Genomic DNA, 54929 nt, shown 5'->3' on the forward strand with positions numbered 1-54929 from the left:
AGGCAGCCGTAAGCCGAGGATGCGCTGAAACTTGTTGACCGCGGCCGTCATGCCGAATCCCGCGTTGATGATCACGTCGTTCGGCCCGGCACCGCAGTGGCGCTTAATGATGCGGTGCGCTTCCTGATACGCCAAAGTCATCGAGGTGCCGGTTACGTTGGTTTCCGTGTGCGTGTTGCCGACAAACGGCCCGAGATCATGCATCAGCTTTTTCTCGATCGGGCGATAGAGCCGACCGCCGGCGGTCCAATCGGCGTAGACCATCTTTACCATGCCGTAAGGTGTTTCGTATTGTTGGTCAATGCCGATGATGTGCTTTCGAAAACGAGTCCAATCCATAAAATGAACCTTGTTGATTAATAACCGTTAAACAGTCTGCGCTACAAGATGCTGTTTCAAGACGCGCCGGAAAATAACATTTTCCTCTGAACCGACAAACCGATTTTTACTGCATATAAATAGCCGGCCTTATGTTTGCACAAAAATCGAAAGCACGTCTTGCAAAATGAGGGTGGTATATATACCTTTATTGAATCCGTAAAAAAACGAGGAACCGCGGCGATGCGTTATGCGATTATCTCCGATATTCACGGCAACTTGGCGGCTCTGCAGCGGGTTCTGGAAAGAATCGATGAAGAAAACTGCGACCGCATCATTTGTCTGGGCGATGTGGTCGGATATGGTCCATTTCCGAACGAGTGTTGCGAACTCGTACAAAACCGAGCGGCGATTACCCTATGCGGCAATCACGATGCGGTTGCCGGCGGCCGCATTCGTCCCGATTTTTTTACCGTCTATGCGGCGCAGGCGATCCACTGGACGCTCGGCAGACTCAATGAGGCTAATCAACGCTTTTTGGCAGGTTTACCGCTCATCCAAAGAGAAGGAAACCTGATATTCGTCCATTCCACTCCTCAAGAACCCGAAGAATGGCACTACCTGACTTCGATCGCCCGCGCCGGCCGCGAGTTTGAATCGTTTTCCGAACAGATCTGCTTTATCGGTCACACGCACATGCCGACCGCTTGGGTGCAGGTTGACGGCGTCATCGAGCGCCGCACTGCGGAATTTCTCCGCATCTTGCCTGAAGAGCGGTATATCATCAATGTCGGCAGCGTCGGCCAGCCGCGCGACAACAACCCCGATGCTTGTTTCGGCATTTGGGACGATGAACGCAGCGAGTTCCGCCTTATACGCACGGCTTATGACATCCGCGCCACCCAACAGGCGATGCGCGAACACCGGCTGCCGGATTTCCTTATCGAAAGACTGGCCTATGGCCGATAACGCAAAGGAATATTGACTATGTTTGTCGACGAGCAAGTGCAAAATAAGCAGATGGTTTTTTCCGAAGCCACGTTCGAGAAAATTTCACGAATCGTCGCCGAGTTGAATAAACGGTTGAAAGCCCGTGCCTGCATTTTTGCCGACATGAACGGCTATATCGTCAATTACAGCGGCAATCAGCCGGAATTCGACGTACACGCTTTTACCGCCGTGGCAGCCGGCAGCTTTTCCACCGCCAAGGAAATGGCACTGATGGTAAGCGGTAAAAAGCATTTCGAGCACGTCTTTTTCGAAGGCACCGACCGCCATGTTTACATGTGCAGCGTCGGAGATGATTACTTGATGATCATCGTTTTCGGACAACAGACACCGGTCGGCTTTGTACGCCTGCTGACCCATCATGCCGTCGAGAAACTCGCCGAGTATCTTGAGAGCCTGCGGCGCAGTACCCGACAGGTGCAGAGTTTTATCGACGCCGATTTCCGGCGCAAGTTGGATCATGAGCTGGATCGCGCCTTCGGCCTCTCCTAAGGACCTCCCATGTACATCGATTGGAAGAATCAGGAAATTATTTTCAAGATCGTCTATTATGGGCCAGGTCTGGGCGGTAAGACGACTAATTTGGAATACATACACTCCCGGCTCGATCCCACCTGCCGCAGTGAATTGATTTCCTTTAAAACCAGCGTCGAACGCACGCTCTATTTCGATTTCATTCAGATCGAAACGCGTGCAATCAACGGCAAGCGGCCGCGCTTCAATCTCTATACGGTGCCCGGTCAGGCCCAGTACGGCTTTGGCCGCAAACTGGTCTTGAATGGTACCGACGCTCTGGTTTTTGTGGCCGACTCTCAGGAGGGGCGTATGGACGACAATCTTGCCAGTCTTCAGGACTTGGAAGAAAAGCTGGCGCTTTACGGCCGCTCTCTGCGCTCCGTTCCGTGGCTCATCCAATACAACAAACGCGATCTGCCCAGCGCGTTGAGTTTGCCGTTGCTGCAAAAGAGGCTCAATTTTTTTAATGTCCCCTACATTGAAGCAGTGGCTGTAAAGGGAATCGGGGTCATGGAAACTTTGCGCCTAGTCATCCAGCTGGCAGTGCAATCCTATACAGTAAGCGAACAACCGGAAAGATTGACGCAGGCCCGCGAATAGCTCTGCCTGTGAGACGAAAGAATAATGACACGCAAAAAAAACACGCTGCCTATTGAGGAGCAGAAACCACCCCTTTTGGCAACCATCTCGTGGATTCTGTACGATTTTGCCAACACTGCCTATTCGATGAACGTGGTGTCGCTCTATTTCAGCACTTGGATCATCATCGAGCTGGGGCGGCGCGATATTTGGGTTTCGTTGGTCAATTCTCTGTCGATGGCATTGGTGGCCGTCACCCTTCCGGTGTTGGGCGACTGGTCGGATCGACGGCAATCCAAGCTGAAGGCTCTGCTGATCTTTACCCTTGGCTGTATCGGCGGCACTTTTTTTATGGGTGTCGTCGGCAAAGGGATCTCCGATGCAGGAATCGTGGTGCCGATCGTCTTGATTTTGTATGTCATTGCCAACTATAGCTATCAGGGCGGCCTCGTTTTTTACAACGCCCTGCTGCCGGCCGTCAGCACACCGAAAACTTTAGGTCGTGTATCAGGATACGGTGTCGCCATCGGCTATTTGGGTTCGGCGGCAGGACTGTTGGTCGGCGGCATTTTCGTCGACGGCAGCCTTTTCGGCTGGAAGATCGCCGGCATGGAAGCGGGAGGGCGCGCCGCAGCGTTCATTCCCACGGCGCTGCTGTTCTTGATTTTTGCGCTGCCGGTTTTTATTTTTGTTCAGGAACCCAAAACGGCTGAAAAACTCAAAAAATGGACGGCGGCAGATTCCTATCGCCAGGTCTGGAAATCTCTCAAAGATACGCAAAAATATCCCGGATTGCTGCGCTTTCTGGTTGCCAAGTTTTTATACGAAGACAGCATCGAGACCATCATCATCTATATGGGCGTTTATACGCAGGCAGTCATCGGCTTTTCGTCGGCCGAATCGACCAACTTTTTCATTTTGCTGATTCCTGCGGCCGTGATCGGTTCGGCCCTGTGCGGTATCTTGACCGATCATTTCGGACCCAAGAAAACGCTCGTCGGCGTCATTCTCGGCTGGGTCGTCTGCTGCAGCGGTGTGGTATTGACTGCCCACAGGCCGTTGTTCTGGATCCTCGGCGCCCTTATCGGCGCCTTGATGGGTTCCACCTGGACAGCCGCACGGCCTCTGCTCATCACTCTGGCGCCGAAAGAACGTTTGGGAGAATTCTTTGGTCTGTACGCCCTTTCCGGTAAAGCGGCGGCCATTATCGGACCGTTGATCTGGAGCGGTGCCGCCCGCCTTGCGGAACCCTATGGTCAAGCCGTAAAGTATCGCGTCGCCTTGGCAACGCTTACACTCATCATGTTTGCCGGAATGATCGTCCTGCTGGGTGTTCCGGACCTGCACCGGCAAATAAAACTGAATGAACAAGTCCAATCAATAGAGATGAGCGCATGAAAACCTCGGCAGCTATTCCTGCGGTTTTGATTTTCTACACTGCCTGCCTTTTGCAGGCGCAGCAAACGAGCAAAACGAGCGAATATTTGTTGGGCAAGGAAGAATCCCTGGAAATGGTGGTTGCGATTTGGGGTGAAGTCAAATCGCCCGGCGAGTATCGAGTCCCCTACAATACCAATCTTGTCGAATTAATTTCCATTGCCGGCGGCCCCACGCAGAATGCCAGGCTTTCAAAGGTTCGCATCACCGGTAAAGCAGGTGCTTGGAAGACCAATCCCGAAACGCTTGAAGCCGTGATCAAAGACTCTGCCGAGCCGTTGGACGAAGAACAGCTCAAACGGCGGCTGGAAACAGTCTCACGCAAAATCGTGGAATATAATGTAAATAGATATATGAGCGATCCGCAAATGGTGACGCCGCCGCCGATTCTCCAGCCCGGCGATGTGGTTTTTGTCGATACCGACGCGTGGTTTCGCAGCCGAGAAATAATTCGGGCGGTTCATGAAGTGGCCCTTATCGCCACAGTCTATGTTTGGTACTTGAGAGCGGTCAAGTAGAGGACTGTCGTTGAGCTTGAGCGAAAAAGAACAAGTTCCCCTCACCGCATTTTTCGAAATCCTCTTGCGGCGCAAGTGGATTTTTGTCGCCTGCATCGCGGCGACACTGCTGCCGGCGCTTTATTACAACGCAACGGCAGTGCGGGTCTACGAGTCGACTGTTTCCATTATCTACGACAACCCGCGACAGCCGATAACGGCCGCTCCGCAGGTTCTCAAATATCCGCTCAAGGAATCTCTGCTCAACCAGATTCAAGAGATCAAAAGCCGATCGGTGGCGCTCGAAACGGCGGCTGCCTTGCCGCAATGGGCTAAAGATCTTTTTCCGCTTCCGAAAGACAGACCGCCGGATTTTGATCAGACCGCCTATATTGCTGCCGTCATCCGCAACAACCTCGAAGCCGTGCCGATTGCCGAATCGGACGTCATTCAAATTCGAGTGCGCGCCGAGCGGGACCCTGCCTTGGCCATGACAATTGCCAACACTTTGTGCGAAGTGTTGCGCGATCGTAACCTGCGCATCCGCCGCGAGGGAGTGAGCGACATGCGGGCCTTTATCGAAGAACAGCGCCAAGCGTATCGTAAAAAGCTGGATGAGGCGGAAGCGGCGCTTCGGCGATTCAAAATCGAGAACCGTGTGACCGCATTAGATAAAGAGGTTGAGGAAGAACTGCAGCTGGCGAAAAATATCGAGCTGCAGTATCAACAGGCGAAAAACGAACGAATAAAAACCGAGCAGTATCTGCGCAGCCTTGAGGGCGAGATCTCCCGCCGGCAGCAAAATTTGGCTCCGTCCATCACCAATCTTTCCAATCAGATGATCCAGCAGTTAAAGGCTAAACTGGCGGAGCTTCAGGACAGTTATATTCGGCTGCAGCTGCAGGGAGTTCCCGAAAACAACCCCAAAATGGCCGACATGCGGCGAGAAATCGATCAGTTGCGGCAGACGCTTGCGGAAGAAGCGCGCCGTTTCGCGGAAAGCGAGCACCTGATCGATCCGGTTTCGCAGATTGCCTCTCTGTATCAAAACCGCATCGACCAGGAGCTCAAGCTGGAGATGCTGCAGGCACAGGAAAAGTCTCTCGCCGCCTCTCTTGCTCAATATGAAAACGCCCTGAGGCGCCTGCCCGAAAAAGAGTTCGAGTTGGCGCGTTTGACGCGCGAACGCGATTTGGCCAATAATCTCTACTTGATGCTCTCGGAGCGGCATGAAGAGGCGCGCATCAACGAGGCGGAACGCATCGGCAACATGCGGATTATCGATGCCGCACAGCTTCCGAAAGAGCCGGTGCTGCCGCGGATCGGCTTGAATCTGGCGATCGCTTTCATGTTGGGTTCAACCATCGGCTTGGGACTGGCATTTTTCGTCGAATCGATCGATACGACGCTCAAAACGCCCGAAGACATCGAGCGGCGGTTGGGACTTCAGGTATTGAGCTCGATCCCGCATTTGCGCCGCAGTGGAAGCTCAGCAGGACAGGAAAAAAGCGTCGGTGAACCAATCGAACTTATTACCTACAGTCAACCGGGTTCCCCGGCCGCCGAGGCATATCGTACTCTGCGCACCAACCTCCAGTTCTCTCATTTATCAAAGAAACTCACCACAGTAATGATATCCAGTTCCGGGCCGCAGGAAGGCAAGTCTACCACATCGGCCAACCTCGCGGTTGTTTTGGCGCAGATGGGCATGCGGACGCTGTTGATCGACGCCGACCTGCGCCGGCCGACCATTCACAAGATTTTTTCCGTCAACCGCGAGCCCGGCCTGGCGGACATCCTGCAGCACTGCCGGACCAGCAGCATTATGGGACCGCAGAACGGCGACGATCTTGAATCGGAGATTGACCTCAACGGCGGCGGTCCTCTGGCAAAAGCGTCGATCGGTGCGAGAAAGGCCGTACAGCAGGTTGCTTCGCTCGACGTGGCTTTGACCGCGGCTATTCATAAAACCCGCGTCGAAAATTTGGACGTCTTGACCTGCGGCGAGCTGCCTCCGAATCCTTCTGAACTGTTGGCCGGCGAGAGCATGAAGGATCTTCTGGCTCTGGCGTCGGAAAAATATGAATACGTTATTCTCGATGCGCCGCCGGTCATCGCCGTAACCGATGCGGCGGTGCTCTCCCCCTTCGTGGATGCCGTTCTTCTGGTCATCGAATCGGCGCGCAATGACCGCGACATTATCCTCAAAGCGAAAAAGCTTCTCGATCATGTCGGGGCAAACATCGTCGGAGCGGTGCTCAATAATGTCAAGGCCCGCAACCTCTACGGCGGCTACGATTACTATTACACCTACTATTCCGAGCACGGCCGATCTTCTCAGAGCAAGACCAAGATGCAATCGGGAAAGGCATGACGCCTCGAAAAGTCATCCCCTTTTTAGGGATCGGCATATTTTGCAGGGCAACGTAAAAGGAAAAGGTCGTGACCAGTTTGAGGCGAAAAGCGATCGACAACGCGCTCAAAGTGATCGATATAACGATCATGTCGGTCACTTTTTTGTTCTCCTTGTATTGTTTTTCGCCGAGCGACATCCCCAGTCGTTTCCTTGACTTTCTCTCCTACAAACTGTCGTTGATCAATCTGATTGCTCTGGTCGCTTTGGTATACGGCTGGATTTCCCTTTTTTCCCAGTTCGGCCTGTATGAATCACGACGATTCGCCAATCTGGCCAAAGAGATGTTCGATATCTTTCGGGCGGTCAGCCTCGGCGTTCTGATGGTCGGTGCCGTCAGCCTGCTGCTGGGGCGGGGTAACGTCAACCGTCAAGTTTTGCTGCTCTTTTGGGTCTCCTGCACGCTGCTGACGATTCTCGCCCGCGCTCTGTTTCGACGCATCATCATCACTCTGCGCAACAACGGCCGTAACTTGCGCCATGTGCTCTTTATCGGCAGCAATCGACAGGCGATCGAATTAGCGCAGAAAATCCTTTCGCGGCGGGAGCTGGGCTACAAATTGGTCGGCTTTGCCGATGATCAGCAGCCGGCCGAGACGATTAGAGAACCGCACGCCAAAGTCGTATGTTCACTGGACGATCTGCCCGAGTTCCTCGAGAATCACATCGTCGATGAAGTCTATCTCATGCTGCCGGTGGGTTCGTACTACGAACGGATTCGGCAGGTCATTCGCCTCTGCCAGGAGCTGGGCATCGTTTGCCGCGTACCCTCCAATTGGTTCGAGATCCATACACTGAAAACCGCAGCCTTTGAGCTGGATGACGAGCCAATCCTGACCGTTTACACCGGCTCCCGTCATCAGCTCTCGCAACTTTGGCTCAAACGGGTCATGGATTTCTGCGTGTCGGCTGCAGCGCTGATCCTGTTATCTCCCGTGTTCGTTTTGATTGCCGTTCTCATCAAAATCGATTCGCCCGGCCCGGTCTTTTTCGTTCAAGACCGCATCGGTTACAATCGGCGAAGATTCAAAATGATCAAATTCCGCACCATGATTCAAGGCGCCGAGGCGCTGCAGGATGAATTGCAGGACCGAAATGAAGCCGACGGACCAGCCTTTAAAATCCACGACGATCCGCGCGTCACCCGTGTCGGCCGTTTTCTGCGCAAGACCAGCCTCGATGAGCTGCCGCAGTTGATCAACGTGCTTAAAGGCGATATGAGTCTGGTGGGCCCGCGACCGCTGCCCGTGCGCGACGTCAACGGCATCGAAAAACGATGGCAGAAACGCCGCTTTTCCATGCGGCCCGGCATGACCTGTCTGTGGCAGGTCGGCGGCCGCAATCAACTATCCTTCGAAGAATGGATGAAGCTGGATTTGGAGTATATCGACCGCTGGTCCATTCAGCTCGATTTAAAAATTCTCGCCAAAACGCTTCCGGCAGTCTTTAAAGGAACAGGCGTCTGAGGGGCAAGGGGAATATGCTCGTCTCCGTCGTTATGCCTTGTCTCAACGAGCGGAAAACAGTCGGCCTTTGCGTTCGCAAGGCGATCGACACGCTGCAAAAATTGGGATTGGAGGGTGAAGTCATCGTTGCAGATAACGGCTCAACCGACGGTTCTGCAGAGATTGCCCGCGAGATGGGCGCACGGGTGATTCACGAAAGCCGGCGGGGATACGGCAACGCCTATCGTGCCGGCATCGCGGCGGCGCGCGGCGATTTCATCGTCATCGGCGACTCGGATAATTCCTACGATTTCGGCGACATCGGCCGGTTCGTCGAAAAACTGCGCGAAGGGTACGATCTGGTCATGGGAACGCGCTTTCACGGGACGATCCTCAAAGGCGCCATGCCCTGGTCGCACCGCTATATCGGCAACCCGCTGCTGACCGGCATCCTCAATCTTTTTTTCCACACCCAAATTAGCGATGCTCACTGCGGAATGCGCGCCTTTACCAAAGAGGCGTTTCAAAAAATGGATTTGCAAACCGCCGGCATGGAGTTCGCATCTGAAATGGTCATCAAAGCGGCGCTCGCCGGGCTCAAGATCACCGAAATCCCGATTACGCTGCATCCGGACGGCCGCGGCGGCCCGCCGCACCTGCGTTCCTTTCGCGACGGCTGGCGCCATCTCCGTTTCATGCTGCTGCACAGTCCGACGCATCTGTTCCTCTATCCCGGTGCCGCCGTTTCTCTGTTGGGCGGACTGCTGATGCTCGGCATGCTCATCGCCCGTCGGCCGTTGTTCGGCAATTCCATCGACCTGCATCTCATGGTTGTCGGCAGCATGCTCGCGATCCTTGGCTACCAGATCATCCTGCTGGGCGTCTATGCCCGAATTTACGCCGTTACCCACGGCTTCCTTCCGCAGAGTCCCCTGTTGAGCAGACTGTTCCGCATCTTTAACCTGGAACGCGGTTTGGCGCTCGGCGCGACGATTTTTTTTGTCGGCGCCCTTATGGGAGTACTGATGCTCATTCTCTATGCCGAATACCCAAACGGCTATCCGCTGCAGCTGCGGTTGGCGCTTTTGGCGTCGACCTTGATCATTTTGGGCGCACAAACCGTGTTTTCCTCGTTCTTTTTGAGCATGCTCGGCATCGAGCGCAAATAGAATCATTGCGAAACCATAAAGGAGATCGGCCGCCAATGCTGATTTTAGGTCTGAACGACGTTGCCGGAGCCCATCACAACAGCAGCGTTGCCCTGGTCGAAGACGGCAAGGTCATCTTTGCGGCCTCGGAAGAGCGATTTACGCGCGTCAAATACGAAATGGCCTTTCCGCAACGCAGCCTCGAGGCGGCATTGTCCTTTCGCGGTATTTCACTCGACGAAATCGATTGGTTCGCCGTCGGCTACCCGCCCTCCTCGTTCTACGGAGATCTTTTTTGCCGCAGTTTCTGGGATTTACCCCGTACCGTTTTCGGCCTTGTCGGCCACAATTTTCTCGGCCTACTCAAATATCTGGCTCCGAACCTTAAAAAAATGTACAAACCGGCCGTCTTTCAAAACGGCCTTCGCCGCCTGGGGGTGCCGCCGGAAAAGATCGTCTTTCTCGATCACCATCTTTCACACGCCGCCAGCGCCTATCGCTGCTCCGGATTCGACGAGTGCCTGACCATCAGTATGGACGGTTTCGGCCCGAATCAGCAGGGCCGAAACATAGCCGGCCAAGTCTACTATTGCCGCAACGGCGCCATGCAGCTCCTCGAAGAAGTGCCCCTTTACGCAACAGCCTTGTGGTATTCGGCCGTCACCGTTTGTCTGGGACTCAAATACATGGACGGCGAGGGAAAAACTATGGGACTGGCGGCATACGGCGACCCGAATGTATGCTACGACCAAATCAAAGACATGGTTTTCCGTTATGAAGACGGCCGGTGGGAAGGGTACCCTTATTGGATCGACTATGTGACCGTGCCGCGCGAGAGCGTGCTGATCAAGACCGTATCCGGCAGAAAAATCATGGGATTGATCGAGCGCTACGGCAAAGCGAACGTCGCGGCCGCAGCGCAAAAACTGCTCGAAGAACGAATTCTCGGCTTTGTCCGACAGTTTCACACCAGGCATCCTTTCCGCAAGGTTGCTTTGGCGGGCGGAACGTTCCTTAACGTCAAAGTCAATAAGCTCATCCGTGAGCTGCCGTTTGTCGACGAGGTCTTTGTTCATCCCCACGCAAGCGACGGCGGAACGGCGATCGGAGCGGCGCTGGAGCTTTACCACCGAAAAAGCGGCGAACCGACCGTCTACCGCCTGACCGACGCCGATCTCGGCGTCGAGTTTTCTGATGAGCAGATTGCCGAGACGCTGCGCGAATTCGGAGAGCAGATCGAATGGCAAAAACTGGACGGCCGATTACCCGAAGCGGTTGCCGATTCTCTGGTGAGCGGCAAAGTGGTCGGATGGTTTCAGGGACGCGAAGAATGGGGGCCGCGCGCCCTCGGCCGGCGCAGCGTGTTGGCCGATCCGCGCGATCCCCAAACCCGTGAAATCATCAATTCGCGCATGAAAAACCGCGACTGGTTCATGCCCTTTGCCCCAAGTTGTCTCGAAGATTACGGCCATTTGCACTTTAAAGATTTCTGCTCCTCGCCGTTCATGACCTTAGCCTTTGACGTAATCGAGGGAAAAGAGCACGAGATCGCCGCCGCCATCCACGTGGACAATACCGCGCGCGTGCACAGCGTGCGGCGCGACAATCCAAAATATTATGCCGTAATCGAGCATTTTTACCGTAAAACCGGCGTTCCCGTCATTCTCAACACCAGCTTTAACCGACACGGCTTGCCGATCGTGCATCACCCGCGGGAAGCGGTCGAACACTTGCTGTGGGGATGCGTTCACGAACTGGCGATCGGCAGCTATTTGGTGCGCAAACGGTCGTGAATGAAAAGAACGACATCCTTTTACTTCTCAAGCTCCCGCCGCCGTGGGGCGGCGGCGAGATCATGCATCAATTGACCGCCGATGCGTTTCGGGAACGATTCACCGTGCAGACGCTGCAGCGCCGCCGCCACAGCAAAGCAGCGCAGGGGCGTCTGCGACTCGATAATCTGTTCAACGGTCTGTTGTGGTTTTGGAGAACCGTCGCCTTTTGCCTTCACCGACGACCCAAAGCGGTTTTTCTCTGGCTGCCCAAAAATCTGCCGGCGTTCATCCGTACCGGCCTCCTGGCGGCCGTCCTGCGAAAGAACTGCATCCGCGTCGTCGGCGATCTGCACGGTATGGGATTCGACTTTGTCGACCATCGGTTGGGACGATTCATCTACCGCAAGTTCATCAACTGCTTTGCGGCGCTGCGGGTCCTGGGGCAAGGCATTGCCGACCAGCTGCTGAAAAGCGGCTACAAGGGAAGCATATCCGTCATCGACAACGCCGTGGCCGCTCCGGAGTGGGTCCTTGACGAACCGGTCCGCATCCCCTCGCCGCCGCTGCGGCTGCTTTACTTGGGGGCCGTATCGTCGGCAAAAGGATTTGCCGACGTATTCAGCCTGCTTGCGCTTCTTGAAAAAAAAGAAATCGACTGGCGGCTGACCGTGGCCGGTGAATGGGTCAAGCCGGCCTTTCGCCGCCGCATGCAAAAGTTGATTGCCGCGACCGGATGGAGCGAGCGCATCCGCTTCGTCGGCCTGCAGCTCGGCGAGGCTAAATGGAAGTTGCTGACCGAAAGCCATTTTTTGCTGCATTTCAGCCGTCGGGACGGCCAGCCGCTGACGATCATTGAGGCCATGGCCGCCGGAACGCCGACGATCGCGCGTCCGGTCGGCGCCGTTCCGGAAATGATTCAAGACGGCTGCAACGGTCTTCTCGTGGACACCGTCGACGAGGCAGCCGATCGAATCGAACAGTTGCTGGAAAACGCTGACGACTATCGCTCCCCGGCGGAAAACGCGCGGGAAACCTATCGCCGACGTTTTACCGTCGAAATCTACATTGACCGGCTCGAAAAGTTTATCAAGGAAATTGCTTATGCTGCAGATTTTTCAATATCAAAAGACCGGCGAATTGATAGTGGATGAGCTGCCCGAGCCGATGCTGCGGCCGGGCGGCGTTTTGGTGCGCAATCACTTTTCACTGATCAGCGCCGGCACGGAGCGAACCTCCGTCGAGACGGCGCAGGCCTCTCTGCTCGGAAAGGCTAAAAAGCGGCCCGATTTGGTCAAGCAGGTGCGCGACAATCTGCGCCGCGAGGGACTCATTGCCACTTGGAATAAAGTGCGCACCCGCCTGGACAATTATGCGGCGCTCGGCTACAGCTCAGCGGGCATCGTTATCGAATCGGCGGTCGATGAGTTCAAACCCGGCGAACGCGTGGCTTGCGCCGGGGCCGGCTATGCATCTCACGCCGAGGTCGTTTTTGTGCCCCGCAATCTGGTCGCCCGCGTGCCGGAAAATGTTGCGCTTGAAGAAGCGGTTTACACGACCCTTGGGGCGATTGCCCTGCAGGGAGTACGGCAGGCCGAGCCGCGAATCGGTGAACAAGTTATAGTCATCGGACTCGGCCTGATTGGTCTGTTGACCGTACAGCTTCTAAAGGCCAACGGTTGCCGTGTTATGGGCCTGGATGTACGGCCCGAGGTCTTTTCCTTGGCCTCCGAGCTCGGCTGCGACGACTGTGCGCCGAGCAGCCTCGACGCTTTGCCGGCCGTCGAGGCGTTTACGCGCGGCATCGGCGCCGATGCCGTCATTCTCACTGCTTCGACGCGCAGCAACGAGCCGATCGAGCTGGCACTGCAGGCCGTACGCAAAAAAGGCCGCATCGTCATTGTCGGCGCCGTCGGCATGAATCTGCCGCGCTCGCCCTTTTACGAAAAGGAGCTCGAACTGCGCATCTCCTGCTCGTATGGGCCGGGCAGGTACGATCCGAATTACGAAGAAAGAGGCGTCGATTACCCCCTGCCTTACGTGCGGTGGACCGAAAACCGCAACATGCAGGCTTTCCTCGATCTGCTGGCTGCCGGACGCGTTAATGTACGCCGCCTTACGACCCACATTTTTCCCATCCGCGAAGCGGTAAAGGCCTATGAATTGATAACCGGCAAATCCGACGCGCAGCCTTCTCTCGGCGTCCTCATCTCATATCCGCAAGAAAGCGGCCCCCGCCGCGCGCGCGTCGATCTGCCGACCGTCAAACCGCTGACTTCGCCGCGCATCGGCTTTATCGGCGCCGGCAATTTTGCCCAAGCCTATCTGCTGCCGCCGCTCGTTCGACTCGGCGTTTCCCTCTCCGGCGTATTTACCGCCAGCCCCATCGAAGCCAAATCAGCAGCGAAAAAGTACGGCTTTGCCTTTTGTGCCGGCGATGCGGAAACGGTATTCAAAGAATCGGATGCCGTCGTGATTGCCACGCGCCATGATTCGCATGCCGAATACGTCATCACGGCCCTGCGCGCAGGTCTGCATGTCTATGTGGAAAAACCGCCCGCAGTGACGCCCGAACAGCTTCAGGAAATTATTCGCGCCTATCGGCAATACGCCGAACCGGCCGGGCGAACCTTTACGGTCGGCTATAACCGTCGTTTTTCGCCGATCATGCGCCGAATCAAAGCCTTTTTTCAGCCGAAACGCGGCCCTATGCAGATCCTCATCCGCATCAACGCCGGCTTTCTGCCTAAAGATCATTGGACCCAGCTTCCGGAACAAGGCGGCCGGCTGATCGGCGAAGCCTGTCATTTCATCGACATCATGAGTTTTCTCACCGACAGCCGCCCGTTATCGGTTTATGCAGAAAGTGTTTCGGACGATAATCTGCAGACGACGCAGGCGGACAATGTGGTTTTGCTCGTTAAATTCCTTGACGGCTCAGTAGGCACCCTGTTTTATACGGCTTCCGGCGACAAAGCGCCGGCTAAAGAATACTATGAAATTCACGCCGGCGGCCGCAGCGTGCTGCTCTACGATTTTCGCAAAGCCGAGTTCTTTGACGGGCGTAAAAAGCGCACGGTATCCTGTCGCGGCAAGGGTCATGCGGAGGAAATGGCGGCCTTTGTAAAGCTATTGCGCGAAGGCGCTGCCGAGTTCACCTTCGAATCGTTGATCGACACCTCGCTGGTCACCTTTGCCGCTCATCGTTCGCTCGCTTCAAAAAAACCGCAGGAGGTGGTTTGGCCGAACGCATGACGGCTTCGGGCGCACCACCGGGCGTCAGTGTTGCCGTGGTAGTTTTTAACGCCCGGAGCGACATTGCCGAATGCCTTGATTCCCTGCTTCGGCAACAGTATCCGCCCGAGCTTATGGAGATTCTGGTCATCGACAACGACTCGACCGACGGTACGCAGGAGATCGTCCGTCGGTTTGCCGAAGCCGACAAACGAATAAAATTGATCCGCAATCCTGTACGCGGCATTGCCGGCAGCCGCCAAATAGCGCTCGAAAAAGCCGTTCACCCCTTGATCGCCTTTATCGACGCCGACTGCATTGCTCCTCCCCATTGGCTCATTGGACTGGTCGAAGGCTTTCGCCGCTGGTCGCTCAAAGTCCCCCATCTCGCTGCAGTCGGCGGCGGCAATGTTCCGCCGCAAAATGGACGTTTTTACCAAGCCCTGGCAATATTCCTCGACTCGTACCTCGGCAGCCACGGCTCGGTACAGGGCCGCCGTTTTCTTCACGATCGGCCTGTTCCGCACCTGCCGACCGTCAATGTGCTCTACGACCGCCTCACGCTGCTTGACCTCGGCGGTTTTGACCGATCACTGGGAAACATCGGCGAGGATCAGGACATGAGCTTTCGCCTGTCTGACCACGGCAAAACCCTGATCTATTTGGCCGGTCTCGAAGTCGTGCACAAAATGCGTTCGACGCTCCGGGAGTGGCTGAAGAATATGTTCACCTACGGCAAAGGCCGTATGCGGCTGATGATCAAACACCCCCGCCGGATCGAACCGATCCTTCTGGCGCCGATGCTTCTCGTCGCTGCGCTCGCTCTGACGCCTCTCGCCGTCTTTTCCCCGATTTTTTTGTCCCCTCTCGTCTATTTTTTCGCTATATTGATGCTGAGCGCTGCAGCAGCCCTGCGCCGCCGTCGGCCCGATCTGTTGCCGACGCTCTTTTGCCTCTACGTCGGATCGCATCTCTTTTACGGGGCCGGCGAATGGTGCGGCCTGCTTCACGGCTCCAAGTTCAATCGCTGCGAAGCATTTTAAATGAAAAAGCTGTCAAAAACTCTGATGTTGCGCGCAGGGGGCAGATAGTACGTTCCGCCCACCCTGTCGCCTTTTTCCGTATATTTAATCCAAATGGCCAACTTGATTTTCCGAAAAAAATTTAAACGCATAAAATCTATGCGTCGTGAAAAAAGCCTTGCTTACATCCTTTTGACCGCCCTATTGCTGCGGGTTTTGTTTGCGCTGGTCTTGCCCGCAAAAGGCTTTATCTTTAGCGACGCTCGGCACTACGATCAGGCGGCGAAAAGCCTGTTGGCAGGTGAGGGACTGGGACCCAAATATCATCGACCGCCGCTCTATCCTCTTTTGATGGCCGGCGTTTACGGGCTCCTCGGCGAGAGTTTTCTTGCCGTGCGCATGGCGGAAGCGATTTTGGGCACGCTCTTTTGCCTGCTTATCTTTACCGTCGGCAAACGGGTGTTCAATCCGACGATCGGCTTGATCGCGGCAGCTTTAGCCGCTGTGCATCCGCATTTTATTCTTGTCGCCGGTATCCTCTACCCCACGCATCTTTATGCGATTTTGCTGGCAGCAATGATTTGGCTGCTGCTGCGCTATGATGAAAGAAACAGTTTCGTCGATTTGATTGCCGCTGCTGTTTTCGCCGCTCTCGCCGCCTATACCGTCCCTGCTCTGTTCTTTTTTCTCCCCTTTATATTGCTCTGGCTCTTGTGGAAACCGACCGGTTTTCAGGCTAAAGCGTCGGCCGTCGGACTGTTCTCCCTGATCTTTTTGCTCGCCCTTTTGCCGTGGACTCTGCACAACTATCGCCTTTACGGTCGCCTGACCCTGGTACAGCCGGTACCACACAATGTCTTTCCCAACCTTGATAATCTCCAGGCGCAGGAAGAAAAAATCAAATCCGGATTTCCGGAGGTGACCGAGTATCGAAAGCAGCATCCTCTCGGCACTGACCAAGATCGCCTGGACCGCATCCTATTGCGCTACATCACGCATCCGTGGCAGTCCATGCGCTATTTGGTCGGCGAACTGGGACATTTTTGGGCACTCTATCCCGACCGCCTGGACACGGCTTCGGCAGGATATCAGCAGCATATTACCGCAAGAGACAGCCGCTTTGTGGCGCTCAAATCGCAATTGTGGGCTGCTGCCCGCATGCTCAGCATCGCAGTCATGGCGCCGGTCTTTTTCTTGGCACTTGTCGGGCTTGTCGTCACTTTGCCGTGGCAAAGGGGGCAGGGACTGATACTGGCGGTCATTCTCAGTCAAGCAATCGGCTATTCCTTGATCTACGCCGAGGTGCGCTATCGAATCCCCATAGAGCCGTACGTGCTGATGTTTACATCCGCAGGCGCGGTTTGGCTCAAACAGCGATTCGATTCGCGAAAAATTCACCAAAAGCTATCGGAAACAACCCCGTGATGTCGGTTACTCGAACAATCACTCGCTATTCCTGGTTGGTTGTTGCAGTTACGGCAGCGGCTATCTTGGCATGGTTGCGTCTGGATTTGCCGGCCAAGTTTCTGGCTTTGGCAATTCCGGCCGTTATTTTTCCGGTGTTGCTCTTGCTCGTCAAGGATGCCCGTCGCTTCCTACTTGCCGCTGTCGGCTTTTCGATTCCGCTGCATCTCGACATCAATTTCATGCACCTTTTCGAGCATCAGGCCGGTGCTTCGACCATGGGGATTTCGCTGACAGACATCCTCATCGCGCTGCTCTTCATGCTCCTGCTGATCGAAACCGCCGCTGCAAAACGGTCTGTCATGGTTTTTTTCCCGACAATCGGCCTGCCGCTGATTCTATATCTCGAAGCCGCCGCTCTCTCCATGTTGTGGGCGCCGCGTCTCGATTTGGCGGCAATGGAAGTGGTGCGCATGACCAAGTTCACGCTGTTGTTCTTTGTCATGCTCAACCATCTGCGCGACGAGCAGGATCTGCGCCTGGTCGTGTGGTCTCTGCTTGCCGCCGTTGCGCTGCAGAGTCTCCTGGCGACGGCGCAGATGCTGCGCGGCGGGCTGCTGGGTCTCGATTTTCTCGGCGAGGCGCCGCCGGATGCCGACGACGAAACTTCGATTTGGCGGGCTATGGGAACCCTCGGACACCCCAACAAGCTGGCAACCTTTTTGGAGGTTTTGCTGTTGCTGCCTCTTGCCGCTTATCTTTTTGAAAAGAAAAAGCCGCTGAGATTTATAGCCCTGCTTATCTTTTTTCTCGGTGTCCCGGCAATGATGATGACCGGCTCCCGCGGCGCGTGGATCAGCTTCGCGGCAGCCATGGCTTTTTTCGGGCTTTTCCTCCTTACCAGTCGGCATGTGCGTCCCACAACGATCATCAAGCTGGCAATGGCAGGCGTTTTCATCTTGACCCTGATCGCGGGAACCATGTCCGAGATGCTTTATCAGCGCCTTTTCGGACCGGACTATGGCTCCGCCGCCGGCCGCATCCCAATGTTCAAAATTGCGCTGAACATCATCTCCGCTCACCCGGTCGGCGGCGTCGGCATCAACAACTATCAAGTCAACATGCGCAACTATAATGACGCCGTCGAGTCCCTGCGCTATGTCGCCATTACCAGGCCGGTGCACAACATGTATCTGCTGGTGGCGGGTGAAACGGGCATCATCGGTCTGGCGGCAATGTTGAGCGTTCTATTCGGTCTCTTTTCGACCCTACGTCGCGCCCGCGCCTCGCAGGCGCCCATGATTTCGCTCACGGCGGCCGCTTTGTACGGCGGTATGATCGCCTTTTGCGTCCATGGAATGGTCGACAAACACCCGCCCGGCGGTTCGGCAATCTTTTATGTCGTTGCCGCGCTGGCCGCCGGCTTGGTCGTCAACGATCGCAAAAGAGTCGAAACGGTTGCTCCCGCAGAGGCTCTTTATGTTTAAACGAATGCTGATCAGCATCGGCGGCGTTTCCTTTGCCCTTTCGTTGGTGATGGCTCTCGCCTCTCTTTCCAGCATTCTTTTGGCGCGCGCCCTCACACCGAGCCAGTTCGGCGAGTTTTCGCTGATGCGTACCTTGGTGCTGTTTCTGCCGCCGATCGCCGCCTGGGGACAAGACGTGGCGACCGCAAGATTTTTCAGCCGTAACGATCCGGAACGGTATCGCTGGCGGCAGGTGCACAGTCTGATCCTAAAAATCGGGAGCGTACTGACCATTATCGGCGTGCTGCTCTGTGCCCATTTATATCGCTTGAGCCTGCCCAAACTGATCGGGCTTGCGGTCGCCTCATTGGCTTATGTCTCGACCCTGTTTTTCTCCAATCTGTGGCGCAGCCGAAAGAGCTATGCGCCGGCCATGCTCATGGTCAATGGGTTTCGCGGCGCTTTCTTTTTCTATGTGCTGGTGCTGTTTATAACGCATCGTGCGACTGCCGCAACGGCGATATGGGGCTACTTTGGCGTCATCGTGCTCATTGCCTTGTTCAATGTTGCCTATACCTATCGACGCATTCCGCAGGGCGAGCAACCGATACCGCGGTCGTTCTATACCAGCGGCCTGCTGCTGCTCGGCTCTCAGACTTCGGTCACTCTCCTCGGTTCGCTCGACAGCCTTTTCATACCCAAAATGCTCGATCTCGCCTCGCTGGGGCTCTATCAGGCCGCCACGGCACCGGCGCAGCTGTTCAACATTATCGGCAGAGCCGCCAAGTACGTGTGGGTGCCGGAGTTCGGCAGTCGGAATCGTGTGGAAATGAAGCGGCTGACGATTGGGCTGGCTTTGGTGAGCGGGGTATTGCTCATCCTGGCTATGGCGACGGCTCAGCCGCTGCTTCATCTTTTGTACAAAGGGAAATATGACCACGGCGCCAATTTGCTGCGGATCCTGTTTGCAGCAGGCGCCGTGCGGTTGTATTATCATTTGAGTTCGAGCGTCATCATCGGCCGACTGGAGCAGGCGGCCTTGTCGCTTCACCTTGGTCTTACAGTCGTCATGGTCTTTGTGGAAGCCGGACTGCTTTTTGTGCTGCTGCGCGCCTTCGGCGTGATCGGCGCCGCTTGGGCTTCTTTGATCGTCGGCCTCCTGCGCGCTCTATTCAGTTACGGCATCGTATGGAAATATCGGTCGCAACTGGCTTTTAAACCGTGATCGGCGCAAATTTAAAAATCGTTTACCTCTCAAATGAGCGGTTTCCGGCAAAGTTTGCCTGCACGATTCAGCAGATCCGTATGTGCGAGGCGTTTGCCAAACACGGCGCCGAGGTACTGCTTTTAGCGCCGCATTACCATGATATGCCGCCGACTGATCGAAATGAAATTTGCCACTTTTACGATGTCGAGCCGCTCTTTTTAATGCGGCAGATTCCCTCGCTGATGAGCCTCAGCAAACCGATTGCCGACGGACGTCGAAAGTTACGCGTGCCGTGGGTTGGCGGTTTGTCGCTCTACTGTTCCATGCAGCGCGAAGCCAAGTCGCTGCTCAAAAACAGAGACGATCTGACTGTCGTCTACAGTCGCAGCCTGAACGGCTCGCTGGCGTTCCTGCAGGCGCGCCGCGGGCAGGCGAATCCCTACAAAGTCATTGTCGAGGTGCACGCAGTGAGAGAGCAGAAACCCTTCAAGCGCTTTTTATCAGTGCTGCGTGCCGCCGACGGTCTGGTGGTCATCTCAAATGCTGTCAGACAGGAGCTGCTGGAACGTTTTGGAATACCGGAGCGCAAAATGCTGCTCGCACCCAGCGCCGTAAGTGCTGCATTGTTCGCCGAACAAATTGGCCCTCAAGAGGCGCGCCGACGTTTGCGCCTGCCGGAAATGCCGACGGTCCTTTATGCAGGACAGCTTTTTCCCGAAAAAGGAGCCGATTTACTGATCGAGGCCGCGGCCTTTTTACCTCCGGCAATTCACACGGTCATTGTCGGCGGCCACGGCGCCTATCTCGACACCCTGCGTCAAAAGGCTAAGGCGATGCATTTGACCAACGTCACGCTGACGGGTTTTGTGCCGCCTGCGCAGGTGCCGCTTTACCTTGCCGCTGCCGACGTGTTGGTGCTGCCGACTCGCCAAGACCACATCAACAGCGACTATACCTCGCCCTTGAAACTTTTCGAATATATGGCCTCTAAACGGCCGATCGTTTGCTCCGATCTGCCGGTTCTGCGCGATATTCTGCGCGACGGTGAAAACGCCCTTTTCTTCCGCAGCGGCGATACCTCCGATCTGGCCGCCGCAATCCAACGCCTGCTGAACGATACAGATTTTGGCCGCCGCCTGGCGCAGCAGGCGTACGCGGACGTGCAGGAATTTACTTGGGAAAAGCGGGCGGAAAAGATACTTTATTTTATTCGATCTCTATGAAAAAAAATCGACCCAACATCCTGCTCATCAGCATCGACAGTCTGCGAGCCGATCACCTGTCGGTTTACGGCTATCATCGCGAAACGTCGCCGCATCTCTGCAGGCTGGCGGAAACAGCTCGCGTCTATGAAAACGCCTTTGCCGCCTCCAACTGGACCGGCAGCGCGCTCGCCTCTCTGCTGACCGGCCTCTACCCGCGCTCGCACGGCTACACGCATCAACATTACTATTTGGATAAAGGCGGCGATTCCCTTGCCTCGATTCTGACCGAGCAGAATTACCAGACCGTCGCTTTTTCCAACAATTTGTACGTCAGTGAGCGCACCGGCATGGATGCCGGATTCCAAACGTTTTACTACCGCGGCAAGCCGATTAAAAAAGGAACGCCGCCTGTGAAATCCGATCCGCTGCGGCCGTTTAAAGCCGTTATCCCCGAGACGCCCAAGCATCTGGCCAAGAACCTCGTCGATTCTCTTTTGCCCCAACACGCCGTCCTTCGCGACGACGGCGCCGCCGCTACCGAATTCGCGTTTCAAAAATGGCTCGTACAGCGACAAGAAGACAAGCCCTTTTTTGCATATATCCATTATCAGGAAACCCACTCCCCTTATATGCCTCCGTACCCCTATCGACGCCGCTTTTTCGGCGATTCCTGGCGCAAGGAAGCCGCCTGCCTGGCCTTCGATCATGTGGGGTATTATGCCGGCAAAACCGTCTTTAGCGAATCGCAAGTACGAAATTTTACGGACTTGTACGACGGCGCCATCTGCTACCTGGATTGGCGCCTGGGTCGTCTGTTGGATCTTCTCCGCCGTGCCGGTCTTTACGAGCATACCGTCATTCTCGTCACCGCCGACCACGGCGAGATGTTCGGCGAGCACGATTATTTTTGGCATGCCTTCTGTCTTTATGAACCGCTCATCCGCGTGCCGCTGATTATTCGCTTTCCTGATTGGTTCAACAGCGGTCGTTCTATGGAACTGGTGCAGACCAACGATCTCGTGCCGACGCTTCTGGAAGCGCTGGAAATTCCCTGGCCGCATCCGGGTGAACGACAAGGACAATCGTTCCTGAACGGTTCCTCGCGGCGCGCGGCGTTGATTCAGGTCGACAACCCGGAGCGCATCATTCGCCGCTGGCTGACGCGCAACCCCAAGCTGAGTATGGATGATTTCAGCTTTTACTGCCGCAGCCTGGACGCGTTGCGCACGTCTGAGGAAAAACTGATCGCAGCCTCCGACGGCCGTCATGAGTTCTATGATCTATGCGGCGATCCGGCCGAAGAGCGAAACCTCTACGGCACGGCCGATTCCCGCATCGCGCAGCGGCAGGCCGAGCTACGAGAATGGATCGCGGCGTTGAAGCCGCATATTGCATCCGAGGGCTCTCAACCGGAATTCGACAAAGCGACATGGGAAAAGATGCGGGCGTTGGGCTATGCCTGATCAAGGACGCAAAATTCGCGTTCTCTATCTCATTCCGTCCCTGCGCACCGGTGGAGCGGAGCTGCAGCTGCTGACGCTCGTCCGCGGCCTCGACAAATCACGCTTTGCCGTCTCCGTTGCCGTCTTTTACGAGGGCGGATTCGAGCAAAAGCTCAAAGAAATTGCAGGCGTCCATTTGATTCGACTCGGCAAAAAGCACGGCTTCGATCCCGTGCCGTTCATTCGACTTTTGCGCGAACTGTGTCAATATCCGCAGGATATTCTGCACGCCTTTAATCTTTCGGCGCGGTTCATCGGACTGCTTTGCGGCCGAATTGCCCAGGTTCCGATCGTCGTGCTGGCCGAGCGGACCGACCGCCCCATTGTGACCTCATTCGGGAGTCGAATGTATTCGCTGCTGGACGGCTTGGCGCTTCGCCTGGCGGATTACGTGATCGCCAACAGCAGCGGCGGCTTACGTTTTGCACTGCAGCGCGGCGTACGAGCAGAACGGGTTTCAGTCATCCCCAACGGCATCGACCGGCAACGACTTTTACCCAAACGTTCTGCATATGAAATGCGCTCGCTCCTAAAGCTGCCCAAGGAAAGCTTTGTAATCGGAATGCTCGGACGGTTGGAGCCGAGCAAGGAACCGGAAAGATTTTTAGCTGTTTTTGAGGCCGTCGCCCGATCCGACACCTCGGTTCGCGGCCTGGTCGTCGGCGACGGCTCGTCGGCAGAGCGGTTGCAGCGTAAAGTCCAACAGCTGCAGCTCGGTGACCGGCTGCTTTTCGTCGGCCGACAGGATGAACCGGCGGATTATCTGCAGGTCATGGACGTGATGCTTCACCCTTCGCTCGGCGCCGAAGGATGCCCGAATGCGGCTTTGGAGGCGATGGCCATGGGAATACCGGTGATCGCCGGTCGCACCAACGGCGCCGCCGAGATTATCGAATCCGAAAAGAACGGCCTTTTGATCGACAGTGCCGAGATCGAAACGTGGGCAAAAGCAATCCTGCGCCTCCGCAACGATCCCGAGTTGCGGCGAAGGCTTGGAGAAAACGCACAACGTCGAGTCGCACGGGATTTCAGCGCCGAAACAATGGTTGCTTCACATGCCGAGCTTTATGAACGATGGTACCGAGACGCAAAAAACCGGACGACGCAATGAGCACGGCAACCCGACCCTTCAGCCGCATCAAAGTTTTGGGGTGTCCCGTCGACAGGGTAACCCTCAGCCAATGTTTGGATTGGTTCGAAAAGGTCATCGAAAGAGGCGGCCGCTGCCACATTGTGGTCATCAACGCCGCCAAGGTCGTCAAGGCGCGCCGCGACGCCGAATTGGCACGGGTGATTCATGAGGCAGACCTGATCGGCGCCGACGGCATGTCGATTGTCTGGGCGTCGCGGTTGTTGGGCACACCGCTGCCTGGGCGTGTAAACGGCACGGATCTCATGGATGCATTGTTCGAGTTATCGGCGCGCAAAGGTTACCGAGTCTATTTGCTGGGCGCGCGCCCCGCAGTCATCGAAAAGGCGGCGGCAAACTTACGGCGGCACTACCCCACTCTAAATCTCGTCGGCTATCGCCACGGCTATTTCGCCGACAGCGCCGAAGAGGAGGAGGCGGTACAAAGGATCAATCAGGCCAAACCCGACATTCTCCTTCTCGGCATGAGCACGCCGATGAAAGAGCTATGGGTCAAACGTCACAAGGAGCTCCTCAGCGTACCAGTCATTCACGGCGTCGGCGGCAGTTTCGACATCGTCGGCGGTGTGACGCGGCGCGCGCCGGTTTGGATGCAGCGCTCCGGACTCGAATGGCTGTTCCGGCTTGCCCAGGAACCCAGGCGTCTATGGCGGCGTTACTTGATCACCAATACCGTTTTTGTATGGCTCGTTCTTAAAGAGGTCCTGTTCGGAAGGAACGGCGGCGATAAAGTCGCCGATTCCGCGCAACCCTAGCGTCTGCGCGGCAGAGGCGAAAACATGCGGTGTGCCTATCGAAATGACTTTTGAGATAAAATGAAAAATTCGATAAAAGTCCTTATCCTGTTCTGCGTTTGTCGTTCAATCGTAAGCCTTGCAGCCGAGGCGGCCTCTTCATCTGCTCCCCTTGGCTATTCGCTGCTGCCCACCTATCCCAATCCTTTCAATTCGACCACCGTCATTCCTTACCGACTTTTGGAAAACGGCGCCGTGCGCATCGAAATTAATGACCTGTTGGGGCGCCGAATCCGCCGATTGATCGACGAAGAGCAGACGGCGGGAGAACATCGTGTTGTCTGGAACGGACGCGACGATCGGGGACAGGAAGTTCCGCCGGGCGTTTACTTTTGCATCATGCGGTTCAAGGACAAAGAGAGCCTTCAACGAATGATTTTGATCCGCTGATCGAGATTTCGCCCGTATTATGCTTCTGCATCATTAGGAGTGCTTCGCGATGAATAATTTTCTCAAGACTCTTTTCTTTGCCTTTCTGTCGGCCGCGGCTTTCGGCGTCGATATGATCGGCATCAGTAACGACAACCTTATCCTTCCGCCCAATCTCAATACCTTTAATCCGCCGCGCGGCGCGGGCAGCAGCTACGTGGATCCTGCCTTCGGCACCACCATCATTCGAGTGACCGATAATCTCGCTTATAATCAATTCGTCCTCGGCGGCTATTACGGAAACAGCGAGATCTGCTATTTCAACAAGGACGGCTCTTTCTTTATCGCCCTCGAAAACGTCCTGGATCAGGGACGCCCCAAACCAGCCCTGTTTTTATACGACGGCTCGAGCGGAAAGCGGCTGCGGATGCTCGCCGGTCCCGGCAGCGGCCTCGACCCCTATTTCATCCGCTGGGCACTGGCCGATCGCTATGTTTCCGCCGGCAAAACCTACACCTTCGACCCCAACCGCTGCTTTTATTTCGTCACCGGCAATGAAATCAGGCTGTACGACATTGATAATATGAACGCCTTTAGAGTGCTGCGCCGCTTCAGCGAATATCAAAAGGTCAGCACTGCCGGCGGAGAAGGCGATCTTTCATTCGACGGCCGCTTTTGGGTGCTGGACGGCGACGGCCGCGAGCTGTTCGTCTATGATCTCATCAATGACGTAAAATACAAACCGTCGACCTTTGATCTCGGCAGTTTGGGCTCAAAAGGCGGAGAAGTCGGGGTTGACTATGCCGTCATTTCTCCGCGCGGCAATTACGTCATCGTCTCCTGGGGAACCGATCCCGGCATAGGAAAGCGCTTCGCCGGCATCGAGTTGTATGATAAAGAGTTCAATTTCATCCGCCAGCTGCATCCCAGCATCGTGCACTGGGATACCGGCATTGACGCGGCGGGCGACGAGGTCATTTTTTCCGTAGTCACGCACGATTTCCCGCAGTTCTTTGCCTCCTGCGGCGCCACTCCCGGCGACATCGTCTCGGTAAGACTTTCGGACGGACGGCCGAAGCTGCTCAAAGACATTCCCATGTGGGCGCATATGACGATCTCCGCCTGCAATACGCTCACCAACGGCGAATATATCTTTCTCTCGTATCAAAACCGTTCCTCAAATCCGATTTCGCTATGGTCACCTTTTTGGGATGAGGTTTTTGCCGTCAAAACGGACGGTTCCCAGCAGGTAAAGCGTTTTGTCCATCATCGCTCGCATTACGTCGAAGGCCAGAGCGCCAAATATTACCAGCCGGACGCCATGGTCAATCGCCAAGGAACGCGCGTGCTCTACCGCAGCACCTATAACACCGGCATCGGCGATCTTTATCTGTTTTCGACCGTTCCTCGGGACGCCGAGCCGAGCGATCGAACGCCGCCCAACCCGCCTGTTGGGCTGCGCCAGGGCATCGCAACCTACAGCTCCATCGAACTGATCTGGGAGACACCTCCCCCGGCGTCAGACGGCGATCTGCCGATTTCCTACAAGCTTTTTCGCGACGGCCGACACATCGCCGATGTCTACGATACCCGTTATACGGACATCGGTCTAACGGAAGCCGCAAGCTATGCCTATCAACTTATCGCCGTGGATAACGCCGGCAATCAAAGCAGCGCCGTGACAGGGATTTTTTCGACGGCTGCAGATCGAACGCCGCCGACCGCCGTCGAGACGCGCATCATCAATCCGCAGCTGCTGCAGATTGTTTTCTCGGAAAGATTGGATTCCTCTTCAGCCTCGACAATCGGAAACTATCGCTTCGATCCTGCCCTAAGTATTGCAGCGGCAGTATTGGGCGAGGACGGCCGCACTGTCTCGCTGCAGACTGAGCCGCTCAGCCGCGGCGTTCAGTATCGACTCACCATCAACAATGTCACCGACGCAAGCAAAGCCAAGAATCCCATCGCGCCGAACAGTTATTATTATTTTATGCTGCTTTCGGGGTTCTTTGACGATTTCGAAAGCGGTCTCAGTCCCGCCTGGACTTTTAAGACGCCCTCCCGCTGGCAGATCGAGCTGCGCGACGGCAACAATGGCCTCTTGATCAACACCACCGAGTTCGGCGATACAGAGAGCAAACTGCTGGGGGAATATGCCCTTATTACCGGCAGCGATCAGCTGGGCAACGAGCTGATTATTTCCTGCGCCGCCAAGAGCAACGAAGACCTGGCCTCCAATCGCTATGCCGATTACGCAGTGGTTTTCGGCTTTATCGACGATCAAAACTATTATTACGTCCAGTTTCAGCCGATCGAGGTCAAGCTACACCGCATCAGCGGCGGCACGCGGACGCTCTATCAGAGCTGGTATTTCCGCAGCGATTTTGAACGCGTCAACCGATTGGTGGTCGAACTGCAGGGCGCCAAGCTTCGCGTGCTGTGCGACGGCCGACAGGCCTTTTCCTACACGCTGCCCGAACCGCCGCAGGGATTGATCGGCCTCGGCTCGGTCAACGATTCGGTCTGGTTCGACAATGTCAACATCGGCCCGATCTCGGAATGGGATACCACGCCGCCGAGCCCGCCGCACAACCTGCGCATCATCAATCAAACGGGGAGATAAAGGGAGCGGCAACGGAGTGGAACTGATGTAAAAACCACTGTAAACGCAAAAACAGCCGAAGGACATCTTGAAACCGGCTCTGCTTTGCGGGTTAAGAGCAAGCGTTCGGTTTGAAAAATTGCCGCAGCAACATGGAGTGGTAATCACCGCCGAATTTTGAAATTATCGGCGAGGTTAGAGAGCTCGAAACCCAACAGGCGGCAAGGGGCGATACATCCGATGATGTCTTGAACATTGGTGCCGTAAGCCCCGTTAGCGGAAGAGGAAAGGAGTAGCAGAAGTTCAATCAGCTAAGAAGCAACGACGGCAGGGAGGAAATTTATTGATTCGAAGCGTATGGTGTTGGTCGTAAAGGAATTAAAATAAAGAGTTTCATCCGATGACTAATTTTGTGCTCTGCATCGACAACAAAGGGAATCCGGCGAGTCTTATCGTGGGCAAAGTTTATCGTAGGCTTCCCGACCCGGAAGCCGAGTTACACAAGATGTACCGAGTGGTTGATGAAGACAAATCGGAACCGGACGGCTATCTTTACCCCGCCTCAATGTTTGTACCTATAGAGCTGCCGGAAAAGGCCGCACGGGCTTTGATTGAAAGCGTTTGAAAAAATGAAACTACCGAACGATAACAGAAGAATGCTTTTATCTCGTTTTTGAGCGCATCGGCCTCCAGTTTTTATTAACTTGACGAGTTCTGGTATAAATGAAGAAAATTAAGAAAAAATGTTGCACTTACTGCTTGAATTAACACCGCAAATAAACGCGAATGCACGCGAATATAACGGCAACCTAAAACTTGCTCCAATTCGCGTCCATTCGCGTCCATTAGCGGATAAAACCTCAATAAAATTGTTCTGTCAAAAAATTGATTGTATAGTTTCATTCTGAACAACTATAAACGCCGCTTCGAGTACTTACAAATTGCTACAACCCCCTTATTATTTAATGCATTTCTAGTATAAAAACCTGAGAACCTCCCTTCCCCTCCGCCGTTTAAGAATAAGTCAAAAAATTTTTCAGCAATATCGGAGTTTAATGTGAACAAATTCCTTTCTCTGTTGCGGTTACTACCGGCTCTTTGGCTCGGCGCAAGCGGCCTGTTTGCCCAATGGCGGCCTCCCGTCGATCCGGAAGGCAAAGTAACTCTGACCACTTCCACCCTCCCCCTCATTCTCATCGACACCCACGGCAGGAACATTGTCGACAGGCCGCGCATCGACGCGGACATGAAGGTGATCGATCACGGCGTCGGCGCCCTGCATACACCGCAGGATTCGGCAAACGGCTATGACGGCAGGATCGCCATCGAGCTGCGCGGCAGCTCATCCCAGTCTTACGCCAAAAGGCAGTACCGACTGGAAACTCAGGACTCGCTCGGCAACAATCTCAATGTTTCGCTTCTCGGCCTGCCGGAAGAAAACGACTGGATTCTCAACGGCCCTTACAGCGACGAAACTCACCTCCGCAACGCCCTCGCTTATCGTTTGTCAAACAAAATCGGCCGTTATGCGCCGCGCACCCGCTACTGCGAGGTGATTATCAACGGCGACTATCGCGGCATCTATCTTTTGGTGGAGAAAATCAAGCGGGATAAAAACCGCGTCAATATCGCCAAGCTCGATTCTGCCGATGTTCAAGGCATCGCGCTGACCGGCGGCTACATCATCAAAATCGACAAAACCGCCGGGGAGAATGTCGGCGGCTGGACCTCCGCCAGGCGGCAGCCCTATCAATACGATTATCCCAAACCCAATGAAATTCGACCGGAGCAAAAGGCTTACATCAAAGATTTCATCGACCGCTTCGAAGCAGCCATGTACGCAGATTGGCAGGTCGACCGCTCGTTTCTGGATTTTATCGATCTCGATTCGTTCGTCGACCATTTCATTCTCAACGAATTCTGCAAAAACATCGACGCCTACCGCATCAGCGCCTACCTGTATAAGGACCGCGATGACCGCGGCGGCAAGCTGACAGCCGGGCCGATTTGGGACTTTGACCTGAGCATGGCCAAAGCGTTTTTTCCCCAGGATTTTGGTCGCTATGAGGGCTGGCAGCTCGATTATCGGCAGTCACACCCCACGGACGGCTACCAAGTACCTCTCTGGTGGGAAAAGTTAGGGCACTCCGATCTGTTTCAGGAACGGGCAGTAAGTCGTTGGCAGGAGTTGAGGCAGGGTGCGCTGCACATCGACAGCCTGTATGCCGAAATCGACCGCTTGACTGCCGAGATCGCCGAGGCCTTGCCGCGCAACTTTCAAAAATATCCCGCCATGCTGCGGGGAGCCACCTATGAAGCCAAGCTGCAGGAACTCAAAGAGTGGATCGCCAATCGGCTGCAGTGGATCGATGCCCACATCGGCTCATTGGCTTCTGCAGTCGAGACCGGCGAAAAACCGCTGACCTTCCGCCTCGAGCCCAATTATCCCAACCCCTTTAATCCGACGACCACCATCGCCTTTTCATTGGCGAAAAAGAGCAGAGCAGTGCTCGAAATATTCGACTTGCGCGGCCGCAGCGTGGAAAAACTGATCGACGGGAATTTTTATCCCGGCGACTATCAAGTGACTTGGCGCGCCGATGCCTATCCGGCAGGAGTCTATCTTTATAAGCTATCGGCGGAAGGCGTGACGTTGCAGAGCAAAATGACCCTCATAAAATAGAGCATGCGTCCGCAGCAAAAAGCCGTCGACAGAAATGTCGGCGGCTTTATCCTCATCGGTCCGCATTAAAAATTTTTTCCCACCCCGCCTCGTCGGTCATCAGCAGGTCTGTTCCCTTAAGGCGTCGTGTGAGCTCTTTCCAGCGCGGCTCCTGTCGAAAAATGCGCGCAAAGATCGGCAGCGCTTCGGCGAGTCTGCCGGCGTTGACCAAACCGACGGCCGTCCAATAAGGGATCTCGATATTCTGCGGATAGAGTTTCTCAGCCGCGGCGTATTCGGCCAGCGCTCCGGCCAAGTCGCCCTGGGTCATCAGCTCGTCGCCGCGGTTCATATGCTCATAGGCGCGGTGCACGATGATCAGCCGCTTCATTTCCGCCACGGCATTCGGCGAGTCGTCCACCCGCAGGTCAGCGACTTTTTTCCACGGTTCGCTGTTGCGGCTGCCCGGCACGATGAGGATGGCGGCGGACTGCTGGCCGCGAATATCGCCGCCTTCGCGCTGCGCGGCCTCCAAAGCTGCCATGAGACGATCCAACAGGTCGCCGGACGCGGTCTCGTACGCTTTCGCCATGGCGTTCCAAACGGTCGTTTTTTCCATCATGTTGGCCTGACAGGCATAGCCCGGGCCTTGGACGTGTCCGGCGGCAAACAAACAGTTTTTGCCGGTGTGCACGGCGACGTTGCCCATTGCGTCGACCATGGCAACCTGGCGCACATCGGCATGAGGATCGACGCTCAACAGGGCCTGCAGCGCCTCGGGCGCACTCTTGCCGTTGCGCATCAGTGCCAGTCCCAAAGGACCGTAGGCCGGATCGATGAACGACTGCGTCGCCACGGCTCCCACGCCGGCCTCGGCCCAACAGACGTCGCTGCCGACGGAAAACCAATGCGACTGCACCGCTACGCCGATCTCGCCGGTCGCCGAGTCGCGCGCCACGATTGAAAACGTATGCAACGGCCGCTGCGGCAATTCGGCGGCAATTGTAGAAAGCATAAAGAGGATCACAATTCCTGCAATTTTTTTCATTGCTGTCCCCTCCGCATCGCTTCAGGTCGTTTCGGTCAATTTCTTTTTTTCGAAACTATAGGGTATGATCAGAACCGGGCATTCCGCCTTGCGGGCAATCTTTTCGGTCACGTTGCCGAACAGAGCTTTGCCGATGCCGCTGCTCCCTTCGCGCCCCATTACGATCAGGTCGGCGTCGATTTGCCGAGCGTAATTGAGAATCTCTTCCGCCGCTTTGCCTACCCGCAATTCCACTTTATAAGGAACCTGCTCGGGAATCAAAGTCAGATAGCTGTCACGGATCTTTTGTTGTACCGCCTGCTGTGCTTTCTCTTCGACGTTATCAACCTCATAGAGGTAGGTGCGCCAAAACTGCGCCTCGGGTTCCGGAATAACATGCAGAATGTGCAGCGTGCCGTAGCGGCTGCGCAGGGCTGCCGCCAAAGCATAGTGAAACGCAAAATCGGCGTTTTCGGAAAAATCGGTGCAAAAGAGAATTCGATCGTAGCGAATCGAAACTGTCTTCATGGCATTGCTCCCTTCGTGACGTTGCCGGCTTTATGATCCGGCTAATGCACCAGATTCGGCAGCCAAAGTGACAAGGAGGGAAACGCGACCAAAATCACTGCCGCGGCAATCAAGGCCAGCAGAAACGGCAGGCTGCCCTTGAACACGGTCTGCAGGGATACATCGCGGGCGATGCCGCTGACGACATAGACGTTGACGCCGACCGGCGGACTGATGACGCCCATCTGCGTCACGATCACAATAATCACACCGAACCAGATCGGATCATACCCCAGCCCGCTGACGACCGGATAAAAAATGGGGATGGTCAGCATGATTAGCGCCAGGGCATCGACAAAGCAGCCGGCTGCCAAATAAAATAGAATGATCAAAGCAATCACAGCCCAGGAAGGCAGATGCATGGCCGCCAGGGCTGCCGCCAATTCGTAAGGAATCCGCGTGACCGCCAAAAAGTGGCCGAACATGACTGCACCGGCGACGATTACAAAAACCATGCAGCTCGTACGCGCCGTTTCGTACAGGCTCTGCTTGAGTTTTTTCCAGCTGAATTCTCGGCCCCAAAAGGCGATGCCGATGGAGCCGGCTGCCCCCACGGCCGCTGCTTCGGTCGGCGTAAACAAGCCGGCAAACATGCCTCCCATCACCAAAGCGAACAGCAGCAGGGTTTCGAAAACGCCGAGCAGACTTTTCATCTTGTCCGGAAAAGAAGTCTGCGGCGCTTTGGGGCCCAATTCGGGACGGCGGCGACACTGCAGCCATATGGTGAGGCAGAACAGCAGGCTCACCAAGATTCCAGGCACGATACCGGCAATGAACAGCCTGCCGATCGATTGTTCGGTCAACACGGCGTAGCAGATAAAGACCACACTGGGCGGGATGAGCATGCCCAGTCCGCCGGCCGAGGCGACGACGCCGGTGCTCAACTCGGGGCTGTAATGATAGCGCCGCATTTCCGGCAGCGCCACGGCGGCCATGGTCGCCGCCGTAGCCGGTCCGCTGCCGCAGATGGCGCCGAACGCCGCGCAGGCCCAGACCGTCGCCATGGCCAGGCCGCCCGGCAGCATCCCCAGCCAGTGATGCGCGGCGTTGAACAATCTACGACTGATGCCGGCGTGCATGGCCACCTGCCCCATCAAGACGAATAGGGGGATGACCGTAAGACTGTAGGAGCTGAAGGTGTCGAAAAAATCGTTGGCGATCAGGCTGAGCGCCGCCTGCGGCGACACGATCCAAGAAAAACCGATGAACCCCGCCAATCCCATGGCAAATGCCACCGGCAGTCCGGCGATCAGCAGGACGAACATCAAGCCGATTCCCAGCAGGCCGATTTGAATGGGCGTCATGGTCGAATCAGATCCTTTCGCGGCTCCAGCAGGTAGTAAAAGAGCACCAGCACGCTCACCAGACACCCTGCCGCCAAGATCCAATAGATCCAGAAAAAGGGCAACTGAAGCGTCGGCGTGACCTCGCCGCGGGCCTGGAGTCGAAGGCCCGCGCGCACCAGCTCTCTGCTGAGCAAAATAAAAAACGCAATGCTGACCGCATGCAAAACTCGAGCGACGAGGCTGCGGCCGAAAGCGTTCAGCTTTTGGTAAAAGTATTCGATGGCGACGTGGCCTTTAACGGCGGTGACGTAAGGAAACGCCAATCCCATGGCCGCAGCACCGAGCAGCCGCACCAGATCGTATGCGCCGACAATCGGGCGAGAAACTATTCTCAGCAGCACATCAGCGCAGGTGAGCAGCATGACGGCAAGGATGCTCAGGTTGGCAAGACTTGCCGCCGCCGCGACAAGGCGCCGAACAGGTTTTGCGTAGATTTCGGCAAAAGCGGATAGAAAACTCATTGAACTTCTCCGCCGCTCAGCAACGTGCGAATGTCGTCCAAAAAAGCTTTTCCGGGCAGCTTCTTGGCCTCGGCAGCGGCCGCATAGGCATCCAGAATCGGCTGAACCGCCGCCTGCCAGCGGGCAGTCTCGGCATCATCCAATTGGATGACCTCTTTGCCCAAACTCTGGACAAAAGCAAGTCCTTCCTCATCCGCCTGATCCCAAGCCGCGCCGTGTTTGTCCACCCATTCGGCGCTCACCTGCTCGAACAGCTGCTGCAGGTCTTTCGGCAGACTGTTCCACTTTTCCTTGTTCATGACAACAAACATCGCCGTGGTATAGCCCACCGCTTTGGTGTCGGTCACATAGTTGATCACCTCGCCCTGCTTCCAACCCTTGAGGGTTTCAATCGGACAGAGCGTGGCCTCGACGACGCCTTTCTGCAGCGCCTCGTAGGTCTCCGGCTGACTCATGCCCACGGGTGCGGCGCCGAGGCTTTCGACAATCTTACTGGACAAGCCGGTGGCGCGTACTTTCAGCCCTTTGAGGTCTTCCAAGCGGCGTGCCGGTTTTTTTGAGGCCAAAATACCGGGGCCGTGCGCATGCACGTAGAGCAGCTTGACGTCCTGAATTTCAGCAGGATTGTATTTTTTGGCCAACTTGTCGGCGATGCGCGTAGCGGTCAATCCGTCGGGGTAACCGACCGGCAGATCCAGACCTTCGAGCAGCGGAAAGCGGCCTCGGGTATAGGCGAAGCAGCTCATGCCGATATCGGAAATGCCGTTGACCACTCCCTCATAGCATTGCGGAGCCGAGGTGAGCGTCCCACCCGGGTAAAGCGTTATTTCGATGCGCCCCTGCGAACGTGCCTTGAGCTCGTCCGCCCAAGCTTGAGCCGTCTGACATTGAATGTGCGTCGGCGGGAAAAAGATGCTGTAGGAAAAACGATAAACTTTTCCTTTTTCGCCGCCGCAGCCGTGCATAAACAGTACCGTAATTATCGGGACCAACAATAAAGCCGGCAAAAGATGTCTTTTCACTTTTCCTCCTCCGCGCCTTCGAGCGCCCAATTGTTTTTCAAGTGGTTGGTCTGCCGCCATGAGAACGCAAAGCAATATAAACGATTCTCTGTTTCGATTCAATTTTTTTATGAAAAACCTGAAACCGCAAAATTGCAAGTTTGAAAAAAACGGGAAATCTTTGCCAATGCAGGCGAAATTTGCTATTTTAAACTCGGTTAGGACTGAACGATTTGGAGCTCAAGATATGATGCGAACGATCCTGCTGCTGTTCTTTTTCTCCTGCGCTTGGGCGAAAAATCCCATCATTACTCACCTCTACACGGCTGATCCTTCGGCGCGGGTCTTTAACGACACCCTATTCATCTATCCGAGTCACGACCGAGATGAAGCCAAATGGTGGGACATGGTCGACTGGCACGTCTTCAGCACCACCGATTTGTCTCATTTCGTCGATCACGGAATTTGCCTTTCACTCAGCGATCTTCAATGGGCCAAGCAGTATGCCTGGGCGCCGGACTGTGCCTTTCGCAACGGCATGTATTACTTTTATTTTCCGACCGATCAAAAGCACATCGGTGTGGCGGTCGGCGACAAGCCCTGGGGACCGTTCAAAGACCCGCTCGGCAAACCCCTCATCAGCATCGACTCGCCGGGTGTTGTATGCAACCGCGACTTTATCGACCCCTGCGTCTTTATCGACGACGACGGCACAGCCTATCTGTTCATGGGACAAAACGTCGTCAATGCGGTGGTGCTGAACGAAGACATGATTTCCTACAGCGGCAAAGTCAAGCAGATCGAAGGCACCGATCACTTTTTCGAGGCCGTGTGGGTGCACAAGTACCGCAACACCTATTACATGTCCTACTCCGGACTCGGCAAAATTCTCTATGCGGTAAGCGACCACCCGCTGGGGCCTTATCGGTTTATGGGCGAAATCCTCGACGAGGTCAACAGCGGCACGAATCATCACTCGATCGTCGAGTATAAAGGGCAATGGTATCTTTTTTACCACACCTCCGATTTGGCGATCAGCCGCATTCCGGCTGATTCGGAGGAATTCAAGTACATTCAATGGCGGCGCTCGGTCTGCGTCGATTCTTTGTTTTACAACGACGACGGCTCTATCCGCAAAGTGATCCCCACTCGCGAAGGCGTCCAACCCCTGCGCTGACCTCTATCTGAACAGGAGTTCTTTATGACCCGCATCCTCTTTTTTCTTTTGCTTCTGCTGCACGGACAGATCCATCTGCTGGGTTTTCTCAAAGCATTCGATCTTGCGGCGCTCAAGGAGCTGCCGCTGACTATATCGCGGCAGCAGGGCCTTTTGTGGGCGGCAGCCGAAACGCTTTTTTCTCTTGCCGCCGTTCTTTTCCTATTGAAAGTACAGGCCTTGTGGGCGGTCGCCGCGGCAGCAGCTGTTCTTTCCCAAGCCCTCATCTTCGGCGCCTGGCAGGAAGCCAAGTTCGGTACGTCGGCCAATCTGGTCATTTTCCTGGTCGCACTTGTCGCATGGGCAGGCTGGAATTATGAAGCTTCTTACCGTCGCGATGTGAAAAATGCATTGAGGAACACTCACGCGAAATCTGAACAGCTCAGCGAAACAGACGTTGTTCATTTGCCGCAACCGGTCCGCAGGTATCTAAACTATGTCGGTGTTTTTGGACGGGAAAAAGTGACGCATTTCAAAGCGGTCTTTGGAGGACAACTGCGGCAGGAAAAGGGCGATTGGTTCGAGATTCGATCAGAACAATACAACTTTTTTACCGATGAACCGTCGCGTCTGTTTTTTATCAAAGCCGTCATGAAAGGGCTGCCGGTGCAGGGCTACCATACCTTTCGGAACGGATCGGCGACTATGCGTATCAAACTCTTTTCTCTTATCCCGATAATCGATGCCGCTGGAAAAGAGATGGATGTTTCGGAAACGGTGACGCTGCTCAACGATCTCTGTCTTATGGCACCGGCAACCTTGATCGATCCGCGCTTTCATTGGGAGGAGATCGACGATCGAACAGCCAAGGTTTACCTGAGCATAAACGGCATGACCGTCAGTGCAGTCTTGATGTTCGACGAGGATGGCCGTCTGCTCAACTTTGTATCCGAGGATCGGTATGCGCTTTCAGGCAAAACCTTCCGCCGCCTGCGTTGGTCCACGCCGATCAGCGAGTATGTCGAATTGAACGGGCTGCGTCTGCCCGGCAAGGCGGAAATGATCTATGCCTATCCCGAAGGGGATTTTGCTTACGGTCGTTTTATTCTGAAGGATATTGTATACAACCCTGAAGACTAAAGGGAGGTGAAAATCCATGGTAAAGGAGCGAGCCGGTATGGACCGTCGGGCTTTTCTTAAAACCGGCGCAGCAGCGGCCGGTGCCTTATTGGCTGCGGGAAAAGGTTTTTATGCCGCCGGTTCCGACATCATCCGCGTCGGACTGATCGGCTGCGGCAGCCGCGGCACCAGCGCCGGCATCATCGACTGCGCGCAATCGGCTCCCGGCGTGCAGCTCGTCGCCATCGGCGATCTTTTTCAAGATCATCTGGAGGCTGCGCCGCAGCTGATTCAAGAAAATCTGCGCAAGCGCGGCCTGCCGATAGAAGAAATCTATCGGGTTACGCCGGAAACGATGTTCGCCGGACCGGAGGCCTATCGGCAGGTTATTGCAGCCGACGTCGACATGGTCATTCTCACCACGCCGCCGTACTGTCGACCGCTGCATTTCCGCGCCGCAGTAGAGGCCGGCAAACACGTCTTTTTGGAAAAACCCGTAGCGGTCGATCCGGTCGGGGTGCGCTCGATCCTGGAAACCGCTGATTTGGCGAAACGGAAAGGATTGACTGTGGTGGCCGGTACACAGATGCGGCGTTTCGAGCCCATGCGTCAGGCAATCCGCAGGCTGCACGACGGCGCCGTCGGCAAAATCGTCGCCGGGCAGGTCGCGCGCCTGAGCGATGCCGCCCGCCATTGGCGTCCGGAAACCATCGTTCGTCGACCGGAATGGTCGGAGATGGATCACCATATCCGGCGCTGGTTTTTCTGGACCTGGACGTCCGGAGACTTTATCGTCGAAATGCATGTGCATAACCTTGACATCATGAACTGGATCCTCGGTGCACATCCGATTTCCTGTCTCGGCATGGGCGGTCGTCAGGCGCGCGTGGAGCCGGAATTCGGCAACGTCTATGATCACTTTAGCGTCGAGTACCTCTACCGCGGCGACGTGCGTGTGGAATACTTGGGCGCGCAAATCGATCGTTTTACCTATCGTCTCGATCATCGCGTGCAGGGGACCAAAGGGGCTGCTTATCTCGATTTCGGCAACGCGTGGATCAAAGGCAAAAAGAGCTGGAAATATGAGGGGACGCCCCAGGATCCGGCTGTTCTGCAATTCACGGAGATGATCGACAGCATTCGCAAGGGCAAAGCGGTCAACGAGGGCAGACAGGTCGCCGAGGCGACGTTGACCGCCGTTATGGGCCGCATGAGCGCGTACACCGGTCGGGAAATCAAGTGGGACTGGGTTCTGAACGCTTCACAGCTCGATCTGAGTCCGCGCCCGACGCCGGAAGGACTGCAACTGCACAAAGAAATCGCCGTCCCCGGGCAGACGCCGCTGATCTGAGCCGAGCGTCTCGAAAAAAAGCCGGCAGGAGCTTTTGCATACAGGCTCTGCCGGCTGAAGTGTTGATCGAATGCGCCGAAGCGGTTCAATACATATCGAGAGAATTGAAGCCGCTCACATTCCTATTCCCCGCTTCCGGCTATAGTTTCGCGCCAACTCCATAAAAATCTCGAGGTCAGTTTCCACATCCGAAGGTCGGCCGTCAAAGTAAAAGACGCGCACCGGAAATCCGCCGAATTCGCGGCTTAGGCGCGGATAGACCGACTCGGTCACAATGCCGTTCATGCAGGTAAAGGGGCTGATGTCAATGACTCCGGCTGCGCCTTTTTCGTGGTACCAGATCGTTTTGCCCATGCTGAGGACCATCTCGCCGTTGGCGCCTTCGCGCGGCAGATAGGGACGCGCCCGCTCGAGAATCTCCGTCACATGCCGGGGTTCCTCCATGCCGCGAAAATCTTCGATAAACAAGGCGGTCAGCCGATGCTCGTCGGCACGCATGACCGCCTGCCGCAGTTTGCAGCCGAACATTTGAAAAGACCAAGTTTTGCCGTACCGTTTCAGTCGAATCTCTTCCTCGTTGTTGGTGTACATGACCCATTCGGCAATGTCGGATACCCACACCACACCGCCGTATTTTTCGATGAGCCGAAAGAGGTCGTTGTTGGAAAAGGCATTATGACGGCAAAAAATTTCGCCGACGATGCCGATGAGCACCCTTTCTCGGGCAGCGTCGATGGGTATACGGCGGAAACGATCGCGGACCTCTTCCAGCGCCGCCAACAGTCGTTTCATTTTTTCTTTCGGCTTAAGGTTCGGCTGCTCCAGCACATGAACGAGGAGGTCGAGAGATTGATGATAGACGTGATCGGTATTGCCGGGTTTGATCTCAAAAGGCCGCGTTTTTAGGTACAGCTTGCGGAGAATATCGGCCGCCACCAGCGCCCGCCAGGCGGTACGCACGAACTCCAGCGCTCCCTCGCCGATGCCGCCGTAACCGTCGGCGCTGGTCGGCGCGAAAAAAAGAACCGGCTCGCGGCGAAACTGATGGAATACTTTTTTCGCCAACGGCAGATAGTGGCCGTATCGGCACGGGCCGTTGGAAGTAGGAAGCAGAAATGCGGTGCGCTCCGGATCGTAATCCGGCCGTTCGCTCACCTGCAGAAAGCCGCCCAAGGTGACCGCTTCCGGCAGACACTCGTCGCCGCTGAGATAACGTCGCGCCAGCTCATAAGTGCGGGCGTTCTCCTCGGGCAGCGGTTCGGCCTCTACACCGACCGAGCGGAACGCCGCCGCCATACAGGCGGCGCCTTCGTAACTCATGCGCGGGATATAGAGTTTTCTTTGACGCAGAGAAACCGGCATTCTTTAACAATTCCCAAGCGGTTAATTTTTTTTGCAGGCCTCGATAAATGCGCCGAACAGCTTTTTACGATGCTCGATCGGCATGCGCTCAGGGTGCCATTGCACAAAGAGGCCGAAGCGATCCCCTGTCCATTCGAGCGCTTCGATGATGCCGTCTTCGGCACTCGCGACCGGTTTGAGATTGGTCCCGATTCGCCGAACCGCCTGATGGTGGTTGGAAAGGACGTTTACCTGCTCCTGCCCCAAAATTTTTTGCAGGCGTGAACCCGGCGTGATGCGGACTGTATGATAAATACCGCCCCAGTGCTTTACTCCGGTGCCGATCTGTGAGGGGATGTCTTGAATCAATGATCCGCCGCAGACGACGTTGGTAAATTGACACCCAAGGCAAATACCCAGAATCGGCTTCTTTGTGCGCTCGAGCCAAGCCTGGATCAGGCGCCGCTCGTGCAGAAAACGCTGCGCAGGCAGCGAATCGACCGTGGAATGCGGCTTTTCGCCGTAGGCGCTGGGCCAAACATCGTCGCCGCCGATCAGCACCAGGCCGTCCAGGCGGTCGAGATAACCGTCGATTGGGCGGTCCGCATTCAAGGGCGGCACCAGTACCGGTATGCCGCCGGCTTCATAGACCGCCTCGACATAGGACATTTCCACGACTGCGCTTCCGAGGCTGTCGTCATCCGTTGCGAAATCCGTGGTAATGCCGACTAAAGGTGCTTGAGTCATACCGCATAAGGGCATTAGTACCACCCAAAATACAGCTATACGTATCTTTTTCATCATTTTTCCTCAATGTTTGCAGAGACAGGAGCCATAACCTGATCTTCGAGCAGACCGTTGCTTTGTAAAAACGCTTCGCATCGGGTGAGGATTCCGGCATCGTTGCTGTGGTCGTCGAACTGCAGAAATAAAAGCGGTCTGCCCAGGGCATCGCGGACAAAGTGTTTGATATAAGAGTCGGGCCCGCACTTAAAGTTCGAAAAATAAATGACCTGCAGAAAATTAGTCCGACCGGCGAAACGGCACGCCTGCAGGATGCGGCGGCCATAGTTCCAAAACATGTTTTCGTGAAAATCGCTGACCGGAATGCCCGCAAGCGGCAAAAAGTCCATGGGCAGCACGTTCATCCCGTACCATTCCCGCAGCTTTTGGGGTACGTGCAGATTGGCGCCCGGATCGTAGACGTTGTAGGGTCTGCCGACGATAAGCACGGCCTGCTGCCCCGCCGCTTCGAGTCGAGCCAAGGCGTCGCGGCCGGCTTCCTGCACGCGCCGGCGGAACTGCGCCAGCGTGCGATAGGCATTCTCGACGGCGCGATCGCTGCTTTTCTTCGAGACGCCGAGGCGGCGGGCGGTGTCGTGCAGCTCCCGCTTGATGAACTCTATGCCGTCGCGAAAATGGAGAATCGGCATCAGCAGTTTTTCGCGTTGGTCCAAAACGGTTGTATTATTGCCGATCATCAACGGCAGCGTTTGTCCCCAGGGGCACACCCAGGACTGAGTTTGGGGAAATTCAGTTTCCGAATTGATGAGTTGCGGCAAAAAGATAAAATCGACCTCCCGTTTCAGCAGATCGATAAAATGGCCGTGGCCGAGAACCACCGGAAAACAGGGTTCGGCGACGCACATTTCGCGGCCTTCGGCGGCAGTGCGGACTGAAGTCGGCTCGGATAAAACGATTTCCGCTCCCAGGCTGCCGAAATAGGCGCGCCAAAACGGAAAGCGGTCCCAATAGTACATGGCGCGCGGCATGCCGATGCGCACGCCAAGGCCGTCCGGGGCCGGCAGCTCTTCATCCAACCATTGGCGATAAAGTGCAAACAGATCGGGTACGACCGGTTTACGCGCAATTTTACGCGGCTTACGATAGCGGTCGGTGCATTTGTCGCCCCAATAGGTGTGCTCGCCTTCGATAATGATTTCCTGGATGTCGCATTGATTGGAACAGGCTTTACAGAAGAACTGCCGTTTTTTGAAATTCACGCGCGAAAGGTCAAAGCCGCGAAATCGGGTGGTGTAGGGTTTGCGCAAGAATTTTTCGCGCGCCAGGAGAGCGGCGCCGACGGCGCCGAGCACGCCGTTATGCGGCGGGACAGTGATTTCGCGATCGAGCACCATCGAAAAAGCCGCGGCAACGGCGAGATTATAAGCCGTGCCGCCCTGGAAATAGATGCGATTGCCGATTTTACGATCGCGTACTACTCGGTTGAGATAGTTATAGACGACTGCATACGCCAGACCGGCGCAGATGTCGCGCAGGTCGCGTCCCTGCTGCATAAAGACGCCGACATCTTTTTCCATGAACACCGTGCAGCGCTCGCCGAGGCGGATGGGATTGGCGGATTCCAGCGCCAGCCGGGCAAAATCGCGCTGAATCGAAATCCCCAGTTTCGCGGCCTGTTCCTCGAGGAACGAGCCGGTACCGGCAGCGCATGCTTCATTCATGGCGAAATCCACCACCACGCCGTCTTCGAGAGAGATAAATTTAGAGTCCTGCCCGCCGATTTCGAAAATCGTATCGACCGGCTCTTCGCCCTCCTGTTCCGCCAGTGTGCAGGCGGCGGTCTTGTGGGCCGTAATTTCGTCATGCACGGCGTCGGCGCCGACCAATTCTCCGATCAATTCCCTGCCGGAACCGGTTGTGCCGACCCCCAATATCTCGATGCCGCCGTACTTTTTTCCCCACTCGGCCAATTCGCGCTGCACCACCTGGATCGGCTTGCCTTCGGTACGGGTGTACACCTCGTCGATGACGCGGCCTTCTTCATCGAGCAGAGCGAGATTGGTGCTGACCGAGCCCACGTCAATGCCGAGAAAGGCACGTTGCGGCAAACTTTCGCCATCGGAGCGTCGCGGGAGACGTCGACGAACCCGTTCCGTATTCAGCGGCGGCCGCGCCGCTGAATCCACGGACATCAACGCCTCGTCCATATGGGTAAGCCGCAAAAGCGCTTCTCTTTTTAGCTGCGCTCCACCGGGCAAAAGCGCGCATCCCAACGCCGAGACGTGCTGCGGAAAATCGACGACGCGAAAATCATTCTCTTGAAAGGCGAAAATCGACTTGACCGCCTGAACGACGCCCTCGTTCAGGGCCACTCCGCCGGCCATCACTACCAGCGGCGTCAGCGTTCTGCCTCGCACCACCGTCCCTTTAAAGTTGCGCACGACCGCTTCGCACAGCCCCTTGAAAATGGCGCCCGGAGCATAGCCGCGCTGCTGCGCATGCACCATGTCGCTTTTGGCAAATACCGAGCATCGGCCGGCGATATTGGCACAGCCGTCCGCCTCGATGACCAACCGGCCGATCTCTTCGACGCGGTAATTCATGCGCGCTGCCTGCTGATCGATGAACGAGCCGGTTCCGGCGGCACATTCGCCGTTACGGCTGTAATCGAGGATGCTCAGTTCTTCCTTTTCGGCGTTCCATTCTACCTGCAGAAAACGCGAGCCGTCGCCGCCGATCTCGAGAATGGTGCGCGTCTCCGGCACTGCTCCCACGCAGCCGCGCGCCAATGCTTTGAATTCATTGACCCACGGACAATCCAGCAGTCTCGCGACCCGCTGGGCCTGGGAGCCGGTAAACTGAACGATCAGCTCCGCGCCATCGGCGGCAGAATACAGTTTTTCAATGACGAAAGCCGCAACCGCAAGCGGCCTGCCTTTTACAGGCACGGGTTTGAAAAAATAGAAATTACCCCTATGTCCGAAAATGTCACCGGCTGATTCACCAATAAAATGCGAATCTTCTGTTTGCGCGACAACCTTGAGGTAAAGCGAACCGATATCTATGCCGACTCGTACGACGCGTTTCTGCAAATCCATATCCCTCGAAAAAATCCTTGGCTTGAAAGGTAAGAAAGACCTGGGATTCTTTCAAGGTTTGATTCGCCGCTCAGAGTTTGGGCGCAGCTGCAGCAACGGCAGCGGCAAGGTTCAACCGTCCGCCGGAGGCTACTTTATTCGCCAAGGATTCCAAGGGATCGACCGTGCTTGTCAGAGTAGAGCGAAGTTCCTGAACGCTCAGCGAGGGATTGATTGCCAATAAAAGAGCGGCAGCTCCCGCAACGTGCGGAGCAGCCATGGAAGTGCCGGAAAGCGACGAGTAACTTTCGCCGGGCACGGTGCTGAGAATGTTCTTGCCCGGCGCCGCCAAGTGCACGGATTTGTAACCCCAATTGGAACCGGGAACGCCGGCGTTGACCGTTGCACATATCAAACCGCAGTCATCGTCGTTCCCGCCGCCGCCGTCGCCCCAGACAGCCAGGTTATCGCTATGGTCTGTCGCAGCCACAGCCAGGATGTTGGGCAAATCATAGCTTGAAGGATAATTGGGAATCAGATCGTTGTCGTTGCCCTCGTTGCCGGCCGCGGCGACAAAGAGCACACCTTTGTTTGCCGCATAACGAATGGCGTTCTCCATTGAGGTCGACTGTGAACCCCCGCCCCAGCTGTTGTTGAGAATTTTGACGCCCATGTCCGCCGCATAAAGAATGGCGCTGACCGCATCGGAGGTCGCGCCGCTGCCGCGGCTGTCCAAAAACTTGAGCGGCATCAGCCTGACCTGCCAGCAGACGCCGGCCACACCTATGCCGTTGTTGCCGATTGCGCCGATGGTCCCCGCACAATGGGTGCCGTGCATGTTGTCGTCGAACGGATCGTTGGTCTTGGCGTAAAAATTCCACCCCTTCCAATCATCGACCTTGCCGTTCCCGTCATCATCGATGCCGTTGCCGGTAGAGGGGTCAAAAGGATTCGCCCAGGGATCTTCACCCGGATTCGTATAAATGTTGTCCGCTAAATCGGGATGCGTGTAATCGATGCCGGTGTCGATAACCCCTACGACTACCTCTCGGCTGCCGGTGCTTACTTCCCATGCGACAGAGGCGTCAATGTCCGCATCGGCCAAACCGCCGGTTTGACCGGTGTTCTCCATGCCCCAGAGCCTTGAAAAATGGGGATCGTTCGGTACAACATCGATATGATAGAGGTAGTTCGGTTCGGCAAACTCTACCTCACGCTGCGCCCGCAGGGCCTGTAGGGTTTCCTCGACGCTGCTTTTGCCGCCCAACCGCACATGATAGACGTCGATTTGGCGAAAATAGTCGACGACCTCGCCGCCGTTTGCCGCCAAAAGTCTTGCCGCCGTCTGCGCCGTAACCCGATCGTTAAACTTGACCAACAGCTCGCCTTCGACATAGGCTTTTCGTCCGGCGCTGCGAAATGCGGTGCTGATAAACAACACCATCAGCCCCAAAACAATGATGTACAGCCCCTTTCTCATGTTCTAATCTCCCAGCATAATGCTTTTTTAATTTGCCGCGTGCCTTGCAGGTTAACAGCTTACGGGCGGCTTTTACTCCCCCTCTTTTCCTTTGTCCCTCGGCTTGTAGCCTCGAAACAGCTCGGCCCGCAGACGCTCTTCGGGCAGGCCAATCCCCGTCAAAGTTTTTCGCATGCCCTCGACAAACATCTCGGATCCACAGAGATAGACAACCGCTTTCGGAAGGGAGTCAAGAGCGCCGCGAAGGGAAGCTCCGTTTATACGCCGCTGCGGCATATCTTGGGTGAGGAAAAGCTCATATTTGAAAAGCTGCGGGAAATCAGCTTGGATACGGCGAAAAGCATCGACAAAAACTGCCGCCGCTGCGGTACGGTCGCTGTGAAGAAGCACCATCGGCTGGATGTTCAGGCGCGAAACACCGTCAAAAATCATGCTGCGGAACGGGCTGACTCCCACGCCGCCGGCAACAAAAACCGCCGGAAAATTGCCGTCATGCACCATCTCGCCCATCGGTCCCCAGATCTCCACAGGCTGCGGTCCCTGCAGCAAGGAACGCTTAAAACCGCTGCCCGTGTTGCGGGTGATGAACAGCAGGTTTTGTTCAACCGGGCTCGAGGCGATGGTAAACGTACGTCGGGGACCTTTCGGATCGCTAAATTTCGGCTGCAGCAGCTTGATGCTTACATGTTGACCCGCGCGAAAAACGAATCCTTCCGGCTTGTCGATCTTCCAAGCGATCGTGTGCTCGGCGATTTCCCATACCTCCGTAATTTCGGCAAAGAAAGGCAAGCATCACCTCCGATTCTTTTTACGGGGGTTTCGTTTCGTATCGTCTTCACACAAAAAAAAGTCGACCAGCTTTTCATTACGGTCTACGCGCGCCAAACGCACTCTTACCGCATCACCCAAGGTAAAAACACGACCGGTGTACTGCCCTTCCAGTCTGCGGCCCTCTTCGTCCATAATGTAATAGTCGTCTCCCAGCGAGGTCACATGCACCAGCCCCTCGATGAGCAGCTGCGGCAGCTCTACAAAAAAGCCGAAATTGACCATGCGGACGATGATGCCGTCAAACTCTTCGCCCATGTGTTTTTCCAGATATTGCAGCTGCTTGAGCTTGATGCTGTCCCGCTCGGCCTCTTGAGCGCGGATTTCGCAGTCGGTCGCCTTGCGGCACAGCCTTTCCAGCCGACTCGTTGCCGTCTCTGAAAAGTCGAATTGACCGGCAAGATATCTCTTCAACAGGCGATGCACAAGAAGATCAGGATAACGACGAATCGGCGAGGTAAAGTGCGTATAGTAACGATAAGCCAGGCCAAAGTGACCGATGTTGTCGGGACTGTACTGCGCCTTCATCATCGTGCGCAGCAAAGCGGTCTGCAGCACATAAGCAGCCGGATGGCGCTGAAATTCGCGCGCCAGATGCGCAAAATAGCGCGGATGCATCTTTTGCGGCTCTTTGGCGGAGATGCCGAAAGCCCGCGCCAACCGGACCAGCTGCCGAACGCTTTGCTCATCGGGCTTTTCATGAACCCGATAGACGAAAGGCAGTTCCTTGTTGTGCGCCTTTTTGAGCACAACACCGACGTGTTTGGCAACCGTTTCGTTGGCCAGCAGCATAAATTCTTCGATCAAACGATTGGTGAACAGCCGCTCGCGCGGCCGAATTTCGACGGGTTCGCCGTCGGCATTGAGAATGACCTGCACTTCCAGCGTGTCGAAATCGATGCTGCCGCGTCTTGTGCGTAGAGCAACGAGGTTTTCGGCCAATGCCGCCATGTTCTGCAGCGTTTCTGCAAAGGGATGCGGCAGTTCACCGTTGAGCACCTGTTGGGCTTCGTGATAGGTAAATCGCTTCTTGCTGCGGATCACCGATTCTTTCAGTTCGTAATGCAACAGGCTGCCGTCGCCGGAAAGGGTCATGAGCACGGAAAACGTCGGTCGGTCGACCCCTTCCGCCAAACTGCATAGGCCGTTCGAGAGTCGTTCCGGCAGCATGGGAATCACGCGGTCGACCAGATAGACCGAAGTGCCGCGTTCGGCAGCCGCGCGATCCAACGGCGAGCCTTCGGCGACGTAATAGCTGACATCGGCGATATGCACGCCCAACAGCCAATTGCCGTCCGGCAGCGGTTCCAGTGAAACAGCGTCGTCAAAATCCTTGGCATCATCAGGATCGATGGTGAAAACGACTCGGTCGCGCAGATCGAGACGACGACGCAGCTCTTCCTCCGGCAAGCCGTCCGGCAGAGCATCGGCCTGACGAAGGGCATCGGGCGGAAAGCGCAGCGGCAGTTCGTGCGCATGGATGACCGACAGAATGTCCACCCCCGGCTCCTCCGGATAGCCGAGAATCTCTATCACCCGGCCGTAAGGGCTGAGTCCGTGGTGATCCCAGCTGTCGATTTCGCACACCACTTTTTGGCCTTCCTGCGCACCCGCGTCGTCGCCCGGCGAGATGATGATGTCCTTCTGCAGCTTGAGATCATCCGGCACCACGTAGCCGAACCGCCGTCCCCAGCGGAAAACACCGACGACGGTGTTGCGCGCCCGCTCCAGCACTTCCACCACCTGGCCTTCGACATTTTTGCCGGAGGTTTGGGCAAACAGGCGCACGCGCACGCGGTCCTTGTGCAGCGCTTTGCCCATGTTCTTGCTGCTGATAAAGATGTCTTTACCATCGGCGGTAACGAAACCGTAGCCCTGCGAATTGACGCGCAGCTCGCCGACCACTTCGTTGGCCTTGCGCGCCGCCGCGTAGCGGTTGCGGCCGATTTTATAGAGACGTCCTTCCTGCACCAGACTGCGCAGAGCCTTGCGAAGCGCCGCATACTGATGCTGCGGCACCTCAAGTCTGCGTTGTATTTCTTTTGCTTTTAAAGCACGAAAGGGTTCCATCGACAAGAGGTCGAGAACCCTTTGCGTCATGTCGTTCATAGATTTTTCTTCTTGTCTTCTCCCCTCAGGGGAGCGTTTAGGTCAAAATTGATTTCGCGAATAGCGGATCTGCGGCCAACGATCAAAGTGATCCTTAAAGATCTCGATGATTTCCTTCAGACGTTCGGGCGTTTTGGCCTCCAAGCGCACGACCAGGTTCGGTTCGGTATTGGACGCCCGCACCAAGCCCCAGCCGTCGCCGAAATCCACCCGCGCGCCGTCGACGTCGATAACCGGATAGTTTTTGCGAAAGTCCCGTACCAGCCCGGCGACCACATCGAACTTGACGTCGTCCGCGCAATCGAGCCGAATTTCCTCAGTAGCCGGATAGACGGGCACCGTGTCGATCAAATCCGAGAATTTACCGTTTTCCGAGACGATCTGCAGCAGCCGTCCGGAAGAATAGATGCCGTCGTCAAAGCCGTAATAGTCGTCCTTAAAAAATATGTGTCCCGATAACTCGCCGGCAAACGGCGCGCCGGTCTCTTTCATTTTCGCTTTCTGCATCGAGTGGCCGGTCTTCCACATCAGCGGTTTGCCTCCGGCCTCGAGGATGGCCTCCTGCAGCGCCAGAGAGCACTTGACATCGTAGATGATTACGGACCCCGGCTTTCGCTTCAGCACGTCGCGCGCAAAAAGCGCCAACAGCCGATCGGCAAAAACATAGCGGCCTTTATCATCAACGGCGCCGACGCGGTCGGCATCGCCGTCGTAACCGATACCGATGTCTGCTCCTTCGGCCACGACTTTTGCCGCCAGATCCTCCATGTATTTCGGTACGCAGGGATCGGGCAGGTGATGAGGGAAATTGCCGTCCGGTTCGCAGTAAAGCTCGATGACCTCGTGACCATAGTAACGCCAAAGCGCCGGGGCGATCGGGCCGGCCGTAGCATTTCCGGCATCCACAACGATCTTGAGCGGCCGTTTAAAGCTGAATTTGGTTTTGAGCATGGCGATATAATCCGGCAGAATGTCGCGTTCCTCTCGTCTTCCCTTGCCGGTTTCGTAATCGGATTTTAGAATCATTCGCTTGATTTTTTGAATTTCCTCGCCGTAGACGGCATCGATGCCTTCGCAAAGCTTGAAGCCGTTGTAGGGCTTGGGGTTATGGCTGCCGGTGATCATCACGCCGCCGTCGGTTTGATAATGCAGAATGGCGAAATAAAGCGCCGGCGTGGTCACTTGGCCGACAAAGATCACCTCCATTCCGGTTGAGAGCAGGCCTTCGATGAATTTATCCGCCAGATGGGGCGAGGAAGGCCTTAGGTCGTGGCCGACGACCAGCGTTCGATGCTCTCTGCGGCGCATATAGCTGCCGAAACCGCGGCCGAGATCGAACACAACGTCATCGGTAAAATCCCGCTCGACGATGCCGCGAATATCGTTCGCACGAAAAATCGATTCGTTCATAAACTGCTCCTATTCCATTGCATGGTGATGACTCGATTTCTCCCTGCCAAATCGTCAAAGATTTGCAGGTTTTCAAAGCCTGCCTCGGCAAAAATATTCCGCACGCTGACCGCCTGCCGATCGCCTATCTCAAAGAACGCCGCGCCCTGCGGTTTGAGCAGCGAGGCGCAATGCAGCGCAAACCGGCGGTAGAATTCCAGACCGTCGTTGCCGCCCAATAGGCTGATTTTGGGCTCGTAATCGCGCACCTCCGGCTGCAGATGCTGATATTCGGAATAGCTTACATAAGGCGGATTGCTGACGACGACGTCGAAAACGCCCAAAAACTCGGGCGGCCACGGCTTGAGCGCGTCGAGTTCAAAAAAGCGGACCTCGACTTCGTTCAGCACCGCATTACCGCGGGCAACCTCTAGAGCATCTGCTGAAACATCTACGGCGGTCACAACGGCGTTCGTCACATTCTTGGCCAGCGCCACGGCAATGCAGCCGGAACCGGTGCCGACGTCGAGAATTTGTATCTCTTCGGTACTCAGCGCGCGACAATGTTCGATGACCTTTTGTACCAAGATCTCGGTTTCGGGCCTCGGGATGAGAACGGCAGGGGTCAGGTGAATGGGCAACGAATAGAATTCGGTTTGGCCGAGAATGTACTGCAGCGGTTCACGTTTGAGGCGGCGCACGATCAGCTTTCTGAGTTCGGCGATCTCTGCTTCGATCAACGGCCGATCAAAGTTCAAATAAAGATCGATTCGCCGCATATTCAGCACGTGCGCCAACAACAGCTCGGCGTTGAAACGCGAGTTTTCGATCTTTTTTTCTTTGAAATAGTCGGCCGTCCTGTCGAGTACTTCTTTGACGGTCAACAGTTTTTTCTGCCCGTCCGACACCGCTAATCCATGGCCTCTAATCTTTCCGTGCGATCCGCCAATTTGAGTTGCTCGATAAATTCATCGAGTTCGCCTTCGAGCACCTCTTCCAATTGATACACCGTTAAGCCGATGCGATGGTCCGTTACACGGCTCTGGGGAAAATTATAAGTGCGTATCTTGGCGCTGCGATCGCCGGTGCTGACCATCGATCGGCGCTCAGCGGCAATCTTGGCCTGCTCCTCCTCCAGCGCCTTTTCGTACAATCGCGCCCGCAGGACCTTCATTGCTTTGGCGCGGTTCTTGTGCTGAGATTTCTCATCTTGACAAGTCACCACCAAGCCGGTCGGCAGATGGGTGATGCGTACCGCCGAATCGGTCGTGTTGACGCTCTGTCCGCCGGGCCCGGATGACCGAAACACATCGATACGCAGATCGTTTGGATCGATGTCGATGTCGATCTCTTCCGCCTCCGGCAACACCGCCACCGACACGGCGGAGGTATGAATTCGACCGCTCGCTTCGGTGATCGGCACGCGCTGAACGCGATGGACGCCGGCTTCGTATTTCAAATCCCCGTAAACATTATTGCCGCTCACGCTAAAAATGATCTCGCGAAAGCCGCCGATGCCCTGCGGGTTGGAGGACATGACGTCGATTTTCCAGCCGCGCTTTTCGGCGTAATGCTGATACATGCGAAAAAGCTCGCCGGCAAAAAGACCCGCTTCTTCACCGCCGGTACCGGCGCGAATCTCGACAATGGCGTTGCGGCTGTCGCGCGGATCTTTGGGGACGAGCAGCATCTTGAGCTCTTCTTCGATCTTTTCCTGCTGCTCCTTCAGGTCGTGCAGCTCGGCTTCGGCCAGATCCTTCAGCTCCGGATCGTGGGACTCGCGCAGCACTTCTCTAGCGCTGTCGATGTCGGCCAAAACTTTTTTGAGACGGGCAATGCCGTCGATGATCGGTTTAAGCTCCGCCTCTTCCTTCGTCAAATCGCGATAAAGCGCCACATTCTGCAGCGTCTGCGGGTCACTCAGCCGCTCGCCGATTTCCTGGTAGCGTTTTTCGATTTTCTCTAACTTTTCCAGCACACCACAACCTGTCGTTTGCTAAGGCAAATTCCCCCATACATTTTTCGGCCGCCGGAGGCGGGAACCGTTTCACGCAAAAACAGTTGCGCTCAATCTCCCTTGCGGCGGCTGAAACAAAAAACGGAATGGCTCTCGACGCCGAGCTTCCATTCCGTTCCGATCGATTTGGGTCAAAGAGAATTACTTTTTCGCAGCGCCGTAATTGGCATACTTTTTCATAAACTTGTCGACCCGCCCGGCCGTATCGATGAGCTTCTGTTTGCCGGTGAAATACGGGTGGCATTGCGAACAGATTTCTACCGTGATATCGCCGACCGTCGAACGAGTCTGAAACGTATTGCCGCAGGCGCAGCGAACAGTCCCCAATTTGTATTCAGGATGAATGCCCTTTTTCAACCGTGTTCTCCTCTCTTGCGTCGTTGAGTATTAACTGCTGATAAATTTAATCTTTATCAGCGAAATATGCAAGCACTTTAAACGCTCATCGACTCGAGGAACGCCTTATTGGAGCGCGTGCCCTGCATTTTGCTGAGCAAAAATTCCATTGCCTCTACCGTCGACAGTTCGGAGAGCAGTTTGCGCAAGATCCACACGCGATTGAGCTCCTTCGCATCCATCAGCAGTTCTTCTTTGCGCGTGCCGGAACGGTTGACGTCGATGGCCGGAAAGATGCGGCGGTCGGAGAGTCGACGATCGAGCACCAATTCCATGTTGCCCGTACCCTTGAACTCTTCAAAGATGACCTCGTCCATACGGCTGCCGGTGTCGATCAGGGCTGTGGCGATGATGGTCAGGCTGCCGCCCTCTTCGACGTTGCGCGCCGCGCCGAAGAAACGCTTCGGACGGTGCAGCGCATTGGCATCGACGCCGCCGGACAAAATCTTGCCGGAATGCGGCACCACGGCGTTGTGGGCGCGCGCCAGTCTCGTAATCGAGTCCAGCAAAATACAGACGTCCTTTCCGTACTCCACCAATCGCTTGGCTTTTTCGAGCACCATGTCGGCCACCTGAACATGCCGTTCCGCGGGCTCATCAAACGTCGAGCTGATCACCTCCGCTTTGACGGAACGCGCCATGTCGGTCACCTCTTCCGGCCGTTCGTCGATCAACAGCACGATCAGGATGATCTCCGGGTGGTTCTGCGTGATGCTGTTGGCGATCTGCTGCAGGAGAATGGTCTTACCGGTTTTCGGCTGCGCCACGATCAAACCGCGCTGCCCTTTGCCGATCGGCGTCAGCAGATTCATGATGCGCATGGAGTAGTTTTTAGGATCGGTCTCGAGGTTGATGCGTTCGCTGGGATAGAGCGGCGTCAGGTTGTCAAAGAGAATCTTGTTCTTGGCCTCATCCGGGTGTTCGAAATTGATCGCCTCGACCTTCAGCAGAGCAAAAAAGCGCTCGTTCTCTTTCGGCGGGCGGATTTGCCCCGAAATCGTGTCGCCGGTGCGCATGCCGAACCGCTTGATCTGCGACGGCGAAACATAAATATCATCCGGTCCCGGCAGATAGTTATAGTCGGGCGAACGCAGGAATCCATAGCCGTCCGGCAGCACCTCCAGAACGCCTTCGGCAAAGATAAGACCCTCTTTTTCGGTCTGCTTTTCGATGATCTTGAAGATCAACTCACTCTTTTTCATCCCCGTTACGCCGGTAACGCCCAGTTCTTGCGCCAACTTGGTCAGCTCGGCGATCTTTTTAGTCTTCAGTTCTGCAATGTCCATTGGAACCCTCGTAACAATAAATAGCTAAATTCGGATTGTTCTTCTCTACAATTCTTTAAAAATTCGGCAAGGTCTTATTTCTTGGAAGGATATGCGTTATGATAATTTCTCCCACAATTCTCGGCTATAAGGCCAACTCATCCACCGGATTAAAAAAATGGGCTTGTTGCAAATCAGGAACCACCGTGCAGGAATCGCCTGCATGAAAATCATCTTGCGGGTGAGTGCGGGCGATGATCACATCGTCTCCGGCGCGCAGATAAACCAGCGTTTCGTTGCCCATAGGCTCCACGACATCGACGACGGCAGGGAAAGAGGGTTGCGAAGGCGGCTTCTCTCCCTGCCGGAAGCATGTCAAATGCTCGGGACGGATGCCCAGCTCGATCGTTTTGCCGACGAACGGAAGCAGCCGATCGGCAGCCTCCGTTTTAAGTTCAAGCCGCATAAAAGGCGTAACAAAAGCCAAACCCTCCTGCCGCTCGATTTTTCCGCTGATAAAGTTCATGGCCGGGCTGCCGATAAAACCGGCGACGAATTTATTTTTCGGCTTACGATAGAGTCCCAACGGCGAATCGATTTGCTGAATAACGCCGTCGCGCATGACCACGATGCGGTTGCCGAGCGTCATCGCCTCAACCTGGTCATGCGTGACGTAAATCATAGTCGTCTGCAGGCGATGATGCAGCCGCGAGATCTCGGCGCGCATCTGCACACGCATTTTGGCATCCAAGTTTGAGAGCGGCTCGTCGAACAAGAAAACCTTCGGCTTTCGTACAATGGCGCGTCCCACCGCCACCCGCTGCCGCTGGCCGCCGGAGAGCGCTTTAGGCCGACGATCAAGCAAATGGCCGATACCCAAAATCTCTGCCGCCTCGCGCACGCGACGGTCAATCTCCGCCTTGGGAAACCGACGAAGCGTTAAACCGAATGCCATGTTCTCATAAACCGTCATGTGCGGATAAAGGGCATAGTTTTGAAAGACCATCGCGATGTCGCGATCTTTGGGCGGCACCGAGTTGACCACTTGGCCGTCGATAAGCAGCTCGCCCGAGGTTATTTCTTCCAACCCCGCAATCATCCGCAACAACGTGGACTTGCCGCACCCCGACGGGCCGACCAAAACAATAAACTCGCGATCATCGACGAACAAATCGGCTTCCTTTACGGCGACAACCTGTCCGTCATAAACCTTACTGACTCGCCTTAACTCTACCGTCGCCACAAAGTACCCAGAGGTTACAGGTGGATGGGATGCTCTCCGTATATAACTGCCTTGTCTTTTCTATGGTCACGCAGCAAATGGAGAAAATTCGGAGTGATGATATGTGTTTTACGGCACGGGAGTAATTTCATTCTTAAATTACAAGAATTCTTTTATGTTGTCAAGCTTTTTATTCGCCGGCGCGCTTCACCGACGACATAATGCGAGCCGGTAATGCAAATCACCGTGTTCCGATCAGACTCGTCGAGCGCCCGCTCGAGGCCGGCTTTGAGATTCGGCGCTGCAAAAATATCTTTTGACAAACCGGCAAAATGCTCTGCCAACCGCTCGGCAGGCAGAGCGCGCTCCGAGTTCGGCGTCACGGTTATCACCATCTGCACCGCGTCGGCTAGACAGCGGCTGATCGAAGCCGCGTCCTTGTCTGCAAGCAGGCCGATCACCAAAACGATTCTTCGACCCGAAAAAAAATTTGCCAGCAGCTCTTTCAGCGCCTGCATCGCCTCGAGGTTATGAGCAACGTCAACCAGTATCAAAGGATGTCGACGCAAAATCTCAAAACGTCCCGGCCATCTGCAGGAGGCGACGCCGCGCCGAAACGCTTCAGCCGATAATTGCTTCTGAAGGAATGGTTCCTGCCTTAAAAGTCCGCAGACCGCCGCCGCGATCCGCAAATTGTCCTCCTGTCTGCGGCCGACCAATCGACTGGTCACGATCCCTGAAAGTTTTTGGCTCTCGAGGCGTACCGTCATGCGCTGCGGCTGCATGTCGAGGATCTGCGAACGAATGAGCTGATCCGCGACGATAAACGGGGCGCCGCGCTCTCGACACGTGTTGTGTACAACCTGCACGGCTTCCTGCGGGAGACTGCCGATCACGCACGGTACGCCGGCTTTGATGATGCCGGCCTTTTCCACGGCAATTTGCGCAGGGGTACTGCCGAGATGCTCGGTGTGATCGAGCGAGATCGAAGTGATGACACTGACCAGCGGCCTGACAACGTTGGTTGCATCGAGCCGACCGCCCAATCCCACTTCCAAACAGACGATCTCGGCCTTTTCCTCGGCAAAATAGACAAGTGCCGCCGCAGTGAGCGTCTCAAAATAGGTGGCGCCGTATTGCTCCACAACCGGCCGAATGCGCGCGAGAATCTGAGCGAACCGCCGTTTTTCGATCATGCGGCCGTTCAACCGAATGCGCTCGCGCACGTCCGTCAGGTGGGGCGAGGTGTACAGCCCTGTTTTGTATCCCGCGGCTTTACAAAT

45 protein-coding genes are annotated in these 54929 nt (G+C 55.6%); 26 read left to right on the forward strand and 19 right to left on the reverse strand.

Annotated elements, in window-relative coordinates; translation table 11 throughout:
• A partial coding sequence (locus ONB24_07100) for a selenocysteine lyase (GenBank protein ID MDZ7315872.1) occupies positions 1 to 339 on the reverse strand: 339 nt, incomplete at its 3' end.
• 222 nt (positions 340 to 561) lie between these two features.
• Here ONB24_07100 and ONB24_07105 point away from each other — a divergent pair.
• From ONB24_07105 to ONB24_07215, 23 genes are all read left to right on the forward strand, one after another.
• Positions 562 to 1287 carry a metallophosphatase family protein gene (locus tag ONB24_07105; protein MDZ7315873.1) on the forward strand — a complete coding sequence of 242 codons (726 nt, stop codon included), beginning with the start codon at positions 562 to 564 and terminating at the stop codon, positions 1285 to 1287.
• An 18-nt stretch (positions 1288 to 1305) separates the two neighbouring features.
• Positions 1306 to 1818: a roadblock/LC7 domain-containing protein gene (locus ONB24_07110; protein ID MDZ7315874.1), complete on the forward strand. Its 513-nt coding sequence runs from the start codon at positions 1306 to 1308 to the stop codon at positions 1816 to 1818.
• 9 nt (positions 1819 to 1827) lie between these two features.
• On the forward strand, positions 1828 to 2442 hold the full coding sequence (locus ONB24_07115; GenBank protein ID MDZ7315875.1) for a GTPase domain-containing protein: 615 nt from the start codon (positions 1828 to 1830) through the stop codon (positions 2440 to 2442).
• 24 nt (positions 2443 to 2466) lie between these two features.
• Entirely contained in the window at positions 2467 to 3819 is a 1353-nt protein-coding gene (locus ONB24_07120; protein ID MDZ7315876.1) for an MFS transporter, read from the forward strand.
• The gene (locus tag ONB24_07125; GenBank protein MDZ7315877.1) at positions 3816 to 4376 is read left to right on the forward strand and encodes an SLBB domain-containing protein; all 561 of its coding nucleotides are present in this window, start codon (positions 3816 to 3818) and stop codon (positions 4374 to 4376) included. Before ONB24_07120 ends, ONB24_07125 begins: the two co-directional genes overlap by 4 nt.
• Positions 4377 to 4386: 10 nt before the next feature.
• Positions 4387 to 6729 (forward strand): polysaccharide biosynthesis tyrosine autokinase, encoded by a 2343-nt coding sequence (locus ONB24_07130; protein MDZ7315878.1) that lies wholly within the window; start codon positions 4387 to 4389, stop codon positions 6727 to 6729.
• Positions 6730 to 6797: 68 nt separating this feature from the next.
• Complete coding sequence (locus tag ONB24_07135; protein ID MDZ7315879.1) at positions 6798 to 8234, forward strand: sugar transferase; 1437 nt, start codon at positions 6798 to 6800, stop codon at positions 8232 to 8234.
• A 14-nt stretch (positions 8235 to 8248) separates the two neighbouring features.
• Positions 8249 to 9382, forward strand: a complete 1134-nt coding sequence (locus ONB24_07140; protein ID MDZ7315880.1) for a glycosyltransferase family 2 protein — start codon at positions 8249 to 8251, stop codon at positions 9380 to 9382.
• A 35-nt stretch (positions 9383 to 9417) separates the two neighbouring features.
• Positions 9418 to 11154, forward strand: a complete 1737-nt coding sequence (locus ONB24_07145) for a hypothetical protein (protein ID MDZ7315881.1) — start codon at positions 9418 to 9420, stop codon at positions 11152 to 11154.
• Positions 11151 to 12287 (forward strand): glycosyltransferase, encoded by a 1137-nt coding sequence (locus ONB24_07150; protein MDZ7315882.1) that lies wholly within the window; start codon positions 11151 to 11153, stop codon positions 12285 to 12287. The genes ONB24_07145 and ONB24_07150 overlap by 4 nt, the downstream gene beginning before the upstream one ends.
• Positions 12238 to 14388, forward strand: a complete 2151-nt coding sequence (locus tag ONB24_07155; GenBank protein ID MDZ7315883.1) for a bi-domain-containing oxidoreductase — start codon at positions 12238 to 12240, stop codon at positions 14386 to 14388. Before ONB24_07150 ends, ONB24_07155 begins: the two co-directional genes overlap by 50 nt.
• The gene (locus ONB24_07160) at positions 14373 to 15410 is read left to right on the forward strand and encodes a glycosyltransferase (GenBank protein MDZ7315884.1); all 1038 of its coding nucleotides are present in this window, start codon (positions 14373 to 14375) and stop codon (positions 15408 to 15410) included. Before ONB24_07155 ends, ONB24_07160 begins: the two co-directional genes overlap by 16 nt.
• A 138-nt stretch (positions 15411 to 15548) precedes the next feature.
• Entirely contained in the window at positions 15549 to 16814 is a 1266-nt protein-coding gene (locus tag ONB24_07165; GenBank protein MDZ7315885.1) for a glycosyltransferase family 39 protein, read from the forward strand.
• The gene (locus ONB24_07170) at positions 16814 to 18280 is read left to right on the forward strand and encodes an O-antigen ligase family protein (protein ID MDZ7315886.1); all 1467 of its coding nucleotides are present in this window, start codon (positions 16814 to 16816) and stop codon (positions 18278 to 18280) included. The genes ONB24_07165 and ONB24_07170 overlap by 1 nt, the downstream gene beginning before the upstream one ends.
• A complete protein-coding gene (locus ONB24_07175; protein MDZ7315887.1) occupies positions 18273 to 19484 on the forward strand; it encodes an oligosaccharide flippase family protein in 1212 nt (403 codons plus the stop codon). The genes ONB24_07170 and ONB24_07175 overlap by 8 nt, the downstream gene beginning before the upstream one ends.
• 80 nt (positions 19485 to 19564) lie before the next feature.
• On the forward strand, positions 19565 to 20689 hold the full coding sequence (locus tag ONB24_07180) for a glycosyltransferase family 4 protein (protein ID MDZ7315888.1): 1125 nt from the start codon (positions 19565 to 19567) through the stop codon (positions 20687 to 20689).
• Complete coding sequence (locus ONB24_07185; protein ID MDZ7315889.1) at positions 20686 to 22134, forward strand: sulfatase; 1449 nt, start codon at positions 20686 to 20688, stop codon at positions 22132 to 22134. Before ONB24_07180 ends, ONB24_07185 begins: the two co-directional genes overlap by 4 nt.
• Positions 22127 to 23284 carry a glycosyltransferase gene (locus ONB24_07190; GenBank protein ID MDZ7315890.1) on the forward strand — a complete coding sequence of 386 codons (1158 nt, stop codon included), beginning with the start codon at positions 22127 to 22129 and terminating at the stop codon, positions 23282 to 23284. Before ONB24_07185 ends, ONB24_07190 begins: the two co-directional genes overlap by 8 nt.
• On the forward strand, positions 23281 to 24078 hold the full coding sequence (locus ONB24_07195) for a WecB/TagA/CpsF family glycosyltransferase (protein ID MDZ7315891.1): 798 nt from the start codon (positions 23281 to 23283) through the stop codon (positions 24076 to 24078). The genes ONB24_07190 and ONB24_07195 overlap by 4 nt, the downstream gene beginning before the upstream one ends.
• A 60-nt stretch (positions 24079 to 24138) precedes the next feature.
• On the forward strand, positions 24139 to 24507 hold the full coding sequence (locus ONB24_07200; protein MDZ7315892.1) for a T9SS type A sorting domain-containing protein: 369 nt from the start codon (positions 24139 to 24141) through the stop codon (positions 24505 to 24507).
• 49 nt (positions 24508 to 24556) lie between these two features.
• Positions 24557 to 27109: a fibronectin type III domain-containing protein gene (locus ONB24_07205; protein MDZ7315893.1), complete on the forward strand. Its 2553-nt coding sequence runs from the start codon at positions 24557 to 24559 to the stop codon at positions 27107 to 27109.
• A 379-nt stretch (positions 27110 to 27488) separates the two neighbouring features.
• Entirely contained in the window at positions 27489 to 27713 is a 225-nt protein-coding gene (locus tag ONB24_07210; protein ID MDZ7315894.1) for a hypothetical protein, read from the forward strand.
• Between the two features lie 432 nt (positions 27714 to 28145).
• Positions 28146 to 29771 (forward strand): CotH kinase family protein, encoded by a 1626-nt coding sequence (locus tag ONB24_07215; protein MDZ7315895.1) that lies wholly within the window; start codon positions 28146 to 28148, stop codon positions 29769 to 29771.
• A 52-nt stretch (positions 29772 to 29823) separates the two neighbouring features.
• On the opposite strand, the gene ONB24_07220 is transcribed toward ONB24_07215, so the two are convergent.
• From ONB24_07220 to ONB24_07240, 5 genes are read right to left on the reverse strand one after another with little or no spacing between them, the layout of a single operon-like run.
• The gene (locus ONB24_07220; GenBank protein MDZ7315896.1) at positions 29824 to 30798 is read right to left on the reverse strand and encodes a DUF1028 domain-containing protein; all 975 of its coding nucleotides are present in this window, start codon (positions 30796 to 30798) and stop codon (positions 29824 to 29826) included.
• 21 nt (positions 30799 to 30819) lie between these two features.
• Positions 30820 to 31305, reverse strand: coding sequence for a universal stress protein (locus tag ONB24_07225; GenBank protein MDZ7315897.1), 486 nt, complete (start codon positions 31303 to 31305; stop codon positions 30820 to 30822).
• A 41-nt stretch (positions 31306 to 31346) separates the two neighbouring features.
• Positions 31347 to 32648 carry a TRAP transporter large permease gene (locus ONB24_07230; GenBank protein ID MDZ7315898.1) on the reverse strand — a complete coding sequence of 434 codons (1302 nt, stop codon included), beginning with the start codon at positions 32646 to 32648 and terminating at the stop codon, positions 31347 to 31349.
• On the reverse strand, positions 32645 to 33151 hold the full coding sequence (locus ONB24_07235; protein ID MDZ7315899.1) for a TRAP transporter small permease: 507 nt from the start codon (positions 33149 to 33151) through the stop codon (positions 32645 to 32647). The genes ONB24_07230 and ONB24_07235 overlap by 4 nt, the downstream gene beginning before the upstream one ends.
• The gene (locus ONB24_07240) at positions 33148 to 34173 is read right to left on the reverse strand and encodes a TRAP transporter substrate-binding protein (protein MDZ7315900.1); all 1026 of its coding nucleotides are present in this window, start codon (positions 34171 to 34173) and stop codon (positions 33148 to 33150) included. Before ONB24_07240 ends, ONB24_07235 begins: the two co-directional genes overlap by 4 nt.
• A 226-nt stretch (positions 34174 to 34399) precedes the next feature.
• Between ONB24_07240 and ONB24_07245 the strand changes: the two genes are divergently transcribed.
• From ONB24_07245 to ONB24_07255, 3 genes are read left to right on the forward strand one after another with little or no spacing between them, the layout of a single operon-like run.
• Positions 34400 to 35329, forward strand: coding sequence for a family 43 glycosylhydrolase (locus ONB24_07245; GenBank protein MDZ7315901.1), 930 nt, complete (start codon positions 34400 to 34402; stop codon positions 35327 to 35329).
• A gap of 24 nt (positions 35330 to 35353) precedes the next feature.
• Complete coding sequence (locus ONB24_07250) at positions 35354 to 36448, forward strand: hypothetical protein (protein ID MDZ7315902.1); 1095 nt, start codon at positions 35354 to 35356, stop codon at positions 36446 to 36448.
• A 16-nt stretch (positions 36449 to 36464) separates the two neighbouring features.
• Positions 36465 to 37778: a Gfo/Idh/MocA family oxidoreductase gene (locus ONB24_07255; GenBank protein MDZ7315903.1), complete on the forward strand. Its 1314-nt coding sequence runs from the start codon at positions 36465 to 36467 to the stop codon at positions 37776 to 37778.
• 114 nt (positions 37779 to 37892) lie between these two features.
• Here ONB24_07255 and ONB24_07260 read toward each other — a convergent pair whose 3' ends face one another.
• The 13 genes from ONB24_07260 to ONB24_07320 all read right to left on the reverse strand — a co-directional run.
• Entirely contained in the window at positions 37893 to 39140 is a 1248-nt protein-coding gene (locus ONB24_07260; protein ID MDZ7315904.1) for a hypothetical protein, read from the reverse strand.
• Positions 39141 to 39161: 21 nt separating this feature from the next.
• Positions 39162 to 39866, reverse strand: a complete 705-nt coding sequence (locus ONB24_07265) for a gamma-glutamyl-gamma-aminobutyrate hydrolase family protein (GenBank protein MDZ7315905.1) — start codon at positions 39864 to 39866, stop codon at positions 39162 to 39164.
• A 53-nt stretch (positions 39867 to 39919) separates the two neighbouring features.
• Positions 39920 to 42961, reverse strand: coding sequence for an acyl-CoA dehydratase activase (locus ONB24_07270; GenBank protein ID MDZ7315906.1), 3042 nt, complete (start codon positions 42959 to 42961; stop codon positions 39920 to 39922).
• 70 nt (positions 42962 to 43031) lie between these two features.
• A complete protein-coding gene (locus ONB24_07275) occupies positions 43032 to 44420 on the reverse strand; it encodes a S8 family serine peptidase (protein ID MDZ7315907.1) in 1389 nt (462 codons plus the stop codon).
• A 72-nt stretch (positions 44421 to 44492) separates the two neighbouring features.
• Entirely contained in the window at positions 44493 to 45209 is a 717-nt protein-coding gene (locus ONB24_07280) for an FAD-dependent oxidoreductase (GenBank protein MDZ7315908.1), read from the reverse strand.
• Positions 45210 to 45212: 3 nt separating this feature from the next.
• Positions 45213 to 47357: a ribonuclease R gene (gene rnr / locus ONB24_07285; protein ID MDZ7315909.1), complete on the reverse strand. Its 2145-nt coding sequence runs from the start codon at positions 47355 to 47357 to the stop codon at positions 45213 to 45215.
• Positions 47358 to 47399: 42 nt separating this feature from the next.
• Positions 47400 to 48767, reverse strand: a complete 1368-nt coding sequence (locus ONB24_07290) for a phosphomannomutase/phosphoglucomutase (protein MDZ7315910.1) — start codon at positions 48765 to 48767, stop codon at positions 47400 to 47402.
• Positions 48764 to 49654: a peptide chain release factor N(5)-glutamine methyltransferase gene (gene prmC / locus ONB24_07295; GenBank protein ID MDZ7315911.1), complete on the reverse strand. Its 891-nt coding sequence runs from the start codon at positions 49652 to 49654 to the stop codon at positions 48764 to 48766. Before prmC ends, ONB24_07290 begins: the two co-directional genes overlap by 4 nt.
• Positions 49655 to 49656: 2 nt before the next feature.
• Positions 49657 to 50724, reverse strand: a complete 1068-nt coding sequence (gene prfA, locus ONB24_07300; GenBank protein ID MDZ7315912.1) for a peptide chain release factor 1 — start codon at positions 50722 to 50724, stop codon at positions 49657 to 49659.
• Between the two features lie 180 nt (positions 50725 to 50904).
• A complete protein-coding gene (rpmE, locus tag ONB24_07305) occupies positions 50905 to 51120 on the reverse strand; it encodes a 50S ribosomal protein L31 (GenBank protein ID MDZ7315913.1) in 216 nt (71 codons plus the stop codon).
• A 77-nt stretch (positions 51121 to 51197) separates the two neighbouring features.
• Positions 51198 to 52445: a transcription termination factor Rho gene (gene rho, locus ONB24_07310; protein MDZ7315914.1), complete on the reverse strand. Its 1248-nt coding sequence runs from the start codon at positions 52443 to 52445 to the stop codon at positions 51198 to 51200.
• Between the two features lie 124 nt (positions 52446 to 52569).
• The gene (gene ugpC / locus ONB24_07315) at positions 52570 to 53667 is read right to left on the reverse strand and encodes a sn-glycerol-3-phosphate ABC transporter ATP-binding protein UgpC (GenBank protein MDZ7315915.1); all 1098 of its coding nucleotides are present in this window, start codon (positions 53665 to 53667) and stop codon (positions 52570 to 52572) included.
• A gap of 152 nt (positions 53668 to 53819) precedes the next feature.
• The coding region (locus ONB24_07320; GenBank protein ID MDZ7315916.1) for a bifunctional folylpolyglutamate synthase/dihydrofolate synthase at positions 53820 to 54929 on the reverse strand (1110 nt) is incomplete at its 5' end.

The sequence above is a fragment of the candidate division KSB1 bacterium genome (assembly GCA_034505495.1).
In the GTDB taxonomy this organism is placed as follows: Bacteria; Zhuqueibacterota; Zhuqueibacteria; order Residuimicrobiales; family Krinioviventaceae; genus Fontimicrobium_A.

What these genes read in the sequence shown, in the direction of transcription:
- ONB24_07105 (MDZ7315873.1), top strand. Translation starts at nt 562, where the DNA reads ATGCGTTATGCGATTATCTCCGATATTCACGGCAACTTGGCGGCTCTG.
- ONB24_07110 (MDZ7315874.1), top strand. Translation starts at nt 1,306, where the DNA reads ATGTTTGTCGACGAGCAAGTGCAAAATAAGCAGATGGTTTTTTCCGAA.
- ONB24_07115 (MDZ7315875.1), top strand. Translation starts at nt 1,828, where the DNA reads ATGTACATCGATTGGAAGAATCAGGAAATTATTTTCAAGATCGTCTAT.
- ONB24_07120 (MDZ7315876.1), top strand. Translation starts at nt 2,467, where the DNA reads ATGACACGCAAAAAAAACACGCTGCCTATTGAGGAGCAGAAACCACCC.
- ONB24_07125 (MDZ7315877.1), top strand. Translation starts at nt 3,816, where the DNA reads ATGAAAACCTCGGCAGCTATTCCTGCGGTTTTGATTTTCTACACTGCC.
- ONB24_07140 (MDZ7315880.1), top strand. Translation starts at nt 8,249, where the DNA reads ATGCTCGTCTCCGTCGTTATGCCTTGTCTCAACGAGCGGAAAACAGTC.
- ONB24_07145 (MDZ7315881.1), top strand. Translation starts at nt 9,418, where the DNA reads ATGCTGATTTTAGGTCTGAACGACGTTGCCGGAGCCCATCACAACAGC.
- ONB24_07155 (MDZ7315883.1), top strand. Translation starts at nt 12,238, where the DNA reads ATGCTGCAGATTTTTCAATATCAAAAGACCGGCGAATTGATAGTGGAT.
- ONB24_07165 (MDZ7315885.1), top strand. Translation starts at nt 15,549, where the DNA reads ATGCGTCGTGAAAAAAGCCTTGCTTACATCCTTTTGACCGCCCTATTG.
- ONB24_07170 (MDZ7315886.1), top strand. Translation starts at nt 16,814, where the DNA reads ATGTCGGTTACTCGAACAATCACTCGCTATTCCTGGTTGGTTGTTGCA.
- ONB24_07175 (MDZ7315887.1), top strand. Translation starts at nt 18,273, where the DNA reads ATGTTTAAACGAATGCTGATCAGCATCGGCGGCGTTTCCTTTGCCCTT.
- ONB24_07180 (MDZ7315888.1), top strand. Translation starts at nt 19,565, where the DNA reads ATGTGCGAGGCGTTTGCCAAACACGGCGCCGAGGTACTGCTTTTAGCG.
- ONB24_07185 (MDZ7315889.1), top strand. Translation starts at nt 20,686, where the DNA reads ATGAAAAAAAATCGACCCAACATCCTGCTCATCAGCATCGACAGTCTG.
- ONB24_07190 (MDZ7315890.1), top strand. Translation starts at nt 22,127, where the DNA reads ATGCCTGATCAAGGACGCAAAATTCGCGTTCTCTATCTCATTCCGTCC.
- ONB24_07195 (MDZ7315891.1), top strand. Translation starts at nt 23,281, where the DNA reads ATGAGCACGGCAACCCGACCCTTCAGCCGCATCAAAGTTTTGGGGTGT.
- ONB24_07200 (MDZ7315892.1), top strand. Translation starts at nt 24,139, where the DNA reads ATGAAAAATTCGATAAAAGTCCTTATCCTGTTCTGCGTTTGTCGTTCA.
- ONB24_07205 (MDZ7315893.1), top strand. Translation starts at nt 24,557, where the DNA reads ATGAATAATTTTCTCAAGACTCTTTTCTTTGCCTTTCTGTCGGCCGCG.
- ONB24_07210 (MDZ7315894.1), top strand. Translation starts at nt 27,489, where the DNA reads ATGACTAATTTTGTGCTCTGCATCGACAACAAAGGGAATCCGGCGAGT.
- ONB24_07220 (MDZ7315896.1), bottom strand. Translation starts at nt 30,798, where the DNA reads ATGAAAAAAATTGCAGGAATTGTGATCCTCTTTATGCTTTCTACAATT.
- ONB24_07225 (MDZ7315897.1), bottom strand. Translation starts at nt 31,305, where the DNA reads ATGAAGACAGTTTCGATTCGCTACGATCGAATTCTCTTTTGCACCGAT.
- ONB24_07230 (MDZ7315898.1), bottom strand. Translation starts at nt 32,648, where the DNA reads ATGACGCCCATTCAAATCGGCCTGCTGGGAATCGGCTTGATGTTCGTC.
- ONB24_07235 (MDZ7315899.1), bottom strand. Translation starts at nt 33,151, where the DNA reads ATGAGTTTTCTATCCGCTTTTGCCGAAATCTACGCAAAACCTGTTCGG.
- ONB24_07245 (MDZ7315901.1), top strand. Translation starts at nt 34,400, where the DNA reads ATGATGCGAACGATCCTGCTGCTGTTCTTTTTCTCCTGCGCTTGGGCG.
- ONB24_07250 (MDZ7315902.1), top strand. Translation starts at nt 35,354, where the DNA reads ATGACCCGCATCCTCTTTTTTCTTTTGCTTCTGCTGCACGGACAGATC.
- ONB24_07255 (MDZ7315903.1), top strand. Translation starts at nt 36,465, where the DNA reads ATGGTAAAGGAGCGAGCCGGTATGGACCGTCGGGCTTTTCTTAAAACC.
- ONB24_07260 (MDZ7315904.1), bottom strand. Translation starts at nt 39,140, where the DNA reads ATGCCGGTTTCTCTGCGTCAAAGAAAACTCTATATCCCGCGCATGAGT.
- ONB24_07265 (MDZ7315905.1), bottom strand. Translation starts at nt 39,866, where the DNA reads ATGACTCAAGCACCTTTAGTCGGCATTACCACGGATTTCGCAACGGAT.
- ONB24_07270 (MDZ7315906.1), bottom strand. Translation starts at nt 42,961, where the DNA reads ATGGATTTGCAGAAACGCGTCGTACGAGTCGGCATAGATATCGGTTCG.
- ONB24_07275 (MDZ7315907.1), bottom strand. Translation starts at nt 44,420, where the DNA reads ATGAGAAAGGGGCTGTACATCATTGTTTTGGGGCTGATGGTGTTGTTT.
- rnr (MDZ7315909.1), bottom strand. Translation starts at nt 47,357, where the DNA reads ATGAACGACATGACGCAAAGGGTTCTCGACCTCTTGTCGATGGAACCC.
- ONB24_07290 (MDZ7315910.1), bottom strand. Translation starts at nt 48,767, where the DNA reads ATGAACGAATCGATTTTTCGTGCGAACGATATTCGCGGCATCGTCGAG.
- rho (MDZ7315914.1), bottom strand. Translation starts at nt 52,445, where the DNA reads ATGGACATTGCAGAACTGAAGACTAAAAAGATCGCCGAGCTGACCAAG.